The sequence below is a fragment of the Rhizobium sp. RHZ01 genome (assembly GCF_014851595.1).
In the GTDB taxonomy this organism is placed as follows: domain Bacteria; phylum Pseudomonadota; class Alphaproteobacteria; order Rhizobiales; family Rhizobiaceae; genus Rhizobium; species Rhizobium altiplani.
This window is the reverse complement of sequence record NZ_JACUZZ010000001.1, coordinates 1-57671: the sequence shown is the minus strand read 5'-3', so window position 1 is coordinate 57671 and position 57671 is coordinate 1. Positions and strand designations below refer to the sequence as shown.

45 protein-coding genes, 7 pseudogenes and 1 other annotated feature (1 of these 53 running past the window's edge) are annotated in these 57671 nt (G+C 57.9%); of the genes and pseudogenes, 14 read left to right on the top strand and 38 right to left on the bottom strand.

Annotated features, from left to right (window positions below; translation table 11 throughout):
* Nucleotides 1–346 carry the 3' portion of a DUF6880 family protein gene (locus IB248_RS00250; protein WP_192239949.1) on the top strand. The gene continues 1091 nt to the left of window position 1, outside the view, so the window shows 346 of its 1437 coding nt (coding positions 1092–1437); its start codon lies off the left edge, out of view; its stop codon occupies nt 344–346.
* Nucleotides 347–560: 214 nt separating this feature from the next.
* Here IB248_RS00250 and IB248_RS00245 read toward each other — a convergent pair whose 3' ends face one another.
* From IB248_RS00245 to IB248_RS00175, 15 genes are all read right to left on the bottom strand, one after another.
* Nucleotides 561–1175 carry a transferase hexapeptide repeat family protein gene (locus IB248_RS00245; RefSeq protein ID WP_192239948.1) on the bottom strand — a complete coding sequence of 205 codons (615 nt, stop codon included), beginning with the start codon at nt 1173–1175 and terminating at the stop codon, nt 561–563.
* A 17-nt stretch (nt 1176–1192) separates the two neighbouring features.
* A complete protein-coding gene (gene paaZ / locus IB248_RS00240; RefSeq protein WP_192239947.1) occupies nt 1193–3250 on the bottom strand; it encodes a phenylacetic acid degradation bifunctional protein PaaZ in 2058 nt (685 codons plus the stop codon).
* Between the two features lie 16 nt (nt 3251–3266).
* Complete coding sequence (locus IB248_RS00235) at nt 3267–4022, bottom strand: Phenylacetic acid catabolic protein (RefSeq protein WP_192239946.1); 756 nt, start codon at nt 4020–4022, stop codon at nt 3267–3269.
* 27 nt (nt 4023–4049) lie between these two features.
* Nucleotides 4050–5126 (bottom strand): 1,2-phenylacetyl-CoA epoxidase subunit PaaE, encoded by a 1077-nt coding sequence (gene paaE / locus IB248_RS00230; RefSeq protein WP_192239945.1) that lies wholly within the window; start codon nt 5124–5126, stop codon nt 4050–4052.
* 25 nt (nt 5127–5151) lie between these two features.
* Nucleotides 5152–5676 (bottom strand): 1,2-phenylacetyl-CoA epoxidase subunit PaaD, encoded by a 525-nt coding sequence (gene paaD / locus IB248_RS00225; RefSeq protein WP_169683656.1) that lies wholly within the window; start codon nt 5674–5676, stop codon nt 5152–5154.
* 15 nt (nt 5677–5691) lie between these two features.
* The gene (gene paaC, locus IB248_RS00220; protein WP_192239944.1) at nt 5692–6471 is read right to left on the bottom strand and encodes a 1,2-phenylacetyl-CoA epoxidase subunit PaaC; all 780 of its coding nucleotides are present in this window, start codon (nt 6469–6471) and stop codon (nt 5692–5694) included.
* Nucleotides 6471–6755 (bottom strand): 1,2-phenylacetyl-CoA epoxidase subunit PaaB, encoded by a 285-nt coding sequence (gene paaB, locus IB248_RS00215; protein ID WP_018856780.1) that lies wholly within the window; start codon nt 6753–6755, stop codon nt 6471–6473. Before paaB ends, paaC begins: the two co-directional genes overlap by 1 nt.
* A gap of 103 nt (nt 6756–6858) precedes the next feature.
* On the bottom strand, nt 6859–7863 hold the full coding sequence (paaA, locus tag IB248_RS00210; protein ID WP_192239943.1) for a 1,2-phenylacetyl-CoA epoxidase subunit PaaA: 1005 nt from the start codon (nt 7861–7863) through the stop codon (nt 6859–6861).
* Between the two features lie 25 nt (nt 7864–7888).
* On the bottom strand, nt 7889–9094 hold the full coding sequence (gene pcaF, locus IB248_RS00205) for a 3-oxoadipyl-CoA thiolase (protein ID WP_192239942.1): 1206 nt from the start codon (nt 9092–9094) through the stop codon (nt 7889–7891).
* 192 nt (nt 9095–9286) lie between these two features.
* Entirely contained in the window at nt 9287–10213 is a 927-nt protein-coding gene (gene paaX / locus IB248_RS00200; protein ID WP_192239941.1) for a phenylacetic acid degradation operon negative regulatory protein PaaX, read from the bottom strand.
* A gap of 86 nt (nt 10214–10299) precedes the next feature.
* Complete coding sequence (locus tag IB248_RS00195; protein ID WP_192239940.1) at nt 10300–11706, bottom strand: HlyD family type I secretion periplasmic adaptor subunit; 1407 nt, start codon at nt 11704–11706, stop codon at nt 10300–10302.
* On the bottom strand, nt 11703–13847 hold the full coding sequence (locus tag IB248_RS00190) for a peptidase domain-containing ABC transporter (RefSeq protein ID WP_026371740.1): 2145 nt from the start codon (nt 13845–13847) through the stop codon (nt 11703–11705). Before IB248_RS00190 ends, IB248_RS00195 begins: the two co-directional genes overlap by 4 nt.
* A gap of 38 nt (nt 13848–13885) precedes the next feature.
* Entirely contained in the window at nt 13886–14194 is a 309-nt protein-coding gene (locus tag IB248_RS00185) for a hypothetical protein (protein WP_018856786.1), read from the bottom strand.
* Nucleotides 14195–14220: 26 nt separating this feature from the next.
* A complete protein-coding gene (locus IB248_RS00180; protein WP_192239939.1) occupies nt 14221–15444 on the bottom strand; it encodes a GTP-binding protein in 1224 nt (407 codons plus the stop codon).
* A 20-nt stretch (nt 15445–15464) separates the two neighbouring features.
* Complete coding sequence (locus tag IB248_RS00175) at nt 15465–20114, bottom strand: DUF4082 domain-containing protein (protein ID WP_348648467.1); 4650 nt, start codon at nt 20112–20114, stop codon at nt 15465–15467.
* Between the two features lie 31 nt (nt 20115–20145).
* Here IB248_RS00175 and IB248_RS32320 point away from each other — a divergent pair, with 31 nt between their 5' ends.
* Nucleotides 20146–20694 carry a hypothetical protein gene (locus IB248_RS32320; protein WP_348648466.1) on the top strand — a complete coding sequence of 183 codons (549 nt, stop codon included), beginning with the start codon at nt 20146–20148 and terminating at the stop codon, nt 20692–20694.
* A 413-nt stretch (nt 20695–21107) separates the two neighbouring features.
* Here the strand turns inward: IB248_RS32320 and IB248_RS00170 are convergent, their stop codons facing one another.
* Nucleotides 21108–21341 carry a helix-turn-helix transcriptional regulator gene (locus tag IB248_RS00170; protein ID WP_192239937.1) on the bottom strand — a complete coding sequence of 78 codons (234 nt, stop codon included), beginning with the start codon at nt 21339–21341 and terminating at the stop codon, nt 21108–21110.
* A 199-nt stretch (nt 21342–21540) separates the two neighbouring features.
* Here IB248_RS00170 and IB248_RS00165 point away from each other — a divergent pair, with 199 nt between their 5' ends.
* On the top strand, nt 21541–22434 hold the full coding sequence (locus IB248_RS00165) for a LysR family transcriptional regulator (RefSeq protein ID WP_192239936.1): 894 nt from the start codon (nt 21541–21543) through the stop codon (nt 22432–22434).
* A 352-nt stretch (nt 22435–22786) separates the two neighbouring features.
* Here the strand turns inward: IB248_RS00165 and IB248_RS00160 are convergent, their stop codons facing one another.
* From IB248_RS00160 to IB248_RS00150, 3 genes are all read right to left on the bottom strand, one after another.
* A complete protein-coding gene (locus IB248_RS00160; protein WP_192239935.1) occupies nt 22787–25681 on the bottom strand; it encodes a winged helix-turn-helix domain-containing protein in 2895 nt (964 codons plus the stop codon).
* Nucleotides 25682–25776: 95 nt separating this feature from the next.
* Nucleotides 25777–26184, bottom strand: coding sequence for an Ohr family peroxiredoxin (locus IB248_RS00155; protein WP_192239934.1), 408 nt, complete (start codon nt 26182–26184; stop codon nt 25777–25779).
* Between the two features lie 55 nt (nt 26185–26239).
* Nucleotides 26240–27547, bottom strand: a complete 1308-nt coding sequence (locus IB248_RS00150) for an epoxide hydrolase family protein (protein WP_192239933.1) — start codon at nt 27545–27547, stop codon at nt 26240–26242.
* 227 nt (nt 27548–27774) lie between these two features.
* Here IB248_RS00150 and IB248_RS00145 point away from each other — a divergent pair, with 227 nt between their 5' ends.
* The 3 genes and pseudogenes from IB248_RS00145 (at nt 27775) to IB248_RS00135 (ending at nt 30241) form a co-directional block, all read left to right on the top strand.
* Nucleotides 27775–28170 (top strand): Ohr family peroxiredoxin, encoded by a 396-nt coding sequence (locus IB248_RS00145; protein WP_113489752.1) that lies wholly within the window; start codon nt 27775–27777, stop codon nt 28168–28170.
* Between the two features lie 69 nt (nt 28171–28239).
* Nucleotides 28240–29270, top strand: a pseudogene (locus IB248_RS00140) (DUF3095 family protein).
* Nucleotides 29271–29350: 80 nt separating this feature from the next.
* Nucleotides 29351–30241, top strand: coding sequence for a DMT family transporter (locus IB248_RS00135; RefSeq protein WP_192239932.1), 891 nt, complete (start codon nt 29351–29353; stop codon nt 30239–30241).
* Nucleotides 30242–30317: 76 nt separating this feature from the next.
* Here the strand turns inward: IB248_RS00135 and IB248_RS31465 are convergent.
* Nucleotides 30318–30670, bottom strand: a pseudogene (locus IB248_RS31465) (IS3 family transposase); the annotation flags it as partial.
* Nucleotides 30537–30653 (bottom strand) — a sequence feature (AL1L pseudoknot). It overlaps the preceding pseudogene by 117 nt.
* Nucleotides 30671–30676: 6 nt before the next feature.
* Between IB248_RS31465 and IB248_RS00130 the strand changes: the two are divergent.
* Nucleotides 30677–30812, top strand: a pseudogene (locus tag IB248_RS00130) (transposase); the annotation flags it as partial.
* Nucleotides 30813–30906: 94 nt separating this feature from the next.
* Here IB248_RS00130 and IB248_RS00125 read toward each other — a convergent pair.
* The 4 genes from IB248_RS00125 to IB248_RS00110 form a co-directional block, all read right to left on the bottom strand.
* Nucleotides 30907–31899 (bottom strand): lysylphosphatidylglycerol synthase transmembrane domain-containing protein, encoded by a 993-nt coding sequence (locus IB248_RS00125; RefSeq protein WP_192239931.1) that lies wholly within the window; start codon nt 31897–31899, stop codon nt 30907–30909.
* A gap of 234 nt (nt 31900–32133) precedes the next feature.
* Nucleotides 32134–33255 carry a UDP-N-acetylglucosamine 2-epimerase (non-hydrolyzing) gene (wecB, locus tag IB248_RS00120; protein ID WP_192239930.1) on the bottom strand — a complete coding sequence of 374 codons (1122 nt, stop codon included), beginning with the start codon at nt 33253–33255 and terminating at the stop codon, nt 32134–32136.
* Nucleotides 33252–34073, bottom strand: coding sequence for a glycosyltransferase (locus IB248_RS00115; RefSeq protein WP_210332911.1), 822 nt, complete (start codon nt 34071–34073; stop codon nt 33252–33254). Before IB248_RS00115 ends, wecB begins: the two co-directional genes overlap by 4 nt.
* 716 nt (nt 34074–34789) lie before the next feature.
* Nucleotides 34790–36163: an ISNCY family transposase gene (locus IB248_RS00110; RefSeq protein ID WP_192239929.1), complete on the bottom strand. Its 1374-nt coding sequence runs from the start codon at nt 36161–36163 to the stop codon at nt 34790–34792.
* A 108-nt stretch (nt 36164–36271) separates the two neighbouring features.
* On the opposite strand from IB248_RS00110, the gene IB248_RS00105 reads away from it, so the two are divergent.
* Entirely contained in the window at nt 36272–37927 is a 1656-nt protein-coding gene (locus tag IB248_RS00105) for a glycosyltransferase family 39 protein (RefSeq protein WP_192239928.1), read from the top strand.
* 6 nt (nt 37928–37933) lie between these two features.
* Nucleotides 37934–38122 (top strand): annotated as a pseudogene (locus IB248_RS00100) (plasmid pRiA4b ORF-3 family protein); the annotation flags it as partial.
* 206 nt (nt 38123–38328) lie between these two features.
* Here IB248_RS00100 and IB248_RS00095 read toward each other — a convergent pair.
* Nucleotides 38329–38553 (bottom strand): annotated as a pseudogene (locus tag IB248_RS00095) (IS66 family transposase); the annotation flags it as partial.
* A gap of 186 nt (nt 38554–38739) precedes the next feature.
* Here IB248_RS00095 and rfbC point away from each other — a divergent pair.
* From rfbC to IB248_RS00070, 5 genes are all read left to right on the top strand, one after another.
* Nucleotides 38740–39297, top strand: coding sequence for a dTDP-4-dehydrorhamnose 3,5-epimerase (gene rfbC, locus IB248_RS00090; RefSeq protein ID WP_192239927.1), 558 nt, complete (start codon nt 38740–38742; stop codon nt 39295–39297).
* Nucleotides 39298–39332: 35 nt separating this feature from the next.
* Entirely contained in the window at nt 39333–40388 is a 1056-nt protein-coding gene (gene rfbB / locus IB248_RS00085) for a dTDP-glucose 4,6-dehydratase (protein WP_192239926.1), read from the top strand.
* Between the two features lie 3 nt (nt 40389–40391).
* Nucleotides 40392–41267 carry a dTDP-4-dehydrorhamnose reductase gene (gene rfbD, locus IB248_RS00080; RefSeq protein WP_192239925.1) on the top strand — a complete coding sequence of 292 codons (876 nt, stop codon included), beginning with the start codon at nt 40392–40394 and terminating at the stop codon, nt 41265–41267.
* Between the two features lie 75 nt (nt 41268–41342).
* Nucleotides 41343–42080, top strand: a complete 738-nt coding sequence (locus IB248_RS00075) for a hypothetical protein (protein WP_192239924.1) — start codon at nt 41343–41345, stop codon at nt 42078–42080.
* A gap of 252 nt (nt 42081–42332) precedes the next feature.
* Nucleotides 42333–43583 carry a hypothetical protein gene (locus IB248_RS00070; protein WP_192239923.1) on the top strand — a complete coding sequence of 417 codons (1251 nt, stop codon included), beginning with the start codon at nt 42333–42335 and terminating at the stop codon, nt 43581–43583.
* Between the two features lie 38 nt (nt 43584–43621).
* On the opposite strand, the gene IB248_RS00065 is transcribed toward IB248_RS00070, so the two are convergent.
* From IB248_RS00065 to IB248_RS00005, 13 genes and pseudogenes are all read right to left on the bottom strand, one after another.
* A complete protein-coding gene (locus IB248_RS00065) occupies nt 43622–44776 on the bottom strand; it encodes a glycosyltransferase family 4 protein (RefSeq protein WP_348648465.1) in 1155 nt (384 codons plus the stop codon).
* Nucleotides 44776–45711 (bottom strand): rhamnan synthesis F family protein, encoded by a 936-nt coding sequence (locus IB248_RS00060; RefSeq protein WP_192239921.1) that lies wholly within the window; start codon nt 45709–45711, stop codon nt 44776–44778. The genes IB248_RS00065 and IB248_RS00060 overlap by 1 nt, the downstream gene beginning before the upstream one ends.
* Before the next feature lie 322 nt (nt 45712–46033).
* Nucleotides 46034–47293, bottom strand: coding sequence for a glycosyltransferase family 4 protein (locus IB248_RS00055; protein WP_192239920.1), 1260 nt, complete (start codon nt 47291–47293; stop codon nt 46034–46036).
* Nucleotides 47294–47302: 9 nt separating this feature from the next.
* A complete protein-coding gene (locus IB248_RS00050) occupies nt 47303–50125 on the bottom strand; it encodes a glycosyltransferase (protein WP_192239919.1) in 2823 nt (940 codons plus the stop codon).
* Entirely contained in the window at nt 50122–51468 is a 1347-nt protein-coding gene (locus tag IB248_RS00045; RefSeq protein ID WP_192239918.1) for an ABC transporter ATP-binding protein, read from the bottom strand. The genes IB248_RS00050 and IB248_RS00045 overlap by 4 nt, the downstream gene beginning before the upstream one ends.
* Nucleotides 51458–52276, bottom strand: a complete 819-nt coding sequence (locus IB248_RS00040; RefSeq protein WP_192239917.1) for an ABC transporter permease — start codon at nt 52274–52276, stop codon at nt 51458–51460. Before IB248_RS00040 ends, IB248_RS00045 begins: the two co-directional genes overlap by 11 nt.
* A 158-nt stretch (nt 52277–52434) precedes the next feature.
* Nucleotides 52435–53319 carry a glucose-1-phosphate thymidylyltransferase RfbA gene (gene rfbA, locus IB248_RS00035; RefSeq protein ID WP_192239916.1) on the bottom strand — a complete coding sequence of 295 codons (885 nt, stop codon included), beginning with the start codon at nt 53317–53319 and terminating at the stop codon, nt 52435–52437.
* A 470-nt stretch (nt 53320–53789) separates the two neighbouring features.
* Complete coding sequence (locus tag IB248_RS00030; RefSeq protein ID WP_192239915.1) at nt 53790–54353, bottom strand: UPF0149 family protein; 564 nt, start codon at nt 54351–54353, stop codon at nt 53790–53792.
* Nucleotides 54350–55928: pseudogene (locus IB248_RS00025) on the bottom strand (IS66 family transposase). The gene IB248_RS00030 and the pseudogene IB248_RS00025 overlap by 4 nt, the downstream one beginning before the upstream one ends.
* Before the next feature lie 48 nt (nt 55929–55976).
* Nucleotides 55977–56333 carry an IS66 family insertion sequence element accessory protein TnpB gene (gene tnpB, locus IB248_RS00020; RefSeq protein ID WP_192239914.1) on the bottom strand — a complete coding sequence of 119 codons (357 nt, stop codon included), beginning with the start codon at nt 56331–56333 and terminating at the stop codon, nt 55977–55979.
* A pseudogene (locus IB248_RS00015) lies at nt 56330–56801 on the bottom strand (transposase). The gene tnpB and the pseudogene IB248_RS00015 overlap by 4 nt, the downstream one beginning before the upstream one ends.
* 217 nt (nt 56802–57018) lie before the next feature.
* A complete protein-coding gene (locus IB248_RS31460) occupies nt 57019–57324 on the bottom strand; it encodes a hypothetical protein (RefSeq protein ID WP_246779170.1) in 306 nt (101 codons plus the stop codon).
* Nucleotides 57324–57671, bottom strand: a 348-nt coding sequence (locus tag IB248_RS00005; protein WP_246779169.1) for a transposase domain-containing protein, incomplete at its 5' end; no start/stop codon positions are given. The genes IB248_RS00005 and IB248_RS31460, both read right to left, overlap by 1 nt.

The following is a 57671-nucleotide window of genomic DNA, read 5'->3' as shown; positions in this document are numbered from 1 at the left end:
CTACTTCTTCCTGCGCTGGCCTTCATTGGCGGAAGCGTCAAAGCTCGTTACGAAGCGGGCGGCGGAACTGGATGGCGACCTCTATGAGTTGATGACGCCGGCTGCGGAAGCGCTTTCGACGAAACAACCACTGGCCGCGACGATCTTGCTGCGATCAATGATCGACTTTACTTTGGAGAGCGGCCGATCGAGCCGTTACAAGCACGCGGCACGACACCTTGCAGAATGCCGGTCCCTGGCGAGTCAGATCGAGGATTTCGGCAGCTTTCGGCCACATGAGGTGTATATGGTGGACATCAAGCGCGACTACGGAAGGAAGTCGGGATTTTGGAGCCTGGTGTCGTGAGTATTGCGCTCATGTTGGCCAATGTCTTCTGAGCTTCCTCATGGTGGCGATCCAACGGATGTTGTCGATCACGCGTAGGACGCATCTGGAAGGGTGCCAAGGATTATCCCGGCGCAGTAAGCGAAATCAATGTCTTGCCCGCCGCCAAAGACAATCCTAAAGGCTTCTGACACTCGAGTATCCGTCGCCCTTTTTGGGTGAAGCGTGCTTTGCCTCAATCGCGGAATTTCAGCCGTTCCAGGATCAATGGATCATATTCAGGCGCCTGGATCCGTCGCCGGTCTTCCTCCGGTTCGCTGAGCGGTTCGGCCGGTTGAAGCTTGTCTCTGGCCTCCAGGGCGAGACGTTGATAAACGCCTGTGCCCTGGCGTTTCCAGGCGATTTCCTTTTCACTGAGCTCGCGGACGACCCTGGCCGGCGAGCCGACCGCCAGGCTGTTTGCCGGGATGTCGGCCCCTGCCTTGACGAAAGCCATGGCGGCAACGATCGAATTTTCGCCGATGACAGCCTCGTCCATGACGACCGCATTCATTCCCACCATGGCGTTGCGACCGATCCGGCAGCCGTGCAGCACGGCGCCGTGCCCGATGTGGCCTTCCTCGCCGATCACAACCTCGACATTGGGGAAACTGTGCACGACGCAGGTCTCCTGGACGTTCGAACCGCGTTCCATGACAATGCGCCCGAAATCCCCGCGCAGCACGGCGCAAGGCCCGACATAGCAGGCCGGTCCGATGATGACGTCGCCGATGATCACCGCGGCCGGATGGACGAAGGCCGCCGGATGGATCACAGGCACGACGCCATCATAGGAATAGACCATAGCCATCTGATCAGTCCCTTGTCTTAGTCTTTCGTCTTGGCGACCATCGTCAAAACATCGTATTGGGCGACCGTCGCACCGTTCTGGTTGGTCACATTGCAGTCCCAGCGCACTTCGCCGTGCTCGGCGCCGATGCGCGGATTGATCTCCTTGCAGGTCAATTTCACCTGCAACGTATCGCCCGGATTGACCGGCGTGAGGAAGCGCAGGTTGTCGACGCCGTAATTGGCGAGAACCGGGCCTGGGGCCGGGTCGACGAAGAGGCCGGCAGCAAATGAGACGATCAGGTAGCCATGGGCAACGCGCCCATCGAAGAACGGATTGGCGCGGGCGGCTTCCTCGTCCATATGGGCGTAGAAGGTGTCGCCGGTGAAGTTGGCGAAGTGCTCGATATCCTCAAGCGTGACGGTGCGTGTTCCGGTGACAAGCTGGTCGCCGATCCGCAGTTCGGCGAGCGACTTGCGGAAGGGATGTTCGCCATCCTTGCGGACCTCGGCATCCGCAACCCAGCGTCCGGTGACTGCGGAAAGAAGCGTTGGCGAGCCCTGGACCGCAGTGCGCTGCATGTAATGCTTGACCCCACGTAGTCCGCCCAACTCCTCGCCGCCGCCGGCGCGTCCGGGGCCGCCGTGCACGAGACCCGGCAGCGGTGAGCCATGGCCGGTCGAGGTCTTGGCGCTGACGCGGTTGCCGATCAGCACGCGGCCGTGGAAGGGCGCCATGCCGAGAACCACCTCTTCGGCAAAGGCCGGATCATTGGTGAAGACCGAGGATACCAGGCTTCCCTTGCCGCGGCGGGCAAGGTCGACAGCCTCCTCGGCGCTGTCATAGGGCATGACCGTGCTGACCGGGCCGAAGGCTTCGACGTCGTGAACAGCCCGGGCGTCCCAAGGCTTGTCGCAGTATAGCAGCACTGGATTGAGGAAGGCTCCGGCCTCAGCGTCTCCGGAGACGACGTGGGGATTGTCCGGATCGCCGGCAACGATCTCTGCATCGGCAAGAAGATCGCGGATGCGGGCGCGGACCTCGTCGCGCTGGGCAAGGCTTGCGAGCGGGCCCATGCGGACGTTTTCATCGGCGGCATTGCCGAGCGCCGTCTTGCCAAGACGATCGCCAAGAGCGGCGACAAGAGCGTCGCAATAGGCGCGAGGTGCGATGACGCGGCGGATCGCCGTGCACTTCTGGCCGGCCTTCGCCGTCATCTCGCGGGAGACTTCCTTGACGAAAAGGTCGAACTCCTCGGTGCCAGGGGCCGCGTCGAGACCGAGGACAGAGGCATTGAGACTGTCGGCCTCCATGGTGAAGCGGACCGAATTCTCGATGATTGCCGGATGCGTCTTCAGCTTGCGGCCGGTCCAGGCCGAACCGGTAAAGGTGACGGCATCCTGTCCGTCGACATGATCAAGAAGATCGCCGACGGAGCCGCAGACAAGTTGCACGGCGCCTTCGGGAAGCAGGCCCGTCTCGACCATGCGGCGCACGACCAGTTCGGTCAGATAGGCCGTCTGGCTCGCCGGCTTGACGATAGCCGGCATGCCGGCAAGCAGGGTCGGCGCCAGCTTCTCCAGCATGCCCCAGACCGGAAAGTTGAACGCATTGATGTGAATGGCGACGCCCTGCAGCGGCGACAGGATGTGCCGGGCGGCAAACGTGCCGTCGCGCGACAGGTTTTCCACGTCGCCGTCAACGAGCACGCGCGTATTCGGCAACTCGCGCCGTCCCTTTGAGGCATAGGACAAGAGAGTTCCAATGCCGCCATCGATATCGATCCAGCTGTCTGCCTTCGTCGCACCGGTGGCCGAGGAAAGGGCGTAGAATTCTTCCTTCCTCTCCATCAGCGCCTGGCCAAGTGCCTTCAGCATGGCGGCACGCTCATGAAACGACATGCGACGCAGGGCCGGGCCAGCCTTCTTGCGGCCGTAGGCCAGAGATGCGGCAAAGTCGACGCCGGTGGAATCGATCAATGCAACCGGTACGCCTGTCGAAGCGTCGAGCAGTTCGGCGCCATCCTTCGTGCCGGGAACCCAGCGGCCATAAACATAGCTTTCGAGGCGGCGCGGCGGGTTTACCAGGACGTTCATCGTCTTATCCTTCCGGTCAGTTCAGATTGCGCGCAGCAAGCTGCGCATCAACGGCCGCCTGCCATTCGGATAGCAGCGTCTCGTTGGGTGTGTGGCGAAGGCCGAAGCGAGCCAGCGTTTCGTAGCGCGCCGAGCCGGAGAGCCCGAAGCTTGCCGCAACGCGCGGGCGCCAATAGGCGATTGCCTTGCGCGCTGCCGTTGATCCGTCTTCCGTCTCGGCAATTTTCTTCAATCCCTCGATGCCGAGTTCGGTGTGATGCGCCTCGCTGGGTAGAATGGCGCGGAACACTTCGGCAAGTGGCTGGTAGGAAACGCGGGCAAGTTCGCGAAGCTGGATGGTACTTGCCGTACCCATCAGCACGTTCATGACAACCGCGTCGATCCAGCCATGCAGGGGATAGTGGAAGACCGAAAGGCGCATGTCGCCACCCTGACGCGCCGCACCGATATCGGCGTCGCGCTCCAGCCGGGCGTCCCAGGGATGATGGACGGCGTATCGGCCGGTGTCGGCGCCAAAGCTGCCCATGATCTCGAGGACCCGACCGGCATGGTCGGTTTTTTCGAGCACGATCTTGGCAGAGGCGATGCGCTCCTTGATCCCTGGCGCGTCGTTGATCGTGTCGGCAAAGCCGGCTGCACCCGCAAGCTCGCTATCGACGAAACTTGCCATCAGGCGCAAAAGCTCGCCGCGATAGCGTGGGGTCACATTGTCAGGCGACGTCAGCACGCCACCCTTCAGCAGGTATTCCTCGATCGGCATCGTATCGGACATTGGCTATTCCTCCCTCGCTTTCGCGCCTTATTGGTCGTAGCTGACCACGACCCGGTCGCTCAGCGGATAACATTGGCAGGTCAGAACATAGCCCTGGCGCACTTCGTAATCCTCGAGCGCATGGTTGACCTCCATCTCGGTCTCGCCCTCGATCACCTTGGCCCGACAGGTGGAACAGACACCTGCCTTGCAGGCGTATGGCGCGTCCATGTGGTTCTCGAGCGCGGCTTCCAGCAGCGTTTGCCCCTGCTTCGGCATCTTGAAGACACGGGTTGCACCGTCGAGGGTGACGGTTGCCTCGCACGCCGCGTCGCGATCCGCCAAGGCAGCGCTTTCGCTCTTTCGGCGCGCCCGGCCTGGCTGCGAGGACGCAAAGAGCTCGAACTTGATCTGCTCTTCGCGCATTCCGTGGTCGCGAAGGGCAGCGGCGATCGTCAACATCATCGGTTCCGGACCGCAGATGAATGCGGTGTCGACGGATTTCAGATCGATCCAGTGCCTGAACAATGCTGCGCACTTGTCGGTATCAATACGCCCCGTGAAGAGGTCGATATCCTGGGCTTCGCTTTCCAGCACGTGCAGGATGGACAGGCGACCGAGATAGCTATTCTTCAGATCGTCCAGCTCCTCGCGGAACATGATCGAGCTGATCTGCCGGTTTGCGTAGACGAGCGTGAAGCGCGAATGGGGCTCACGCGCCAAGGTGGTCTTGATGATGGAGAGCACCGGCGTGATGCCGCTACCGGCTGCAAAGCCGATGTAGCTCTTGGAAACTTCGGGCTCGATCGCCGTGAAGAATGCGCCCATCGGCGGCATCGCTTCCATCGTGTCGCCAATCTTGAGCTCTTCATTGGCCCAGGTCGAAAAGCAGCCGCCGTCGACCCGCTTGATGCCGACCCTCAAGATACCTTCGTCACGCCCGGCACAGATCGAGTAGGAGCGGCGGAGTTCCTCGCCATCGAACTGGCGGCGAAACGTCAGATACTGGCCCTGCGTGAAATCGAACGCACCGCGGTCCTCGTCCAGCGGAGCAAGGGTGACGACCACGGCATCGCGCGTCTCGCGCTTGACGTCGGTGACCTGAAGGGAATGGAAACGTGCCATATTGCGGACCTCACTAGGCAAAGGGTCAGATGCACTTGAAATAATCGAATGGTTCCAGACAGTCGGTGCAGCGATAGCTCGCCTTGCAGGGCGTCGAGCCGAACTGGCTGATCTTTTCTGTGTTTGCCGATCCGCAGCGCGGACAGGCGATCGTCAGATTGGAGCGGCCAGAGAGCCGGTCGACGCGCTGGCGCAGGATCCCGTCGATCGCGGTGCCATCGACAGGCGGCGCAATGCCATAGGCCTTGAGCTTTTCGCGACCTTCGGCGCTGATCCAGTCCGTCGTCCAGGCCGGCGAAAGCTGGCGTTCCAGCCGCAGCTTTTCGATGCCCTTCTCATGCAGCGCCCGCTCGATGTCGAGATTGATGATCGCGGTTGCCGGACAGCCAGAATAGGTCGGCGTTACCGTCACAACCAGCGTGTCGTCATCGAATGCGACATGCCTGATAATGCCGAGATCGACCAGGGAGATCACCGGAATCTCGGGATCCGGAACCTCTGCAAGCCACTGCCAGACGTCTGATGTCGAAGGCAAAGTTACGGCCGTCATGACCGCCTCCTTCCGTTACCAGGTCGCGCCCGGATAAGCGCGCTGCAGGAATTGCAGATCGGCCAGGATGAAGCCCATATGTTCGGTATGAAGGCCGCGCTTGCCGCCCTTGTGCATGAAGCCATCGGAAGGCTTCTTGAGCGTTGCCTCGGACAGGGCCTCGCCGACAAGCTCATCCCAGGCGGGCTTCAGGCTTTCCGGCTCCGGCGCAATGCCGGCGGCGACGAGCTCCGCGTCGGACGCGTCGCCGATGAAGAGTTCGCCGGTATAGGCCCAGAGATCGTCAAGCGCTTCCTGCATGCGACGATGGCTCTCGGCGGTACCGTCGCCAAGGCGGATGATCAGATCGCGGCTGCGATCGAGGTGATAGGCAACTTCCTTCGTGGCTTTTTCCGCGATTTCGGCAATGCGCTTGTCGGTCGAGCCGCAAAGCGCCTTCAGCATCAGGAAATGCCAGGCGTCGAACAGAAACTGACGCATCAGCGTCTTGCCAAAATCGCCATTCGGACGCTCGACCAGCAGGACGTTGCGGAAGTCGCGGGCATCACGCAGATAGGCGAGATTGTCGGCACTGCGGCCCCGGCCTTCGACTTCGCCGGCAAGTCCGAGCCAGAGTTGTGTCTGGCCGATCAGATCGAGCGCGGTGTTGGAAAGCGCAATGTCTTCCTCGAGCGCCGGTGAATGCCCGCACCATTCGGAAACGCGATGACCGAGGATCAGCGCATTGTCGCCCATGCGTGTCAGAAACTCGAAAAGTGCCGTCTGGCTCACGGCCGTGTTGGAGGCAGTGCTCATCACATATGCCCCACTTCTTCGGGAACGTCGAAGAACGTCGGATGACGATAGACCTTCGAATTCGAGGGATCAAAGAGTGGCCCTTTGTCCGAAGGCGCGCTGGCGGTGATGTCGCTCGAGCGTACCACCCAGATGCTCACGCCTTCATTTCGGCGGGTGTAGACGTCACGTGCGTTGTTGACGGCCATTTCGGCGTCGGGCGCATGCAGGCTGCCGACATGCCGGTGATTGAGGCCGTGCTGGCCGCGGATGAAGACTTCCCAAAGAGGCCATTCGCTGGACATGGACATTTCTCCCGTCTTGCGTTTCTCACGGGCCATGGCCCGGAAATCGCGTATTGTTAAGACTTGCGACTGCTTGGAGCGGACGCCGAGGCGTCCGGACGCATTATTCGGCTGCGGTGCGCTGAGTGGCGCGACGCGATGTCATCTTCTCGGCGTGGGCAACGAGACCGTCCCGGAACCAGGCGCCATCGTTCCATGCCTTCTGCCGGGCGCCGAGGCGTTCGGCGTTGCACGGACCGTTGCCGGCGATGACGGCGAAGAACTCGGTCCAGTCAGGTTCGCCGAAGTCGTAACCGCCCTTTTCCTCGTTCCACTTCAGATCCGGGTCCGGAACCGTCAGGCCGAGATATTCGGCCTGCGGCACTGTCTGGTCGACGAACTTCTGGCGCAGCTCGTCGTTCGAATTCTGCTTGATCTTCCAGGACATGGACTGGGCCGAATGCACGGATGCGTCGTCTGACGGGCCAAACATCATCAGCGATGGCCACCACCAGCGGTTCAAGGCGTCCTGGACCATTTCCTTCTGGGCGGGCGTGCCCTTGACCATCTTCATCAGGATGTCGAAGCCCTGGCGCTGATGGAAGCTTTCTTCCTTGCAGATGCGGACCATGGCGCGGGCGTAAGGCCCGTAGGAACAGCGTTGCAGCGGCACCTGGTTCATGATCGCCGCGCCATCGACCAGCCAGCCGATCGCACCGATGTCGGCCCAGCTCAGTGTCGGGTAATTGAAGATCGAGGAGTATTTCGCCTTGCCACTGTGCAGCTGCTCGTACATCTCGTCCCGGCTGATGCCGAGCGTTTCGGCCGCACAGTAGAGGTAAAGCCCATGGCCGGCCTCGTCCTGAACCTTGGCGAGCAGGATCGCCTTGCGCTCGAGCGTCGGGGCACGGGTGATCCAGTTGCCTTCGGGCAGCTGGCCGACGATTTCGGAATGCGCATGCTGGCTGATCTGGCGCATCAGCGTCTTGCGATAGCCTTCCGGCATCCATTCCTTCGGCTCGATCTTCTGGCCGGCGTCGATGCGCTCCTGGAAGGCGCGTTCGACCGGATCCATTTCATCGAGCGTCTTGACGCGGGCGCTGTCGGTCTTGACCATCTGTGCGTACATGGTTCGTCTCCTTTGCCTTGGCGCGTCAGACGCGCTCGAGAATGATCGCGATGCCCTGGCCGACGCCGATGCACATGGTGCAAAGTGCGTAGCGACCGCCCTGGCGATGCAATTGGTAGGTTGCCGTCGTGACCAGCCGGGCACCGCTCATGCCGAGCGGATGGCCCATCGCGATGGCACCGCCATTCGGATTGACATGGGGCGCATCATCGGGGAGGTCCAGATCGCGCAACACGGCGAGCGCCTGGGCGGCAAAAGCCTCGTTGAGCTCGATCACATCCATCTGGCCGATCGAAAGACCGGCGCGCTCGAGCACCCGCCGCGCGGCCGGTGCCGGGCCGACGCCCATGATGCGCGGTTCGACGCCGGCTGCCGCCATTGCCACGATACGCGCCTTCGGCGTCATGCCTTGTGCCTTCGCGGCCGCTTCGCTTGCAACGACGAGAGCGGCTGCACCGTCATTGACGCCCGATGCATTGCCGGCTGTAACGCTGAGATCAGGGCCATTGACGCCCTTCAATCTGGAAAGCTGGTCGATCGTCGTGCCTGGGCGCGGGTGCTCGTCGCGATCGACAATGATGGGGTCGCCCTTCTTTTGCGCGACCTTGACGGCGACCAGTTCGTCCGCGAAGAGACCGGCCTCCTGAGCAGCCGCCCAGCGGGCCTGGCTGCGGGCCGCGAAGGCGTCCTGGTCGGTGCGGCTGACGCCAAAATCGGCAGCCACATTGTCGGCCGTCTGAGGCATCGAATCGACGCCAAAGCCCGCCTTCATCTTCGGATTGACGAAGCGCCAGCCGATCGTCGTGTCGTAGATGGCGTTGGCGCGGGAAAAGGCGCTGTCTGCCTTCGGCATGACGAAAGGCGCCCGGCTCATGCTTTCAACGCCACCGGCAATCACGAGGTCACAGTCGCCGGCGCGGATTGCTCTTGCTGCCATGCCGACGGCATCCATGCCGGAGCCGCACAGGCGGTTGACGGTTGTTGCAGGGACACTGATCGGCATGCCCGACAACAGCACGGCCATGCGGCCGACATTGCGGTTGTCTTCGCCCGCCTGGTTGGCGCAGCCATAGATCAGATCATCGACCTTGCTCCAGTCGACGTCAGGATTGCGTTCCATCAGCGCAGTGAGGGGGAGGGCGGCCAGATCGTCTGCGCGAACCGTTGCCAGCGCGCCGCCATAGCGACCGATGGGTGTGCGAACGGCATCACAGATGAATGCTTCCGACATGCGCGATTTCCTCCTGCTCTCGCAAAGCCGATCAATTCAGTATTGATTAACCGACCGATCGGTCATGCTATTAGCATGCGATATGTCACAGAGCAATGCATTTTTGTGGAAAGTTTGTGATATTTAATATTCTGCAGGAAAAACCTTAGCACGAAAGCCGCGCCGGCGGCCGAAAAGCTGATTGTAAGATTGCTAGAAAGCCTCGTGCGCCAGCATCTCCAGCCGTAGCTCCGTCGTTGCGGTCGATGCGGGCAACGGGCCGGAGGCCGTGACGAAGGTGCGGGCCACGTGGGCATCAGCGGCCGGAGAAAGTTGCCTGTAGGCCCGGGCAAACAGCTTTCGCGCTGCCTTTCCCGGCCAATCGTCGGGGAGTGCGCCTGAGGGCAATCTCGGATCGTGCAGATGAACGGCGCGGAAGCGATGCACCAGGAGGAGGCGGATGGTCAGCGCCATGGAAGGCGAAAAACTGACGGAGGTAGCCGAGCCGAGCAGAGCGCCGAACTGCGCCAGAAAAATCGCATACGCTTCCGCATGCACTGTCAGATCCCAGTACTCGGAGGCGAATTCTTGCAGGGCTTTTGGATCTTGTGGCGGTTCTGCGCGGAAAACCAGGGCAGGCACTGTCGCGGTCGCCCTTGCAGGGCCGACCGCCAGGCGGTCGTTGAGACGCGCGTGGCCGGCGCGCTTCAGCGCCTGCATGGCGTCTTCGATAGCTGGCCCCATCACATGAACGAACTGCCACCCGCTCTCCTCGGGAGCAGAAAACAGCACGCGGGCCGCTGCCGCGAACTCGCTGCCGGCCGAGTGTGACAGTCGGTAGTAGCTGCGCCGTCCTTCTCTTTCTCCGGAAAGCTGGCCTGCGGCGACGAGCCGGGAGACGGCGGTGCGCACCAGCGTCTCGCTGATGCCAACGTCCGCGCAGGTCTCGATCAGGTTGCCGATCCAGGCAATGCCGCCGCGCGGCTCGACGACGTCACCGTAGATGGTCACGATGAAGCTCGCTGCCTTCAGCGGGCTTTCATCCAGAATGCGTCGTATCAACTCGCTTGCCCGAGCATCTTCAGGATTTGTCGCTGCCGTCACCGATTCCTCCCTGGATGGTGACAGTGCGACTAGCATATTGTCGAGGCCGCTGCATCCCCGCTGGACGCGAGGCGCTGAGGCGGAGCCATCAGGTATCCGCCAACAGGGAGACCGCTGTCGTATCAGGGTTCTCTGATTGCGCTGTCGAGCCCTCGCAAGATGGGATAGAGGAAGTAGGAGATGACGGTGCGACGCCCCACCATGATCTCGGCAGAAACGGTCATGCCGGGAAGCAGTCGCACGGGCTCGTCCGAGCCTTTCAGCTTTGGATCCGCAAGCGGTATGCGTGCCTTGAAGTAAGGCGCTGGCGTCTGGGTCGCTGCCTCCTGCTGGGATGGGGTGAAAGCGTCACGGCTCACCGTCCTGACCGTTCCGGATGCGGTGCCGAACTTCTGGAACGGATAGGCGTCAAATTTGATCCGCGCATCCTTGCCCGCCGTGATACGACCGATGTCACGCGTATTGACGTTGACCTCTGCCTCAAGCGGGACATTCAGTGGGACAAGCGTCAAGATCGGCTCTGCCTCCCGAACCACCGAGCCGACGGAGCGCGCCGCAAGGTCAAGCACGACGGCATCAGCCGGTGCCGACAGGACCACCATGTCGCGGCGAAGCTCCATCTTCTTCAGTTCTTCGGCCGCAGTGTCGCGCTGGCTGCGCAGGTCGACGAGCTGCTCCATGGCTGCGCGCCTGAAGTCTTCGATAAATGCCTGTCGGTCTGCCTTGAGCTTGGCGAAGGTATGCTCGGCCTCATCGGCCCTGCCCTGGACGGCCGAAAGAGTGGTCTCGACGTCAAGGCGGGCGTCACGCGACCCCAGAAGCGTTATCAGGGATCCGCTCTCGCGATTATACAGCCGCTCCCTGGCGCCCTCGATCTGGGACAGCGTTTCGCGTCGATTGGTGAGGACTGCCTCCTGGTTTCGGCTGGAAGCAATTGTCGCCGCCTGGGCCGCAATCTGCTGATCGTAGTTCTGCAACTGTGCCATGTAATAGGCGCGGCGCTGCCCGAACAGCTGCATCTGAAGCAGCTCGTCGCGTGATCCGCCCGCCGTCTGGGTGTAGTCCGCACCGGCAAGCTCAGCTTCCAGACGCTTCACCTGGGCGTCGAGTGCAAAAAATTTTGCCCGCTGCTGATCGGCGTCGGCCTGGCTGAACGTCGCGTCAAGCGTGGCAAGCACCTGGCCCTTCTGCACGATCGCGCCGGCCGCCACATTGATCGTTCGGATGATCGATGTTTCCAGCGGCTGCACGACGATGGTCGGCTCAGTCGTGATCAGCTTGCCGGGGGCAACGACGACCTCGTCGATCGATGACACCGACGCCCAGGTGATGGCCGCAGCAATCAGCGCGGTGATGCCATAGAGCGTCATGCGGGCGACCCTTGGCGGAGCGCGCTCCTCCAGCTCCACGGCATCCGACTGGAACTCCGCAATCGCTGATGGCAGCGAGCGCCGGAGGGCTGGCTGCGTGACCGGGGCGGTCGTTGGAACAGGCAGGTTCTCTCCTGGTTTTTGAGCGCGCGCGTTCATGCTACCTGCCTCATCTGCTGTGACCAAAGGTGACGGTATGTCATGCAGCGTGTGACCAGCTGATCATGCCTGCCGATATCGGCGATCTTGCCGCGTTCGACGACGAGAATGGCATCGGAGTCGACGAGCGTGGAGAGCCGGTGAGACACGATGACCACCGTTCTTCCTGCCGCAATCTGGCTGAGGTTCTGACGAATGATCGTCTCGCTGTCAGGGTCGAGCGCGCTGGTGGCCTCGTCGAGAATGAGGAGTTTTGGATCGGTAATGAGCGCTCTTGCGATTGCCAGACGCTGTTTCTGACCGCCCGACAGGTTCGAGGCGTTTTCTTCCAGCATCGTGTCGAAACCACGCGGAAGCCGCTCGATGAACTCCTCGGCGCCCGCAATGCGTGCCGCTTCCATGATTTCCTCGATGCTTGCATCGGGCTTTGCTGCCGCGATGTTTTCGCGAACGGTGCCGCGGAAGAGGAAGTTGTCCTGCAGCACGACGCCCGTACTCGTTCTCAGATGCACGAGGTCGATCTCGCGGCTGTCATAGCCGTCCATCCGGACAATGCCCTGCTGGTTCTGATAGAGGCCCTGGATCAGCCTGGTGATCGTCGTCTTGCCGGAACCGCTCTTGCCAACGACACCGAAGACGGAGCCGGCGGGAATGCTGAAGGAGACGTTGTCGAGCGCCGGCGGGCCGTCCGGCCCGTAGCGGAACGTCACCTTGTCGAATTCGATGTTGCCTCGAAGGTGCGGGCGGATACCACGACCGCGACCGGCCTGTTCCGGGCGCTGGTTCATGATCTCGCCGAGCATGCGCACCGAAAGTGCAACTTCCTGGTACTCGTGTACCATCGTCACGATCTGGACAAGTGGGCCAGAGACGCGGCCGGCCAGCATGTTGAATGCGACCAGCGCGCCGATCGTCATCGCGCCGTTGAAGACATCGAGCGCGCCAAGGCCGATGATGGCGACACTCATCAGCTTCTCAAGCAACCCGGTCATCGATTGAGCGGCCGTCGAGATCTTCTCGACACGGAACCGGACAGAGATCGATTGCGCCGAATAGTCGTCCCATGCGCGACGCTGGCGTGGTTCAAGCGCCAGCGACTTGACGGTGCGCATGCCGTGGACGGTTTCGACGAGCAAGGCCTGCCGGTCGCCCTCGGCCTTGTAGAGTGCCTGGAGACGGCGCTGGAAGGGGCCGACAAGCAGCATGACGACGAGGCCGACAAGGGCTGCAAAGCCGATGACGACGAGCGTCAGCTTGACGCTGTAGAGAAGCAGGATCGGAATGAAGACCAGCAGCGAGACGCCGTCGAGAAGTGTCAGGAACAGGCGACCGGTCAGAAACTCGCGGATCCTGCCGGTCTGCTGCATATGCTTGACGAGGACACCTGCCGATGCCTGCTCGAACAAGGCAATGGGAAGATTGAGCAGATGACCGAAGGTGCGCGTCGCAATACGGATATCGATCCTGTTCGTGGCATAGAGCAACAGGTAGCGGCGCAGGAAACTGAAGGCCGCATCGAAGACGAGCGCAATGCCGATGCCGATGGTCAGGACCGTCAGCGTCGCGTAGCTTTGATGGACGAGCACCTTGTCGATGACGAGCTGGAAGAAGATCGGCGTCATCAGGCCAAGGCCGTACAGGACGATGGCGGCAAGGGCGACATCGCGGAAGAAACTGCGCTGCTTGATGATTTCAGGAATGAACCAGCGGAAGCCGAAGGGCTGGTCGGCATCGTTGATGCCGAAGTTCCGCTTCATCATCACCACAGATCCACACCAGGACCTGATGAACTGCTCCTGGTTCAGGAGAATGAAGTCAGGGCGCTCGGCGAGCGGGTCGAGAACCCTGATCTTTGCCTCTTCCTCACCCATGGCGGGGCCGGCAATGACGACCCAGTTGCCGTTGTCGAGTTCCGCCAGAACCGGGAAGGCTTCGCCCAACTGGAGCAGCGATGTCCAGGAGAGCTTGATCTGCCTTGCGCGCAGTCCGGCATCCTTGGCCATGCGCAGCAACTGCCGGGTTTCGACCGGCCGTTCGTCGACTGCATAGTCGTGCTGCAGGCGCTCGGGCGACAGATCGACGCCGTGATGGCGTGCAACGAGAGCAAGGCAGTGTAGATTGGTGTGCAAAAACGTACTCATGGCCCACCCGGGTGTCTGGGTTGAAGAAGTGGCGTTGGTCAGTTGAAGTTCGGCGATGCGTTTGCCGAGCTGCCCGACGGCTGGATGATTTCAGCCTTCGCGCTTGATGGCAGATCGTTGATACGGCGCACCGCACCGGCTTCGACCAATCCACCAAGGGCCTTCTGCATCAGGTCGACGGCATTCGCGAAAGCGTCGACCGGCATGATGATCCGCTGGCGGAAGACCGGCTTCGGGTTGTTGTTCTGATCGCGCTCGGTGGCCGACAGCGACATCAGATCGATGCGCACGATGGTGCCGGTGACAGTGATTTCGCCAATTCCGTCTGCATAGAGTTCATTGCTCATTGTCGTCTCCTCGTTTTGATGAGTGGTCATGGATGGTGATGCTGTGCCTGTTGCCAGGCCGGGAACGGATCCGTCAGATGTCTGCCGAGATCCGGGTCGAAGCTTGCTTCGTCTCCGATCAGGCAGTCGTCGAGCGCTGCGCTGATCGCCTTTTGATCAAATCCCGCGCCGATGAACACGAGTTCCTGGCGGCGATCGCCCCACACGGCATCCCAATACCGGTCGAGCAACTGGCGGAATTGCGGGTAGCGTGGCCAATGCGCCCTGGATACGCTGGCCCACCAGAAGCCCTTGGTGTCCATGCGTCGCTGTGTGCCGGCAATCGAAAGCAGTCCGATTTCGTTCGGCCGTGTTGCCAGCCAGAAGTGCCCCTTGGCGCGAATGAGGCCCGGCCATTGCTGCGCGAGAAAGCGATCGAGTGCAGCAGGATCAAAGGGGCGGCGTGCGCGATAGACGAAGCTCGAAATGCCGTATTCTTCGGTTTCGGGAACATGATCGCCCCAGCCATAGAGCTCCTTGTGCCAGTACGGGTGCCGGGAGGACTTCGCCTCGCTGAAAAGCCCGGTATCGAGAATGGCGGAAAGCGGCAGGCGACCGAAGTCCGTCTCGATGACACGCGCATCGGGATTGAGTGCCGCAACGACCTGGCGCACCATCGCGCGTGTTTCCGGACTGACCTCCGAGACCTTGTTGATCACGACGACATCGGCAAACTCGATCTGCTCCACCAGAAGGTCAACGAGTGTCCGTTCGTCGTCGGTGTCCCGGGTTTCTCCACGGTCGCTCAGGAAATCGGCGCCCGAGTAGTCCGCCAGAAGGTTGGCGGCGTCGACGACGGAAACCATCGTATCGAGCCTGGCAACGTCGCAAAGCGCGCTGCCGTTTTCGTCACGGAAGGAGAATGTGGCGGCAATCGGCAGAGGTTCGGCAATCCCGGTACCCTCGATCAGCAGGTAGTCGAAGCGATCGTCGGCGGCAAGTCGACGCACCTCGCTCAGGAGATCGTCGCGCAGCGTGCAACAGATGCAGCCGTTCGTCAGTTCCACGAGTGTTTCATTGGTGCGCGACAGGTCGGCCCCGCCCCCACGAACGAGCTCGGCATCGACGTTGATCTCGCTCATGTCATTGACGATGACGGCGACCCGGCGTCCTTCCCGGTTACGCAATACATGGTTGAGGATGGTTGTCTTTCCCGCGCCGAGGAAACCCGCCAAAACCGTTACTGGGAGGCGCTTGTCGCCACCTGTCATTGATACTCCCCCACTCGCTGTTACGCTGCGAGCTGCTGCCTGAATGCCACGTCCACATAGTAGTTGGTGCTGTTGTATGTGCTCGTCGGGAACAACCCGCTGGAGCCATATGCATAGAGGCCGTTGCCACCACTCAGCGCCGACGACATGGCCTGCAGATTGCCGTTGGTCGTCGTGTCGCTGAAGTAGTTGCCGGTCGCCGAATAATTGCCGTTCGTGCTGTAGGAGACGACGTATGTCGTGTCGGCATCGATTGCGACCTGCTGCGAAAGGTCGACAGACTGCCAGCCGCTTGCGCTCTCGTTGGTGAAGGTCGCGCTCGCGAGCAGCGTGCCGCTTGCCGTCCAGAGATAGCCCGTATGGGGTCCGGTATTCTCCTCGCTCTTGTAGAAACGAATGCCGGTGATCCAGCCAGCTGCATCCGACTGGAACTTCATGCCGAGATTGACCGGGCTGTTGTCATTGACGGACGCTATGGCGGGCGTGGTGCCGGCAGCAAAGACGTTCTGCTCGCTGCCCTGATTGGTCACGTTCACCGCGACATTGGCCGTTGATGTTTGCCCCTGTGTGTCCTGGATCGTGTAGTCGAAGCTCGCCGCGCCGGTATAGCCTGCGAGCGGCGTGAAGGTGATTGTGCCCGCCTGGCTATTGAATGCTACCGTGCCGTTGATCGCATTGCTGACGCTTGCCACCGAGATCTGGTCACCGTCCGGATCGCTATCGTTGGCAAGGAGGCTCGATGCCTGCAGGACAATCGGCGTTCCGATGCCCGTAGACACGCCATTGTCATTGACGGCGACAGGTGCACCGTTCTGCGACGACTGTTGATAGATGACATCGACCCAGTAATTGGCCGAACTGTAGGAGGCTGATGGAAACAGTGTTCCGGTCCCGTAAGCATAGACGCCGTTACCGCCACTCGTCGAACTGGAAGGTGCTGTCAGCACGCCGTTGCTATGGTCGGTCGTGAAGTAGTTGGGCGTCGCCGCATAGAAGCCGTTCGAATGATAGCTTGCGACATAGGTCACACCGGCAGAAATGGTCACCGGCTGCGAGAAGGTCACAGTTTGCCAGCCGCTTGCCGTTTCGTTGGTAAACGTCGCCGTTGCGAGAAGTTGGCCGGTGCTGCTCCAGAGCGAGCCGACATGGGTGCCGACGTCCTGGGCACTCTTGTAGTAGCGCAAGCCCGTGATTTCGCCGCGTGCGGATGCCACGAACTTGACGCCCAATTCAACAGAGGAGGAGTCATCTCCAGCGGGAACACTTGGCGTGTCCGAGCTCGTGAACAAACCGGCACCAGTGGCTTGAGCTCCGACATTGAGAGAGACCGTGGCAGTGGATGTTCCGCCGCGACCGTCAGAAATGGAGTAGCTGAAGCTTGCAGCGCCTACGTAGCCTGTCGTTGGTGTGAAGATGACGGAGTTGGATTGGCTATCAAACGTCACCGTGCCATTTGTTGCGCCATCTGCCCCGGTGATCGTCAGCCCATCGCCATCAGGATCCGTGTCGTTGGCAAGCAGGCTTGCTGCCGCGATTGACAAGGCTGTGTTCGAGTAGGTGGTAAACCCGTTATCGTTTGCTGCAACCGGGGCACTGTTGACTGTCGATTGATTGAAGACGACATCCACCCAGTAGTTCGCCGCCTGGTAGCTGGAGGTTGGGAACGTCGTATTCGCCCCATAGGAGAAGACGCCGTTGCCGCCGCTGGCAGCGCTGGACAAGCCGGTCAGCGCACCACTGGTATGAGCAGTCGAGAAATAGTCGGCAGTTGCGACATAGCTGCCCGTCGTATGATAGGAAGCAACGTAGGTCGTTCCGGCTGTAATCTGGATTGGCGAGGAAAACTTGGCCGTCTGCCAACCGCTCAGGGACTCATTTGTGAATGTGACAGTGGCGATCAGCGTCCCGTCGGCAGTCCATATTGAACCGGTATGCGGCCCAGTATCGCCTGTCGCCTTGTAGAAGCGAATGCCGGTGAGCGTTCCGCTTGTCGAGGCGGAAAATTTCATGCCCAGTTCGAGTGGGGCATTGTCGTTGTAGCCCGTATTTCCAGGGCCTTCGCCGGCCTGGAACAGTGATTGGCCGACCGGCCCTTCCTCGACGGTCAGGCTGACATCGCCTTGATCAGTGCCGCCGCGGCCGTCGGACAGCGTGTAGCTGAAGCTTGCCGGCCCGGTGTAGTTCGCATTGGGCGTGAAGATGACATTGCCGGTCTGGGTATCCAGCGAAACCGTTCCGTTCAGGGCGTTGCTTACAGCGGAGATGGTTAGCGCGTCACCGTTCGGATCGCTGTCGTTGGCAACGAGAGACGCTATCGAAATCGTCAATGTGCCATTGCGTGAGACCGAGAAGCCGCTGTCATCGCTGGCAATAGGCACGCTGTTCGGCCCAGCGTCGAAGATGACGTCAACCCAGTAGTTCGACCCGCCGGGGTTGTTGCCGGGAAAAGTGCTGGTCGAGCCGTAGGCATAGACACCGCCACCGTCGACTGCCTTCAGCGCACCATTGGCGTATGTCGAACCGAAATAGTTCTCCGTGACGGAGAAGAACCCGTTGCTGTGATAGGATGCGACATAGGTCGTCCCGGCAGAAATCGCGATCGGGCTGGAGAACATGACGGTCTGCCAACCCGAGAGCGACTCGTTGACCGAAACGCCGGTTGCAATCAGCGTTCCAGTGCTGGTCCAGAGACTGACAACATGTTCGCCGGTGTTATAGAAGCCCTTGTAAAAGCGGATCCCCTCGACAAACCCGCCCGTTGTCGCCTGGAAGCGCACCCCAAGCTCCACGGGATCGCGATCGATCGCGGTTTCCTCAGTCGGCTTTGATGCGAGTGTCCAGAGACTTGAAGTCGCTGGCAGGGCCACCGTGACCTGCTTGCCTGATGATGGGGTTTCCATGTTGACACTGTCATCCACGGCGCGTGACATGACCGTGTAAGTGCCGCTGGCCTGGACGACCCAATTGTAGCTCCAGTTCTCGCGGCCGGTGGCCTTGAACCAGTGCTGTCCACCGTCGGTGGAGACTTCGATGCCGGCGATGATGCCACCCCCGAAATCCTGCGCCGTGCCGGTGATGGTCACGTGCTGTCCCTCGACAAAGCTTGCACCAATGATGGGCGAGGTGATTGTCGACGTTGGCTTCAATGTATCAGTCGACTGCGTTGCCAGAATCAGGCTGGCATCCAGAGTCGTTGGCTGAATCCCCATGTCCGCGAACATGTTGACCATGGCCTGCTGTACGTTCGGATCAGTTGGCGTGTAGGTCCCCTCATGCTGATCGTTCAGCCCCCAGGACCAGAAAACGGTGCCGGCGCCAAAGACCAATGCGCCACTTTCCGCACGGTACATCGTCAGGCTGTGTTCAACGACGGCGTCGCCTACAGTTGTGCCGTAGTCACGCAGGTAGCTGTTGACCGACACACTGGACAGGGACAGGTTGATCAGTCCATCGGGCCGGAAGCCATTTTCGACGTCAGAGTCCCATTCGTAGCCCAACAGGTTCTGTACGAGATTGTATGTCTCTCCAGGCTGGAGATTGGCAACATCGGTGTTCCGCCAGAAGCGCAGGTTCGAATAGTCGTAGGGTATGGAAATGGTATCTGCGCGATAGCTGTCGACCGTGAACATGGTTCCGGTCAGCGAGTTTTCTGGCTCCTGTCCGGGGTCGGCATAGCGTGGATCGCGCCACGTCCCTGTGCCGGTATCGCTCGGATCCGAACTGGTTCCCCAGGTCTCCTTGTAACAGACCATCGTGCGGTAGGCCTGGCCATTTCCGTCGATGCTGCTTTCCCAACGGACCTTCCAGTAGCACTCGTTGCCGCTCCAGAAGGCGAGATTGACACCGCTGTCACGTGCGGCCTCGACGTTGGCGCGCTGATCGGCAGACCAGTACTCGTCATGACCGACCGACAGATAGGCCTGGTGGTTGAGCAACAGGTTGCCATTTCGGGAGGCGTCGACGCCTGAGATGTAGGATACGTCGTAACCGTTCTGCTCCAGCCATTGGATCGCGGAATGCTCGGCCCCGAAAATGTAATCCCAGGTTCCGCCAACCGGGCTGGTATTGGTGATGATCGGCCGGTTGTAGCTGATTGCCGATGCACGCCCAATTGCCGTCAGGCCGCAACTGCAGTTCGGAGGCAGGTAGCCGATCATGTCTGCCGGATCGACTGGAACCTCTCCGTAGTAGAGGCTCGCCCCACCCCAGGCATTGTAGGCCTGCCAGGTCGTATCGGACGTCTGGAAGACAATGTCGCTCGTTGAGGCGTCGTCACGCACGACAAATGGAATGATGCTCGCGTCTTCTGTCCCATCCTCGCGGACCAGTTTGGCAATATAAACGCCTGATACCGCATCATCTGGAATCTGCCAGCTTGCAGATACCGACCAGTTGCCGCAGTCGATCAGGCCAAGAGACATGTCGACGATCGGATGCGGCTGGATCTGTGCCGTCGTCAGTGACTGGTCGATCGACGCGACCTTGCGCGCACCATCCCCGCCGTAATAGCCGAGGCGATAGATATCGATGCGATAGTGGGTCGAATCCGTTGCGATCTTGAAGTCGACTGTCTGACCGATGTTGGTGCTGATTTCTGTCGCAAAGCCCTGAATGGTCCCGCCGCCGTCACCGTCGAGACCCCATTCGCTGATCGGATTGCCCTGCTTCATGTTTTCGAGGGCGATCTTGTTGAGCGTCGGGGTGGCAGCAGGCGTAACTGTAACTGTCTCTGTCGTTAACGAGGCTGTTGCGGCCAGGGTCGCCGGTGCAGTTGCCGGTGTTGACGGGGATGAACTGTCTGGCTCCGTCGGTCCCGCGCTTGCTACCGAGAACTTCAGGACCGGAGCACTCGACGTATCGCTCACGCTTGAGCCCTGCAGGGTAGGCTCCGGGGCAGCCGACAGCGCCGGCTCCAGCGACGTCGTGACGATAAGCGTGGAAGGATCTGGAGGCAGGACGGTGCGTGGTTTCGGCGTCTGCGGGTCGGAAGTCGAAGAATCTGCGGTCGGCGTTGTGGCGGTAGTAAGCGCCAAGCTCGTTCCGCCCGTCGTATCGCCTGCGGGAGAGGCGGTTGAAGCTCCTGACGTTTGTGACGCCGCTGCATTTGTCAAAGGAGTTGCTGTGGTCGTCGATCCCGTGAGCGGGTTTACAGAGCTGACGGCACTCAAATCGGCAACTGCGCTGTCGCTGGCTGACGAACTCACTGTTGCGTTGACGAAAAGGGCGCTACCTGTTGCCGCTGCGCTGTAAACAGTTGAGGTGCCACCGTACGCGCTCAAATAGTCGCGGTCCTTGATGTTGATCCTCAGCATGACAAACGCCCTCACTAGCACTGCGACACATGTTCAGGGAATTATCCTGTCATGTTTGCGGCAAGAGAGAACGACAGTAATCTGCGGTAAGTAGTATCGTAGGGCATACCCCGATAGGATTATCGATAAGCTATTGAACGGCTTTTATTTAAGTTGGCTCCGTTCGGCTGAAAGTAATACTTAAAGCAGTCGGCTCGAGTGAAGACTCCTTCGGGCGGACGCAGTTCGGTCGTGTGAGTTCCATAGGATCGGTGGTTTGACTATAAATACCGCGGGAACGCCGACCTCTGCCTCGACTTCGAAATAGCGCAGCCCTCCGGTGGGCGGCTAGATTTGATAGCGGAACCTGCGTTATTTTCGCGGAAGGTTTCCTTCATCGTGCAAGAGCCGGATACCTGGACCTCCCGAGCCCGAATAGTCTCCATCGATGAAAACAATACCCGTATTCTCCAATACGGATCGGATAGCGGCTATTGTGCGCGGCTTAAGTTCATCACCGCGTTCGAAGCGTACCAAGGTATTTGTCGAAACACTGGCTGCTTCGGCAAGTTCCTTAACGCTCATGCCAAGGGCGGTGCGCGCCATTTTGCACTGGACGGGCAACAAAATCGCTATCCCATATTGAAATCGCCTTGACATGGCGATTTTGACTTGTAGTATGTGTCCATTACTGGTCGAACACTCGTTAAGACTGATTCTTCAAAAAACTAACCTAGCTCCGCCGTAAGGGGTGAGGCAACAGACGTGCAACCAAATGATACGTGGTTGGACGTCGGAGCGGCCTATGGAACTGCGCCAACTCTCCTATTTCAAAGCGGTGGCCGAGGAACTGCACTTCGGCCGGGCGGCAGCCAGGGTGCACATTGCCCAGCCGGCACTCAGCAATCATGTGATGTCGCTGGAAAGGGAGCTTGGCTGCCCGCTGTTCATCCGCTCGACCAGAAGGGTGGAACTGACCAGGGCAGGGGAGACCTTCTATGATCGCTGTGTGCGGATCCTGAGCGACATCGACCTGACCACCGAACTGACCCGGGCAGCCGGCGGCAGCCGCATCCGCCAGATCAGGATCGGCAGTATCTACCCGGCCACCATGGGCATGCTGCCGACCTTCCTTGCCAAGATCGCCCGCAAGTTTCCCGATGTCCGCATCCATATCGCGTCTGGCAATACCGGCGAGATCATCCGCGGCCTGGAGACCGGCCAGCTCAATTTAGGCTTCATCCGCCCGGTGGAAAACATCGGCTCCTTGCGCTTCGTCTCGCTTGCGCATGAGCGCTACTACCTGGCGGTTGGCCATGCCAATCCGCTGGCAGCCAAAGAGGAGATCAGCATCGATGATCTGCGCAATCAGAAGATCATCGCCTTTAACCGGCAGAACCTGTCGTTTTCGGAACGCTACTTCAATGAGAAGTTCGCCGAATACGACCTCACCGCCAACATTGCCTTCAGCTGCGATGACACCTATGCGCTGGTGTCGCTGGTCTCTGCCGGGCTTGGCATCGGCTTTGCCCCGGAGTGGACGCTTGATCTTCCCAATCGCGGCTTCGAGCTGAAGAAGGTAAGCGGGATCGACTTTAGGATCGGGCTTGGGATCGCCTGGAACAGAGAAGACCCGACCGCTGGCCGCGACGACATCGTCGACATCGCACGGTCGCTGGCTCGGGCAGGGCGGCAATAGGTATTCGCAGTTACCGCGGCTGGGAACAGCTATTACCTGCCGGTGCCGCGGTTCATCCGCCCATGCCTTCCTGTCTGTCGATTTTCGGGCTTTCACCCACACCATCCCGTAGTGGCTGTCCTGTCTACCGCTGTCGTTCTGGCCATTCGGGTCCGGACAGGCGATCCAACCCCGGCTCAATAGCCATTGGAACAAGCCAGGTCGCGGACTCTATTGAGTCTGGCCCACTGCCAGTGGCGCCCTGGCGACCCACAGAGGGCAATCCTCCCCGCTGGGTCAGTATGCCTTCGTCGAGCAGTTGGAGAGGACGTAGCGCGGTGCGCGAACCCTCCCGCCGCCACTCAGCGCGGATTTATGGGCGACGTGTTGGACGCTCGTTCCATGCCTCGATAACGATCGGCACATCACCGTCGCGCATCGACATTTCCTTGGCTGCGCGCAGATCGTCGGTGTTGTGGCCCTCGTCGAACTCATCAAGGACTAGCCGAAGGATCATTGCGGCTTCGTTTTTCTTTCCCGGGTCCGCTTCTAGTGCAGCGAGATCGCACGAGGCGCGCAGTTCCCAACCGCGTGCGCGCATCTTTCGACTGGCGGCGATGGCACCTGCAATGCAAACGCGCGCCTCATCCGAAGCGGAAATCGATCCCAAAAGGTTCCCCTTTATTCGCAGAAGTTCCGGGCCGTAGCAGAAGTCCCCTTTGGTTTCGACCGATTGGATGGCTTTCTCGACCCGCTCCAACCCTTCGTCGACTTTGCCGAGCGCCGCTAACCCTTTTATCAGCGAGATTTCAAGCATGGTGGTGAAGACCTCATAGGTGGAGGCATGCAGCCGCTCAATGCATCGGCGGAGGCTGTCGACGCCTGCGCTAGGGTCTCCCCGGCGGATAGCTATTTCCGCCTCGAAGCCTCTCGCTACTGACACGTATGGCGACAGGGAGTGCAGCCCGGCTCGCGAAATCAGCCAATCAATGTGCTCTTGTGCACTCTCCAGGTCGCCGCGCCAGAGGAAAACGGCGATGCCACCGAGCAGCGCGATGCAAAGTGTCAACGAATGATCCGCCTCGGCGGCTTCCTTGATCGCTTGCCGCGCCCGGACGACCGCCTGGTCTGGGAAGCCTTGAAGCCAGAGATTCCTGGCAAGTATTCCGCCTGCTAGCCCGCGTCCCTGGAAACCGACATAGCTTCCCGGCGCGCGGCTGGGGAGCGGATCGCTCGCTAACGCAGCCTCCAGTTCGAGCCTGGCAGGGCCAAGTTCGCCGCCGAAGTGCAATGAATTGCCCAGAAAGAAGTGCCCAAGCGAAATCGCAGACGGCTCTTCGGTCGCCTCAGCGACGGAAGAACAGCGATAGGCACACTGGAGTGCCGATTTGAAATCTCCCGTTCGCAGATGAAACATGTTCAATGGGCCTAAAACCTTCAGCTGATCGACCGCATTCCCTCGACCTTCGGCAATCTCCAGACCCCTCGTAAGCGCGGGGAGCGCGTCACGGCCACCGTGGAGATACATGCGGGAGATTCCAAGGCCAGCCTGAAGATGCATCTCCTCACGGCTTTCCCGATAATGGTCGCCCATTGCAGAAAGAGCGCGTTCGGACCAGCGCTGGCATTCCGGAAAGAGCGACATCGCCTGAAATACCGGAACAGCCGCGGCAGCCAAGCCGATACCGACATCGACATTGCCGCTGTCGCCGAACGCCCATTCCAGGGCCGCCCGGACGTTATTGATGCCAAGAAAATAGGGCAGCCGTTCGGGTCCGCTCGAGAGCCTTGGCCAATCCGGGCCAAACTGCTCCAACCAACGTCGGTAGTACGAGGCGTGGCCGGCAGCCAGGTCGGCAAGCTCATCTTCAATCTGGCTATTGAGTGCGTAGGCGCGCGTTGTGTCGAGCAACCGATAGCGCATCATCGCGCCGAACGAGTTCGCGCTCAGCAGAGACTTTGCAACAAGGCTGTCGATGGCACCAAAGAGTGCAGGCCGGTCAAGAGACGGTGTTGCGATCACCTCCCAGGCGGCATCAAGCGTGAAATCGCCAACGAAGATGGCCAGTCTCCGAAGAACGGTACGATCGAGGTCGGACAGCAGCCCGAAACTCCAGTCGAGCGTCGCCTGCAGGGTCTTCTGACGTGGCGGCGCGTTGCGCGATCCCACCCATGCCAGGGCAAGATGCTGATCGAGCAGGGCAGCCGTCTGGGAGAGGCCATAGGCCTCGACCCGTCTTGCGGCCAGTTCCAGCGCAAGCGCCATGCCATCGAGTTTTCTGCAAATCGCCGCAATGATGCGAGCATCGTCGTCGGTGAGGGACAACGGCACTCCGCTCGCGGCGATGCGCTCGGCGAACATCTGGGAAGCCGGATAGGAGAGAATTTTCTCGGCAGTCATTTCCGGATCGACCGGCGCGCAGGCCAGCGTGTCGAGCTTGTAGATACTTTCGCCTTCAATCCTGAGGGCTTCGCGGCTCGTGACCAGGATGCGGACGTGCGGCGCGGCATCGATTATGCTCGCCGCAAGATCTGCGATGGTATCGACCAGATGCTCGCAGGTATCGAACACAAGGAGGATACGCTTATCTCTGAGGTAGGCGAGCAAACTGGGACGCACGTCATCGGAGCCGACGGGTATTCCGAGCATGGACGCGAGCGCGGGTGAAACGAGCGATGGATCACTTAGCGTCCCGAAATCAGCAAGCACCGCAGCTCCATCGAACGCTCCCGCCAGTTGATTGGCCAATGCTATTGCGACGGTAGTCTTCCCGACGCCTCCACCTCCCACGATGGAAACGACAGGAAATCTCGACAGCCTCTCGGAAAGGTCAAGGATATCACTCTCACGTCCGACCATACGTTCCAAGCGGTTGGGAAGATTGGCATGCCTGAATTTCACCGCGTCATCACTCCGGACCAGCGCAGGGGACGAGCCTGAAATCGGGGCAACGAAGCAGTAGCCGCGGCCGGGGATGGTGGTGATGTAGCGTGCACCGTCCCGCCCATCGCCAAGGGCTTTACGCAGCCCGGTCATGTGAAAGCGCAGGTTGCCTTCCTCAACGATGACGTCGGGCCAGACCGCCGACATTAGATCCTGCTTGGTCAGCAGAGTGTTCGGAGCGGATACGAGCGCGATCAAAAGGTCCAGGGCGCGTGCGCCAAGCTCGACAGGAACCCCTTCCTTCGCAAGGAGGCGCTGACCCACATTCAGACAAAAAGGGCCGAAGGACAGGTCACCTGCAGTATCGCCTGTCGCGCGCGTCATTTCATTCCCCCTGACCACCTCCACCGTGGTGTTTATACTCCAACCTCTTTTTCGGAGCCATGGTGGCTCAACATTCGGTTTGCGCACTTCGGGACTCAGACAAGATTGTAGAAGGCATGGATGTTGCCATGTGTTGCCCGGCAGTATGGGCACTCAAGTCGAGCAGCTTCAACCAAAGCAGATGCAATTTCCCGATCCAGGCCGGGCAGGTAGATATCCAGGCGAACGCCGACAATGTATCCCTGGTCGTCGGAGGATAACTCCACATTGGCATATATCCTGACATCCGCGTGGAGCTTGATCCGCCTGATGTCGGCGACATGTTTCAATGAACTTGCGAAACTCGCCGACCAGGCGATTGCGACGAGCTGCTCCGGGTTCGTGCCTAGCCGATTGCCGGCAGGGTTTGAAAGCCTGATATCGAGAGCCCCGTCCGAACTGCGCGCGAAGCCGTTCTCTCGGCTGCCAATCGTTTCTGTCCTGGCAGTATGCACATGTTGCATGATCGTACCCCGGGGGGAAGGAGGGAGGCGCGCGCATATGCGCGCGCCGGAAAGGTCAGCCAGACTTCCGCAGACTGCGGAACCCGGCCCGCACCTCATCGACGAACAGCTTCGGTTGTTCCCAGGCGGCGAAGTGACCGCCCTTTGCCACCTTGTTGTAGTGGATGAGGTTGGGGTAGGCGGCTTCGGCCCACTTGCGCGGCGTCTGGTAAAGCTCATCCGGGAAGACACTCACCGCGACTGGCACTTTGACGCCCTTGGGCGCAAAGAAAGCGAGCTTGTTTTCCCAATAGAGGCGGGCGGCTGATACGCCTGTGTTGGTCAACCAGAACAGGGAGACGTTGTCGAGCACGTCGTCGGGGCTTAGACCTTCCTTCTGACCGTCGAAGGAACGGGCGATCAATTCAAGGCTCCGGGCGTCGTGGTCGAGCATGTAGGTCGCAAGCGCGATCGGCGAGTCGGCCAATCCGGTCAGTGTCTGCGGCCGCGTTCCCATCAGGAAGGCGTAGTAGACGTGCTTGTAGAAGAAGACGAGCTGGTCGTACGACCTCCGCTCCTCGTCCGACAAACCTTCCGGAGCAGGAGCACCGGCAAAGGATGCGTTGTTGATCTCCACAGGAATTGCTCCGGGCATGTTCGTATGGATGCCGAGCAGTTCGGGTGGCGCTTGCACGCCGATCATATCGGTGACCACCGCACCCCAGTCGCCGCCCTGGGCGACAAAGTTCTTGTAGCCCAGCCGCCGCATCAGGATAGTCCATGCGGCCGCAATGCGTTCCGGCCCCCAACCGGTGGCGTCGGGCTTTCCGGAAAAGCCATAGCCGGGCATGGACGGGATGACGACGTGGAAGGCGTCAGAGGCATTGCCGCCATAGGCAGTGGGGTCGGTGAGAGGGCCAATGATCTTCAGCTGTTCGACGATCGAGCCCGGCCAACCATGCGTCACGATCAGCGGCAGCGCGTTTTCATGCTTTGAACGAACGTGGATGAAGTGGATATCCAGGCCGTCGATCTGCGTGATGAAGTTCGGATAGCTGTTGATCCGGGCCTCGACGTTGCGCCAGTCGTAGTTGGTCTGCCAGTGTCGCAGTACCTGCTTGATGGTCCTGAGCGGTACGCCTTGCGAGAAATCGCTTACCGTTTCCTTTTCCGGCAAGCGGGTATGGGCCAGCCGGTAACGGAGATCTTCAAGATCAGCTTCCGGCACGTTGACCCGGAATGGACGGATCGCTTCTGGATCGGTCGCCGCGATTGAACGCCCGGGAAACAAGTTTGCGATGCCGAGCGCGGCGATGCCGGTTGCGGCGGCACCCAAAAGTCGGCGTCGATCGAGGTCGATAACTTCGGTTCTGGTGGTGGTCATGGTCTCTCTCCTCGAGAATGGCGGTTGAGAGTCTGCACCCTTGTGCTGCCCGAAAAGCTACGCCGAGGAGCTGTGAAGCTCACGTTAGGCGTTGTTAATCCTTGTTTGTTGGAGGGCTGCGGCAATCAACGTCTAACAACGCCTAACGTGCGATTTCGGTCGTGCGGCAGTACCTCTGTTGGCAGCACAACGGTGCAGACACTCAACCAACACAGAGGAGTTTCGCCATGACACACAAGGTTCTGTTCACGGGCAAGACGCACAACACAAATGGCCGCGATGGCGGCGCACGCAGCAGTGATGGCCACCTGGACATCAAGATGACGCAGCCACATCCAGCCGCGGAAAATCTGTTCGGTGCCGCCTGGTCGGCCTGCTACATGGGCGCTATCGAGTATGCGGCATCGTTGAAGCACATCAAGCTTCCGGCCGGTGTCGCTGTTGACGCCGAGATCGATCTGAACCTGGAGGAGGGTTCGTACTTCCTCAGCGCTCGCTTGAACGTCAGCGTTCCTGGCGTCGACCCCGCGGTAGCAACCGAGCTGCTGCACGACGCCCACAATATTTGCCCGTACTCCAAGGCAACGCACGGCAACGTCGATGTCGTGACAACCCTCATCTAACGGAAGCCCCTGGCCTGGCCTGCCACGATGGCAGGTCAGGCAAGCAAATCTTTGATGTAGGAGGCTTCAATGGACAAGGCATTCCGATACCTCGAAGCCAGCAGCGATTTCGCCGAACTGCTGGATACGACAGGCTACACGCCGTTACCCGACGACTCGCTGATTGGAGTAACCGACGTCGTCGGTTCAACCTCAGCTATTGCCCGCGGGCAGTACAAGGATGTGAATTACGCGGGCGCTTCGGCGATAGCGGCGCTTGGCAACGCGTTCGGCAATTACGACTTTCCATTCGTTTTCCGCGGCGATGGTGCAGCGTTTGCCTTTGATCCCGATGCAAAGGAAGTCGCGATCGGCGTCCTGCGGCGCGTCGCAGGCTATGCCCGCGACCATTTGCAGCTCAAACTCAGGATCGGCCTGGTGGCCGTGAAAGACATCCGTGCGGCCGGAAGCGACGTGAAAGTCGCGCGTTACGCGGCGTCGGAGGCGGCAACATACGCCATGTTCGCCGGCGGCGGGTTGAACTGGGCCGACCGGGAGATCAAAGCTGGGAATCACGCGCTCCTGCCGTGCGGGGAATACGCAACGCCTGATCTGAGAGGGCTGACTTGCGAGTGGGCACCGATCCCCAGTCGGCGTGGCGAAATCCTCTCCCTTCTTGTGGAGCCACAGGACAACAGCAGCCCCGAGGCCTTCACCTTGCTGGCAAGGCGACTGCTTGCCTACTCGGTGTAGAGGATGGCTCATCACGTCCCGTTCCCGAGGATGTCGTGATCACCAGCTCCGTTGCTGACTATCTCGGCGGCAAGGGGTGGACGGACGTCGTTCTGAATTCCGACTACAGACGATACGACGATGTCCTTCGCCTGACCCTGGACTGTACGCCGGAGCAGATCAAGAACGTCGAAGCACTCCTGACGCCGGCGCACGATCGGGGCGAAGTCTACTTCGGCATGCATCGCCAATCTCATGCGCTGATGACCTGCCTCGTCCCAGTCGGTGCTTGCGGGTCCCATCTGCACTTCCTGGATGGGATGGGCGGTGGCTATACGGCCGCGGCCTCATTGCTCGAGGCACAAAGGCACGCGCATCAACCGCGTTGACGCAACCATCAAAAGCTGGCTTCAGACGCCGAAATTCCGAAATTACGACTGCTAACGTTTTTCAAACACTAGAGATATTCATGACCCTCGACCGTTTCGCTCCCGCTATTTTTGTATTTCTCTGGTCAACTGGCTGGATCATTGCGAAGTACGCGGCGCTTCACTCCGAGCCATTCTCGTTCCTCACAATCCGTTACGCGCTCTCGGCGGTCGCCTTCTGCGCTATCTGCGTTGCCATCAGGGCGAAATGGCCCAGTGGCGCTTTGGCGTGGCGGGCGGTCTATTCGGGCGCTTTCCTGCACGGCTTCTATCTTGGCGGTGTCTGGTGGGCGGTGGCGCACGGGGTGCCAGCCGGCATTTCCGGCATCGTTGCCGCCATGCAGCCTCTTCTCACGGCACTGGCGGCCAGCGTCCTCATTGGCGAGCGGCTGCGCCCTTCACAGACGGCCGGCCTGGCACTCGGCTTCGTCGGCATCGCTGTCGCCATTTCACCGAAGCTGATGCAACCAGGTGCGTCCGATCTCCTTCATGCTGGCATTCCGCTCGCCGTTAATCTGGTGGCTATGTTCGCTGTCACCTACGGGACGATTTATCAGAAGAAGCACCTTCAAGATGGTGATCTGACCGCAATTGCGACGTTGCAATATCTTGGTGCGTTGGCCTTGACCGCCCCCTTCGCGCTCGCCTTCGAGACGTTCCGCTTCGATGGCACATTCGAGACCTACGCCGCTCTGGCCTGGTCGGTACTCGGGATATCGGTGGGGGGTATTGCCCTGCTTCTTTATTTGATCCGCCGAGGTCAGGTCTCGCGCGCTGCGTCCCTGATCTATCTCTGCCCGCCTACGGTAGCGGTTCAGGCTCTCATCGCGTTCGGCGAGCCACTTACACCTCCACTGATCGTTGGCACGGTGATTGTCGCCGCTGGGGTTTACCTTACCAATCGGAAGGCACCCCGAGCCGTGAAGGCATGAGTTATTCCATCTGCGCGCAGCGGTTATGGGCCGCTGCGCGCAGAGAATGTTCAGCCAACTCTTCGCAAGCTTCGCAAACCTGTTCGAACCCCATCGACCTCATGGGCCGGTCGATGGTGCAGCGGGCGACATCGAAGCCCTCCCCCTTCAAGCTGCTACGCCTTGCGCGGGCCACAGACGCGGAAGTTCGCCTCGAACACACGGCGTATCTCGATCTTCAAAATAAGGTCGCTGTGGGTGCGGACCGACAGGCGGTCCGCGTCCAGGCGCTTGGCGACTTCTCTTAATAGGTTGACGGAGCAATCGGCAGCAGTCTGCAGATCGGCTCGACCCCGAATACCAGCGGTGTTCGTCGATGAACCGGATCATCGTTTTCGATGGGCGGTCGAGTTCCGCCATCGCGAAATAAGCGGACGCTTTGCGCAGTATCGCATCGGGAGTGGTCCGCCTATGGTGGCCTATCGCTTTGAAGACAGTCGCTCCGGCGATTGCGTCGCTCGCCACCTCGAGGGCTATCGCGATCCTGCAGATCGATGGATACACGGCCTATAACCGCGTTCCAAGACCTGACAAAAGCCTCAATGCGTAGAGGTAAGCGAAAACAATGAGCGATGCGCACATGCGTTAAGTTGGGGATGACGGCGGCGCGTTAGTCTTGCCTATATTTATGTTCCAACACTTGCGTCGTCGGTATGAAGTGCTCTCTCAGCATTCCGGGCGGATCGCTGAACCTTTGCGCTTCTTACAAAAATCCTGCCCGCGAACAATCCCGGCAGGCATGAAAGAAGATTCACGATCCCATAAACCGCCGTTACGGCAAAAGCCGCGTCGGATGCTATCCCGACAAAACCAAGCAGGTGCACGCCACTTAATTCTCTTATGCCCCAACCGCCATATGAAATTGGGAGTGATGCGATAACGGAAAAAACGGGAACCACAAAGAGACAGGTTCCGATATCAAGCCGTACCCCCACCACTATCGAGGCCATGAAGAATATCATCGCCATGCCGAGATTTATTATCGCGGAGCAAACTAGCGCGTAACGTCCCAGTGGAGTAGCCACGAGTGTTCCGATCGCAGACACGATCTCAGAAAGATAAATTCTGAGCCTAGGAGAAAGATGACGAGATAGCAGCTTTCCTACTATCGCAAGGCTTGCGTATCCAACAAGCATAGCAACGAGGACGGCTGCGACCAAGAATTTCACTTCCCAGGGCATTCCTGGCAAGGCATTTGTTGCCGCCGACCAAGATGCGATGATCAGCGCCGTCAGCATCGCCGCGAACTTTTCGGCGACAAATATCGCCAGCCACTGCCCTTGTTGTCCCCCCTCGTATCTCAGCGTAAAGTTTCTGACCAAATCACCCGCGGTAGAGGTCGGCAGCAGGTTATTCAGAAAGTGACCAAACCAGACGGCCACGATGGCCTTGGAAACTCTGATCGGAATTCCAACCGCGTTGGCGATGAGGTACCAACGAACTGCTTGAATAAACACCAGAAGCATGGCGGCAGCCAAAGTTGAAACCAGGGCGGCAACACTAACAACCCGAAAGGTCAAAACCTGCTGAATGTCCACGCGGTGCAACAGAAGATAAATTGCCCCGGCGGTGATGGCGACCTTGATGGCAGCGAGCATAACTGTTTTGGTCCGGGTCATCATATAATTCCTAGGCTGTCAATCTCGCTGAGAAGTCGATGTCCGCAATCGCAAACTTAAGCAGCCGGAAGTCGCTCTGGATTCCGCTCCTCGGCATTGCCCATTGCACGCAGGGGTAGGATCGCATCGGAAAATCCAAAGGTTCGTGCGAACTCTGTGCCACAGGAAGGGCCTCAAAAACCTTCCAGGTGAAATCACGGATTTGTCGGGCCAAGGACAGTGAGTGCGTCAAAATCAAGAGGTTGAGCTTCGATCGAAGAATGCATTGATCTTGTCTACGATCTTGATGCTTGCGAGCCCATCGCCATACGGCGACCGGCCGATGATCATTTGCCTGTAGCGCGTTTCATTTGTCAGAAGCTCGATTACACAATCAAAGATTGCTGCCTCGGAGCTTCCAACAAGGAGGGAGCCTCCGAGTTCGACAATCTCGGGCCTTTCCGTCTCCTCGCGCAATACGAGGACGGGCTTCAAGAGCGCTGGCGCTTCTTCCTGTAGCCCACCCGAGTCGGTCAAGACCAAATCGCAGCGTCTCAAATAACTGACTAGCTTCGGATATGGCAGCGGATCAAGCAGGGATACGTTCTCCAACTCCAGGAGACGTTCACCCACCACTTTGCGAACGTTCGGATTGGGATGCACGGGAAATACGAAATGGATGTCCCTGCGAGCGAGCGCGATCCGACGAATTGCATTGCAAATGCGCTCAAGAGGAGCGCCGAAGTTTTCGCGCCGATGGGCAGTGACAAGGACAAGCTTGGATCCGGCATCCTCTCTGATCTCAAGAGGGGGCAGTTTGTTGGTCGTAAAATTAAGGGCGTCAATAACCGTATTGCCCACCACAAAGATCTTATCGTCCGATATTCCCTCGGAAAGCAAATTACTGGCCGCATTGTTTGTCGGGGCAAAGTGCAACGAGGCGAGCTTTCCGACCATGACCCGGTTCATTTCCTCCGGAAACGGGAAGTTCATATCGAAGGTTCGCAAGCCAGCTTCTATGTGAAAAAATGGGATTTTCCGGTGAAAAGCTGCAAGGGCCGATGCGAAAACTGTTGTGGTATCACCTTGGCCGACGACACCATCGAAATGATTACTGGAAAGAAATCTCTCTAATTCGATCAGGAGCGTGCCTGTAAGCCCATTAAGCCCCTGATTAATGGTCATAACATCTAAGTTTACATCGATATCGAGATCAAACCAATCCGTTAGAGGCGCAATGAGATCGCGGTGCTGTCCTGTGCACACGACTTGGACATCAAATGCGTCAGCATGGCTCTTAAGCGCACGAATGACTGGCGCCATTTTGATAACTTCTGGCCGCGTGCCAAATACGCAAGCTATTCGTAGCTTTGTCATTGCAGGCCCTGAACTCGCCAAGAAATCAAGCGTTTCAGAAGTTTTGACGTGTTTGCGGAGACGTCCATCTTGGATGCTGAGAGTTTGTTGTCGTAGGCAAGTCGTAATGGAATTTCGCGAAAGCGCGCCCCAGCATACTTGCATTTAAGGAGCAACTCCACCATGCAAGCAAACCCTCGTTCCTTGAGTAACGGAGCGGTGTATGCGCGAAGCGTTTTGTCGGCAATGCTGTATGTATATGCGCGGTATCCGCATGTGTAGTCGCGCACATGACGTGCGGGGTGGACGATCTTGTACAGCAACGCAGCCCCAATACTAAGAAGCACTCTGTGCATTGGGACACCGGAGATGGTTGAGCCACGCCGGTATCGCGAGGCGATCACGATATCTGTCCGCGGATAGCGTATGAATGTCGAAAGCATCTCGGTGATCTGGGCCGGATCATGCGTGTCGTCGCAATCCATGACGACCAGGATATCGTCAGGGCTGCCGACGCGAACAAACTCACTTATCAAAGCGTTCATTCCCTCACCTAGGCCCCTGTTGACGATGCCGTCTAGGTAAATAATCTCCAGACGATCATTCCACGACAGCACGTTCTCCTTTGTCCGGTCCTGGCATCCATCGTCGTAAAAAACTATGGCCAGAGATGTTCCGGTCATGTTCTGATACTTGTGGATGCGTTGGAACAAAGGTTCGATCGATGCTTCCTCGTTGTATGCGGGTAGCCCTAGATAGATTTTTGCCATGCCGCCATGTCTTTCCTGATCATGCAGATCTTCGCGTCTAATGAACTTTTTGTCTTGCAGGGCTTTCATCTCACTGATTATCGGCGGCGGGATTACCGAGAGCCTGCCCGGAGTTGTTGTCATGCGGAAGGCTGGTCGGACTTTGTTCAATGGCGGGATTTACAGCTGATTTGACGCTAACGCCATATGGGTGCCCGTAATTCTTTGTGCTTTATCTCAAGCGACCTGTCGCGGTGCAGAGGTCAGAAAGGGCGGTCGCCAGTCCATCCCGGAGCTGAACCCGATCGCTGGATCCAGGCATGGCGAATGGATCAGGTTCCAAATGATGGAGGATAAGCCGCCCGGGCTGGTATTCGGGCGGTTCAGGTGATCGTCGTCTTTTCATTGTTCCCGATGTCGACTGACGCGGAATCCATGCGGACCTGATATCCCCAGGCCGCGAGCGCGCTGTTACGAACGACCTTTCGCCTTCATAGCCCGGTTAGAGGCGTTCCGGACGTCCTTCGGAGCATTTCCTTCAGGTCGACACGCCGAGCGACGTTTATCGCAGAGAACAGATTTCGGGGAGCGCACAATGTGCCGGCAAGGTTGAAATGTCCGCCGGTTTGCAAAGTAGAAATGTCACCTTGGGCGGGTCTTCAGCCATTTAGAAATGCGACACTCACCATGTCCACTTGCACTGAGGCAAGCCCCCGACCGGACCGGCTGGGCCAGGTTGCAAGGGAAGGGAGGGGGCGGGTGAGACGCACCCCTTCGGCTTTAGCTTTGACAGTCGGACCAGTCAGTCATTCCGCCGCATCGAGATCAGAGAGCGCTTGTCGCCGTCGGGCAATGACGGCGGGATCGTTCATAAAATCCGTCTTCCGCCCCGGCTTGCCGCCGCGAGGCGTGTAGCCGATCTTCTCGCTGTTGGTCTTCACCTTCGGCGTTGGTCGCTGATCCTGACGCTCCTTGATATAGGCTAGGAGTTCACCCAGCCGCTTGTTCTCGGTAATCGCCGCATGCGTCACCCGCTGATCCTTGTCGAACACCGAGTAGGGCAGGCAATAGCCTTTCCAACGCACATCCAGCCGACCGTCCGCATAGGCATAGGTCTCGACATAGCGACCGACCAAACCACGCGTCACCTCTGTCTCCTCCAGCATGATCCGCTCGCGCTCGAACGAGAACGTCAGCTGCGCACCGACATAGCGCTGCTCACGCTTGCAGAGGATCTCCGTCAACCGATCCGGCGCCAGATTCATCGGTCGATGCAGGTCGTCTGGGCGGGCAGGGATGATCGCAAATCGCGTATTGTAGTCCTCCACGAAGTCCGGCAAGAACGCATTGCCGGCCTCCATGGTGTCGATGCCAGAAAGCCGCAGTTCTTTGACCAACCGATCCTGCAGCGTCCGGTTCATCCGCTCGACACGGCCCTTGGCCTGGCTCGAATTTGCGCAAAGAATCTCGATGTTTAGCTCGCACAGCGCACGCCCGAACTGGGTCATCCCCTGGCCACCCTTGGCGTCCTTTTTAGGGACCCGGAACACCGTATGCTTGTCGGAATAAAAGGCGATCGGAGCACCGTGATCCTTCAGGTAAAGCTCGAGCGCCTCGAAATAGCTGAAGGTGCTCTCCGAACGCACGAAGCGCAACTGCATCAGCTTGCCGGTCGCATCATCGACAAACACCAGCAGCGAGCAAGCCGGCCCGCGGTCCTCGAACCAGCGATGCTCGGAACCGTCGATCTGCACCAGCTCGCCATAGGCCTCGCGCCGCAATCGTGGCTGATGAAACGTCCGCCGCTGCTTGCGCGACAACCACAGTCCAGCATCGACCATCCAGCCGCGCACCGTCTCGCGCGACACACGCAAGCCATCACGCTCGGCCAGCTTCTCCGTCGCCAAGGTCGGCCCGAAATCCGCATAGCGCTCGCCAACCAGCGTTACCGCATAATCGCGAACGCCGTCGCTGATCCGGTTGTTCGACGGTCGGCCAATCGCCTTGTGCCGGATCGACGCCGCGCCGTCCGTGCACATCCGTTGCAGAAGCCGACGGACCTGGCGGGTGCTCAGATCAAGCACATGCGCCGCCGACACCATGGTCATCCGGCCGGCGATCACCTTCGATAAAATCTCGATCCGCTGCAGATCACGCTCGCTCATCGCAATCAATCCCATCTGCAATCTCCGCCGTCATCAAAACCGGGGAGAGAGTGACATTTCTACTTTGCAGAAACAGGACATTCTAACTTTGCGGCTACACACAACTATTGCTTAAAATGCTTTATGCAATTATGTGAGCGGCGTCACCCATCTCGCCAACATGTTTGGCTCAAACCGCCTGTGCGCAGATGGTTTCGTGGTATTCGTAGCTACGCTGGCCGGCAACGCCACCGATGCGGTCTTGAAATTGTGGTTGCTAGCGGGTCCATATTGGAAGTGATCGATACAAAGCCAAAGCAAGACGCTGTTGGAGCCGGCGAGGTCGCGAGGCCTCTGTGGACCATCCTCGCAATTGCAATCTGCCTGCTGGTGCTGCGCCGGTTGGTGCACCAGTCTTTCTTCTTGGACGGAGCGATTTACGCCAGCATTGCGCGCAATCTCTCGGAGGGTATCGGCTCTCCCTGGAAATTGCAGTTTTCCCAGACCATGTTTTCGGTTTTCTCTGAGCATCCGCCGCTCATGATGTGGCTGGAAGCGATCGGTTTCAGGCTCTTCGGCGATACGATAGCCGTCGAGAAGGGATTCACGTTTCTCACCCTTGTTGCCAGCGGGTTTATCCTGTTGAAAATCTGGCAGAGCCTGCACGCCAACGATCCTGAACTTCGTGCCGGCGGCCCTGTGGCTCTTGCCATGGCGCTGGTCGCGGGACGTGTCAGTTGGGCTTTCAGCAACGGGATGCTTGAAAACCTGCTGATCGTTTTCACATCGCTGGCCATTTATGGTGTGGTCGGCGCTTACGGCAAAGCCGGTGCCCGAACATCCGTGTCACGGACGTTGGTCATGATCGTATCAGGACTGCTGGTCGCCCTGGCACTGCTCACCAAAGGTCCCGTCGGCCTTTTTCCGGTCGCCACGCCTGCCATTTACTGGATCGTATTCCGCCGTCCCGGAATTTGGTCGGTCGTCGTTGATAGCTTTGTGATGGTGGCAACGGTCGCCGCAGTCTTTGTTGTGCTCTGGCAGTTTGAAGGCGCACGAGACGCAATCACGCGCTACCTGTCCATTCAGCTTTTTCCCAGCCTGACCGGTCAGCGCGGTATTAGTCGCGGCCATTGGAGTGCTGTGCGGACGTTCTTTCGCGTCAACGCCTATCCCGCCGTCATAACGCTGATCATCTTACTCTGTGATAAACGGTGGGGACAGGCGCCGGTGTTGACACGGGACGTCAAACTATCTCGATTGCGGATCGCCACCTTTCTGGCACTTGTCGGCTTTTCGGCCTCGCTACCGTTACTCGTCAGTCCGCTCATCTCCAGCTTCTACTTCAATCCTTCGCTGGCTTACTTTGCATCCGCATTTGCGGTCGCCTGTGTACCCGCGATCATGCGGGCGCTCAGAGGATCGGCGGCGAGGATTCGGCATATAATGTCGTTAGGGCTGCTCGCACTGCTTGCGCTCAGCGTAGTACTTGTCGCCTTCAATTTCGGTCGACCCGGTCACGATGCTGCAACGATCGCCGACGCGTCAAAGATTGCAGCTCAGGTTTGCTCCTCACCGAACGCATGCGAGGATAAGGTCGCCGTTTGCGGTGCCGCGGCTCGGGATTGGGTGCTCTACACATATCTTCAGCGCACTTACAAAATCAGCCTCACCCCGATCGATGCTCGCACGGGCGGCTACCTGATTGTCGATGACAGCTGCGCCGCTGACATCGCCAGTTACAGGGATACCGATCTATCCTTACTCAACTATAGATTGATGAAAAAATTGCCGATGTGACGTTTCGGCGGCCCATGGGGTTATGAAGAGTTCCGCGAGGCTCTTGCGGACGTCAACCATGAGCGGCATCATGAATTGCTCGAATGGTGGGGAAGTGCCGACTACGATCCCAGCGACGTCAACGCCGCTGATCTCCGTAAAAACGTCGAGGCTCTAGCCGCAAAGTGGAAGCGCCGATCGCGCAAAAAAACCTGACCCTGCGGCCCTCGGCGAATGCTTACGCCGTGTTAGCAGAATTAAGGATCCAAATTCGTCACAACGATTCACGGCAACGGGGCCCTCAAGCCCACCTTTCGGAGACGGAAATCGGTGGTGATTTCCATCGAATACGCGGTACAACCGAGTCCGGGCGGCCTGGCGCAAAGCCGATGTAAGAAGCAGGCAGTGACCATGCGATTCTAGATATGCCGTACTGCCTTCACGGAAGCCAGCACATGCTCCATCACCTGGACCGCCTTCAGAAAGGACATGCTACCACAAGTCGGGCAATTGCAGGGCGCTGTGTACACCCGCTCTTCAGTTGGCGGGCCATCCGGCAGAGGTCTGCGTTTCGGCTCGTTGGGAGCATCATCCAAATCTGGCAGCAGGCCTTTTCCGGAACGAGCATCAGCCTCGGCGCGGGACGCTATCGCCTAGATGACCGCGGCCCTGATCTCATCTCAATGAGGATAGTGCTCAGCATGAGCCGCCAACCTGCCACTCTGAATTTTGCTTCTTTCAGACGCAGGGACAACTTTGGGCGTTCAAAAGATACCTCTTGCAAACTGAAGCTAGCAAACTAGAAAGGACCTCAAGAAACGGACAGGTGCGTTATGAAAGTCGAGATTTTGCCGCTGGCCGGTGTGGCCAAGATCGTTCCAACAAGGCTGGGCGATCATCGCGGATATTTTTCGGAAGTGTTCAAGGATAGCTGGTTCCGCGAGAATGTCGCGGATGTAGCGTTCGTGCAGGAGAACGAATCCTTTTCAGCGACGGTCGGCACGGTGCGCGGCCTGCATTTCCAACTTGATCCGTTTGCCCAGGGGAAGCTGGTTCGCTGCATCGCCGGCCGCATTTTCGACGTCGCTGTCGACATCCGCCTGGGATCGCCGACCTATGGCCAATGGTATGGGTGCGAGCTTTCGATGGAGAACGGCGAACAACTGTGGATCCCGACAGGCTTTGCCCACGGTTTCGTGACGCTCGTTCCGGACTGCGTCATTTCCTACAAGGTGACGGCTCCTTACAGCGCTGTCAGCGACCGCGGTCTTTTCTGGAACGATCCGGAGATCGGTATCGTATGGCCTGTGCCGGTCGACAATGTGGTCTTGTCAGACAAGGATAAGGTACAACCAAGGCTGGCGGATCTGCCGCCGTCTTTCAAATACTGATAGGCACCAAAACGGATGACGAGCGGAGAAAACTCATGCGTATTCTCGTAACCGGCGGAGCGGGCTTTATCGGTTCGGCGCTCGTCAGGCATCTGGTGAAGAAGGTCGGCGCCGAAGTGCTCAACGTCGACAAGCTTACCTATGCCGGCAATCTTGCTTCACTCAAGGAAATCGAAGGCGCGTCGAACTATCGGTTCTTGAAGGCCGACATTTGCGATCTTCCAAAGATGTCGGAGGCGATGAATGGGTTCCAGCCGGACCGGATCATGCATCTTGCCGCCGAGAGCCATGTCGATCGCTCGATCAGTGGTGCCGGCGACTTCGTGCAGACCAATGTCATAGGCACGTTCACCCTGCTGGAAGCGGCACGACGTTATTGGAACGCGCTCGCCGCTGATCGCAAGGAGGCATTCCGCTTTCTGCATGTTTCGACCGACGAGGTCTACGGATCGCTCGGCGACGAGGGACTGTTCGAGGAGGCTACGGCCTACGATCCGTCATCGCCCTATTCGGCTTCGAAGGCAGCGAGCGACCACCTGGCGATTGCGTGGCATCGTACCTACGGTCTGCCTGTAGTCGTGTCGAACTGCTCGAACAATTACGGACCTTACCACTTCCCGGAAAAACTGATCCCGCTGATTATCCTCAACGCCATGGATGGCAAGCCGCTGCCGGTCTACGGCCAGGGTGTCAACATTCGCGACTGGCTCTACGTCGAGGATCATGCCCGCGCGCTCGACCTGATTGCGTCGCGCGGCCGTCCCGGTGAAAAGTACAATGTCGGCGGCCGTAACGAGCGCCGCAACATCGACGTCGTCACCCGGATCTGCGGGCTGATGGACGAATTGCGCCCACAGGCAAAGGCGCATGCCGATCTGATCACCTTTGTCACCGACCGGCCCGGCCATGATGCGCGCTACGCCATCGACGCCACAAAGCTGGAAACGGAACTGGGGTGGAAGGCACAGGAAAACTTTGACACCGGCATCGAGCGGACGGTGCGCTGGTACCTGGAGAACGAGTGGTGGTGGCAGCCGTTGCGGCAGGGCGTCTACTCCGGTGAGCGTCTTGGTGTCTTGAACAGGGGCTGAGCCATGCGCATTGCCGTGACGGGAAAACAGGGCCAGGTCGTCTCGGCCCTTCTGGAGCGCGGTCCCGTGGCCGGTGTCGAGATCGTTGCCGTAGGCCGTCCGGAACTCGATCTTGTCGACCGGGCGTCGATCCGCGCAGTCCTTTCGCAGATCAAGCCGGACGTGATCGTCTCCGCTGCCGCCTATACGGCGGTCGACAAGGCAGAAAGCGAAGAGGCGTTGGCCTTCGTCGTCAATGCGGAAGGACCAACGGCAATAGCGGAAGTGGCAAACGAGCTCGGGGTTCCGATCGTGCACCTGTCGACCGATTATGTATTTTCCGGCGATAAGCCGGGTCTCTATGTCGAGACGGATGCGACTGGGCCGGTGTCGGTCTATGGTCGCTCGAAACTGGCCGGCGAGGAAGGCGTTGCAACTGCCAATCCCAACCATGTTATTTTGCGAACCGCTTGGGTCTATTCGCCTTTTGGCGCCAACTTCGTGAAGACAATGCTGCGCTTGGCGGAGACTCGCGATGCGCTCAACGTGGTAGCTGACCAGCGCGGCACGCCGACCAGCGCGCTTGACATCGCTGATGCAGTAATTGCGCTAGCAAAGCGCCTCTGTGCCGATTCAGACCAGAAGCTACGTGGCGTCTTCCATCTGACCGGAAGCGGCGAGGCGACTTGGGCCGATTTTGCCGAAGCGATCTTCGCTTGGCTGCAGGTTAAGCGCGGCAAGGTCGTGTCGGTCCGCCGCATTACGACAGCGGATTATCCGACACCAGCGGCACGCCCGGCCAACTCGCGGCTTTCGAACGACAAATTGAAGCAGGCCTACGGGATCGTCCTCCCAGATTGGAGGGTATCAGCCAGGGTTGTGCTAGACCGCCTGCTCTAGAAACAGGGTTTTCCAACTCTTCTTAGGCGGGTGGAGTGGCGCTTGCACGGGGATGACAACGGGAGGGCTACAGGAATGGACGACCGAGCTCGGCGCATCTTGATGGAAATCGATGTCGATAACCAGGTTGGTTTGGAGATTGGCCCTCTAGATAAGCCGTTAGTTAAACGAGAATCCGGGCGGCAAATTTTTTACGCGGACTACTCTCACAGAGATGCTCTAGTTCAAGCGTCGATCGGAGATCCAAACGTAAATACATCTCTTATACCAACGATAGACTACATACTCGCGCTGATGCCTGAATATAAAGACAGATCATTCGACTATATCGTAGCCTCCCATGTGGGCGAGCACGTACCCGACTTTATAGGCTGGACCAAGACTCTGTTAGCGTTGCCGGATAAGCGTTACACCTTTGATTGCTACCGGACAGAAAGTACAGCTGGCGATATGATTGAAGCGCACTTAGAGCGGCGCTCCCGGCCGCCGGTATCATCCATCTATGATGGCTTCAGCAAAGCTGTACATGCAGATGCATGGTATCTCTGGGAGGGTGTCGAGCCCCCTGCACCCTTCGAAATAATGTTCACCAAGAGGCAAGCCTTTTCGCTTGCCGAAAATGCGCTGCGCACGGGCGTTTACCGGGATTGCCACTGCTGGGTTTTTACCGCGGACCGTTTCCGGGAGATTTTGGATGAAGTGGCGAGCCTTGGCCTCATCGAATATGAGTGGGTGGGCTTTACTCCACCGACAAAATACATGATCGAGTTCTACGTTATGCTTGGGCGCGCTAGTGGTAGTTATAATGCGTGATCGAAGCCCCTTGAGTCTGTTTGAGGAAGGCAACCAGGTCGGAGATAATGGAACATTCGCCACGCCGATCCACTCTGCTGCTGCTGTCATGGCCTTCCGACAGCTTCAGCACCCTGGGCGTTCGGCGTCGAGCACCGACTGCACACCTATTGGAATAGGTGTTGTCCAGATTCGCGCGAATGTCAAACTCGCTTTGTCTCGGAACGAATATTGGGCCCGATATGCTTGCAGCTAATCAAGGGACATTAAAGGATGAATGATCGTTCGATTGGGGCCACACAACAAACTGATGCAAATCATTTCATTGGGCGCTATCTAGTCTCTATTTGCATAGTCGTCTTTCTCGCGTTTTCATTCGCTCGCACTCCGTCGATTTTCATATCACCAAGATTTTGGGCAGAGGAAGGCGTGCTCTATTTTCAGCAGATACAGCACCTCGGCTGGTTGAATTCCTTGACATTCACGGCCAATAGTAACTTTCAATTCCTTATCAATATCCTTGTCACTATTTCCACGTCGGTTCCATTATCGCTCGCGCCGTCTGTAACAACCTATGGCGGTATTGTTTTGGCTTGCGCCCTTCCGTACGCCATCGGCAGGGCCGCGAAGGACAATGGGACCGATCCAATTTTAGCGATCGTGGCCTCCGCGCTTGTCGCTTCGGTCGGCATGTCATTTGAGATATTCGGGTCTGCAACCAATATTCAATGGTACGGGGGGGCTGCGCTTTTCTTCGCCGTGTTTTGGCGTTTCGAAAATTCTCGCCCGTCTGTCGGTTTGATCACATTCGCCCTACTGTACGGGTGGAGCGGCATACCAGCCGCGATGTTGTTCCCAGCTTTCCTGGTGATGGCGTTCGCTAGGTCGTCTCGAGCTCATTTCGCCATTGCAGCAATTCTTATAGTTGGTACTGCGATACAGATCGGCGCAATGCTAAGCGCGCCAATCGTGAGTAGGGATTTCGATCGAAGCTTTACGATTCTCGTCTTGCCTACAGTATTTCAAAGCATTTTAGGATTGTGGTTGACGCCTACTCTGACGTCAGCGATGGGCGGCGCGTCGTTGTCAATCGTGGACAAGCTATCACTCGTCGCGGTCTCCGCTATGATACTAGCTTTCCCAATTAAGGAAGCTGCGAACGCCCGGATCCTCACTCTTTTTACTGTGGTGGTAGGGCTTTGCGCCAGTATGACGCAAACGCTGGGAGCAGGTGGAAATGCTGCCGAACTGTTGAAGCCGGTGACGGGGGGGCGATACTATTTCATCTCAACGTGCGCGATCATTGCGGCATTTATGTTCGCTTCCAAATCATCACCGCGCGTTATGCGGATACCTCTTATCGCCGCGCTGGGTATCAATGTTGCTGTTTGGTACAGTAATGACTGGAGTGGTTTCACAAGCGGATCATCATGGAGGCAGGAGGTTGATGGTTGTTTAGAGAGCACGTGCAAACTGCAGATCTGGCCGGGATGGCTGTATGTAACCGCCGACAACAAGATGTGACTGATCCTCAAGTAGGATTTACGTGAGAGTTTGGGTCTTCAGAGTTGCCGGCCGATCGCTGTACAGATATTCCGATAGACGTCTTGCACCTGCTCGATAACGACTGCTTCAGTAAAGCCTTCAACCACGCGCTGGCGAGCTTTGGCACCTGCTGCGATAATGCTCGGCTTGTCGATCGCCAGAGCACAAATCCGCTCCGCTAGCGCCGCCGCATCGTCCACGGGAACCAACCACCCTTCGCAGCTGCCGCGGACGAAGTCCCGGCAGCCTGGAACGTTCGTCGTGAGAATTGGCCGGCCGCAAGCCGCAGCCTCCAGAATGGTTCGGGGCAGGCCTTCTCCGCCGCGCGTCGGCATGCAGCAAAGATCATGCTCCGCCCAAACTTCACGCACGTCGCTAGACGATCCGCGCCATTCGATGCCCGGAAGATCCGACCACGCTCGTAACGTCTGGATAGATAGAGATCGCGGATTGGAAGGGTCGGGAAGACCAAAAAGTGAGAGACTGACATCATGCCCTCTTTCTCTGGCCATCGATACCGCAGTTACCGCCAAATCGGCACCCTTTGACCATACCATACGACCGACCATTGCGAGCTTCAGGCGGTTCCCCGCTGGCGGCGGAAGCGGCCGATAATAGCTTGGATCCACACCGGCACCGCCCAGCACGGTGACGCCGGTATCGGCTGAGTCCAGCCCGAACGTGTGCGGGTCGGTGGCGTTCTCGAACAGAAACTGATTTTTGCCATAGCGGCGAATGAAGCGAAATAGACTCCTGAGGACGAATCGCCCTAAGGCCGCAGTGGCACTGTTATCAGCGGCCAGCAGGCCTCCTCCGGTAACGGCGAGGATTCTGCCCTCGACACCAGCTAGCGACGCCGCGAGGCTGCCGGTGACCACGGAGCGGAGAGCGATGCAGTGGATTAGGTCGATCTTCTCGCGTCTTAGTACCTGCGCAATCTGGCGGATCGACGAACCGATCGACAGCAAGCCCAGATGTCCTCGCTCTATGTCGAGAGGCACGACGCGAGCGCCTAGGTCTTCGATGATGTGCGCGTGCTTGCCGACGCGCGTAATGACGACCACATCCAGGCCTAGTGCTTTCGCGGCGCGCAGCATGGGCAGAAAATGCGATACGAAAAACCAGTCCTCCGTTATGATAAATGCGATGCGAATCCGGGATTGGAGGTTCATCATCGGCGTCCGATACTTCGACGCAGTAGCCGTACTGTGTTCTTCGGCAGTTTCGCGTAGATGGCATGCGCACATTTGAGGAGGGCAGGGTGACGCCGCCAGAACTCCGCCAGGGGCAGCGTGTATGGATTGTTTTGTGTTAACCCACTACTTATCAATTCTGTAAGGGCAAGCTGCGACAAGCGCGTGTGATCCGACCCTAAAATCGATTCTGCGTTCTCGATGCCGGCCGTGATGAGTCCTTCTTGCTCCGCGATGAATGCAAAGAGGCGCTCGAGTGCATGCGCAGCGGTGCCGTCAAGTTGACCACCCTCCCGCACAAAAAGATCGGCAAAGTCAACTGAAGTAACTTTCTGCATCGCGGAGCGACGAAACCAGAACATCGATCCAGAAGGGAATCGACTATCCAACAGCCTCGACAAGTCATCGGCATTGCCCATCCTCCGCAGAGTCTGCAACATGATCCTTTCGTTGATCGAAGTTCGTCCACGAAGAGGCAAAAGATGCGCTTCGGGGGCCACTAAACCTATGCGAGGCTCGGAGATAAGTAGCTTATAACCAAGCAACTGGTCGTGCCGTCCTACCCGCAGCAGTGAGCCACTAAGGAAGCGTCGCCAGTCCTCTCCATCATTCCGATGCTGCGATTTTTTGGTATGCAATTTTAGGCCGATTTCCCATGGGCACAACGATTGGCAATTCAATGCGGTCAGGAACGGCAGAATGTCGCGGCCTCTGTTTTCTACCTCCAACTCGATGGCGAATTTGAGATAGTGGTTCTTGGGCTTCACTATTTGACAGAGCGAGGCTGGTCGTGTGATGACCAAGCCAAACGGCTGCCTCACGATAGTATCCAGCTCATTGGCCATTTCTTCCCAGATTTCCGGGTAGAAGACATGAGCAAAAATGATGAAATCGGCCTTGTGGTCGTGATGCATCTAATCAACTTGCCCGCTAAATAGGCGCATGCTCCGTTCGGAATGTAAATTCTGCCCTACGGCTAATCGAGACCAGCCGCAATAGTGATCGCTCAGGCTTTTCATAAGTTCTGAACAGAGACAACGTTTATTCTTACACGACGACGCGCGCTTTGCCTGGTGAAACTGCAGCGGAGGAGTTTAATGTCTGTACGCTTGGGTTCTGCGCGTCGAGTACAGAACTGTTCCACGGTTGTTGCAGTGGCCGGTTCGGTGCAGGGCTGTCAAGCGATGCTCTCTACCGCAGGTCTTAAGACAATCAATTCAATTGCTCGGGATTATGTCAGCTCAGTAGCCCGTCGGGTCGATGCATAAAGGCGGCCACTTCGCGCATTGTCACCTTCCAGTCTGAATGTGATTCATGTATATGTGCGGCCCCGCGCTGGCGAATATGCTCATATGCATCATAGTTTTCAAGTGCATCAGCCAGCGTCTCTGCGAGACAGGAAGCAGTCGGTTCGGACAAAAGGCAATTTTCACCGTCTCGAAGAAACCACGTGTTCGCCTCGTTTCGATTGGACACAACAAGTGTGCCGCACCCCATCATCTCGAAGGGAAGGTATGAGGGATGCGGTGTCATCATCATAGCTAAACCTACATGGCAACTACGATAAAGATCACCCGTCTGCTGATAGGGCAGCATGCCGATGGTTGTGACTACATCCGTCAATCCGTAGTCGGCTGGATCCCAAGCCGCGCCGGCGCATAGGATCTCCACGCGATCTCCCATCCGGCGCTTCAATAACTTGAACGCGGCCACGGCCAGTTCAAAACAATTCCGTGGTGTGCCGGGCCGCGCATAGTAGAAAAGGCGCCGCGGACCTGCAGATTCCAAATTGCCGGCCGGATAGAATATTGAGGTATCAACGCTAGGCGATAACGTCACCGCCTTGCCGCCGTATTTCTGTTCGTAAATATCGCGGACCGACTGGGTATTCGCTATACCATGAAAGCCGAAACGATAACTCAACTCGGCTTGCGCGTATGTACTCCCAGCGGGATAGAAAAGCGGCTCATAGTCCTGAATCATGTAAAATTTGTAGCCCGTGTTTGTAACGTTCAGCAACACATAAGCGGTAGTCCACAATGTCGCCACCGAATAATCAGCGGCGGGTATCCGCTGAATTGCCGAGGCTGAAGCCAAGGAACGGACTTCCGCACCACGTAGCACGGGGAATGCTTCAGAAATCTGTTTGGAAATAGCCTTTACATCACACTCGCCGCAGATCAAAAAGCGTTGAGCCACGCAATCAGACTCTTGCAAATGAGCTGCCAACCTCAGGATGGTCATTATCCCGCCGTAGAAAGCGTTGTCGAATACCGGCAAATACCAATTGCAGGATCTATTCCGGATTTCAGGATCGACGCGTTCGGGATGCTGCTGTGGCCGAGCTAGCGAAGTCCGGTCGCAATCGATCCATTGTGCGAGCGCAATAGCATCGTGAGCGTAACCACCCCATATGCCGGACGTGGCCGGGACCGATGACAGTGGGACTAGTCCTAATCGCCGCAGCGCCTTTTTCGCAATCCGCTTAATGTTCATTTCAGCTATCTATGCCAAGGTTAGCGGCTGGACAGAGCCAAAAGCCGGATGGAAAAAGGGGTCGGAACGAAACGATTCATGCCAATCGCATGTTACTTCATCCGGCAAGCTATCCAGATAGACGCGCGCATACGGCGTCACCAGGCCTCGCCGAGTGCTCGAGACAGCGCCGGCGCAACAGCCGGCGACAGCATCTGCCAATGAGCGACCTATGTAATTGCTGAATAGACATGCATCACGCTTAAAGGCAACGGCGGTTGACGCGACCGAAGACACGTTGCGATACCAAAGGGGTCCGCCGAGTGGCCCCCAATGCCGCAGCGGCATCCCCCGGAAGAGCGGCTGTGTGCGCAGGTCGTCGCCTGCCACCCTCCCTGCCTCAATTACCGTGTCATCCTGAAGCATTACCAGGGCCGATGCAAAGGCAATCTCTGGATGGAGGAGCGTCCAACCGACAAGCTCACGCAAGGAGTGACGCCCCAAACGCTTGACCTTGGCATCTAGAAGCATAACCACCGGCGCCTCACCAGCGCGAGCCGCTTGATCAACAGCCTCGGTCAGGGCAGTTTCACCGTCAGCCACTATTTTATGCACTTGAATGCCACCCGGCAGCCAGTCGGGGATGATGCTTAAATCAAAATCCGAGGAAGCTATAAGAGACACCGAAGCCAGCAACCCGTCAGCCTCCTCAAGAACCGCGTTAAGAATCTCTACAGCTGCCAGAGGAGATTTTCCCCCGTGTAATACCAAATCAACACAGGGATGTGTGCCAAACTGCCAAACCAATCGGAAGCCACTTTCCGGACTTGGCAAAACGCTTGCAGGAAGGCCCAAGCGTTGTATACGTGTCTCGATCGCCCGGAGTTGGCCTAAAGCAGCGTAAGGTTTTGCGCCGATTCCCGTAGACGTTGACCCAGCAATAGTTCTCCAATGGTAGTGAATACCAGAAACATGCTCAATTCGACGGCTCTTTTCAGTAACTCGTAGGAATAAATCCCAATCCTGAGCTCCATCGGTCTCGGGTTGCCAGCCGCCTACCTCCTGAACCAAGGTTCTGCGCATAACGTTTAGGTGCGTCAAGTAGTTAACTGAGTAAAGCATCTCCGGGCTCCACTGTGGCTTGAACAGCGGATTTCTACGGATCGTCCCCGAAGCATTAATACTGTCTTTGTCGGAGTATAAAAAGTCAGCATCGGGCCGCAGCTTAATTCGAGATGCCATATCGTGCAAAGCCCACGGTGTAAGTTCGTCATCGTGGTCGAGCAATGCAACGTACTCACCACATGCCATCTCAAGCGCAGCGTTTGAATTGCGGGAGATGCCGCCATTCTCGGCAAGTTTATGAATTTTAATGCGCGAGTCGACCGCGGCTAGACGTTGGAGCAGCTCCCAATTTCCCTCATTCGCGAGGTCAGCGTATGCTATGCAGGCCTCCCAGTTCTGCCAGGTCTGACGCTGCAACGAGGTAATGGTGGCCGCCAGCACCCCAGAGGGAATTTTATAAACAGGCAGAATAATACTAAATAACGGCGCGAGTGCATTGTACTCCGGCGACGCGCTACGTTGCTTTTCTAGAGAGTTTGCGCTTGGTTCGTTGAGCCGAATCCATTGCGCGTATTCTGCCGGATGCGCCGCCGCATTGCTTCCTACAACAGCACCCGCCGTTGGCTCGTCGTTTTCTAGTGCCCCTCGAGATGGGACGACAGCTCGAAAAAGACCGTAGCGATATATGCGTTCTGCAAGCCTTAGGCTGCTGCGCAACATGCGACGCCGGATGGAACTCAGAGGAAACAGTCTTGCGGCTGCCCGCTCCATTAGGCGCGCGAGGCGTACCGCCGGACTACTCTGTGCAGCTATCAGGGCGGCGAGCTGCGCGTCGCGGCCTTGAACCACAGTGTTCAACTGTTCCAACGCGTCCTCAGCCAGGTCGCTTATATGTTGTTCCAATGTTGACACTTTGGAGGATTGTGCCGCTAGGTGTCCTTCCAACTCAATTAAACGCTCGGATAGGTTTGCATGATTGCTCAGATCTACGGCCGCAGAATTGGACCAGATATTATTCGTTTGATCCAGTGCAAGGCTCCGAGTGCCATTGTAAAGCTTGGCGCCGTTCGAAACCTCCTCAATCTCGCCTACAATGAGCCTGGGTCCGAGTTGGTTCTCAGCTTCTACGCGCTTGCGGATCACGCACATCGAATTGATAAACTCGACCGAATGTACATGAGAAAGCGATGTGGGATCGAATCGGCTTCCATATTGAGTGGCGAATGCCGCAAGGTATGCCGATCGATCTACTGCTACGCCCCAATGCTCGTGGTTGACGAGGTCAGCCACCCGTTTAAAGAAACCGATTGAAGAATAGGGATTTGCTAATCCGCCCTCAAATTCCTGCCAGTAGCTACAATGCAGGTCTTCGGTGATGAATATACCGCCATCAGCGACCAGCGGAAAGTAGCGTGCAAAAGCGTCAACGATGTGATCGGAACGGTGCGAACCGTCTTCGATAATAATGTCGTAGCTGGTTGAACGCGCCTCAATTTCTTGTTGGGCTCGGTCAGTGCTAGCATCTGCGACGACCACGGCAATACGAGGATCGTCATAAGCGAGCCCCTTGCAAAGTGGATTAATGTCGCATCCGACCAATAGGCTGGCGTGGGGGAAATACTTTCCCCAAATCTCAAGAGATCCGCCGTTTTGAATGCCTATTTCGAGTAGCCGGATCGGCCTTTCGCGATACGGCAGCAAGAGTCGCTCGTAGTGACTAAGATAAGACGCCCATCGATCGGTCACTTTACCCTTATGGGCACGGTACATACTCACCAGCTCGTTCATTCACAAACTTTCATAACTACGTCTTCAAACGGCACACCAACAAGGCCCCAACGGACTTTACTTGACGAGACTCTAACTACCAGCGCGTCATGCAACAGGTGGTGTTGAATGTTGTTGTGGAGCTCGCCCTGGGCGACGGACGCCAATACTACGTAGTCGCCATTGGGAAGCATCGGAAGGCGGAAAGTAAAATCCGCCGCAAAAGTCTCGCCAGCGGCTACCGGCACTGAAGTTAAATCTGTAAACGCCAAAGTATTTTCCCCAAAAAGGGCTTGGCCAAGGCGATCATTGAATACAAACCCAAGAATTGGACGGTCGAGCGCCTGATATGCGCGCGCGCGGACCGTAATTACGACAAGCTCACCGCCTTCAAATACCCGCTCTCCCTTTGCCGAGAGGTTCGAAATCTCGACAGAAAGGACCTCCGCTCGGCCGCTTTCAAAGCCAAGTGCATCCGACAAATTGTTTTCAATAGTGTACTTGGCTGAATAATCGAGGATAGGACCTTTCCTATCGTGATCTGGGCTCGCGTCGGGTACGATATCCTCGTCTGCGCTTTGAGCAGTGGTTCTCGCTATCGTCCTTAGCTCAGTCTCATCTCCGTACACGCTCTGCAGTGTTTGTTGAAGGTACGCATGCGATACTGCCTTTGCTTTTCCAACAAGTTTAACCTCACCATGGTCCAGCCAAATCGCTTGGCGACACAGATTGGACACTGCCGACATGTCGTGGCTAACAAACAACAGCGTTCCCTGCTGTTGAAAGGCACGGATAAAGCGCATGCATCTTTGAGTAAAGACCGCATCACCAACAGCTAGCGCTTCGTCGACAACTAGAATATCGGCATCAACGTGCGCGATGACCGCAAAGGCCAGCCTTACGAACATTCCGCTTGAGTACGTCTTAACCGGTTGATCAAGGTGTTCGCCGATATCTGCGAACGCCGCTATGCGGTCGAAACGATCATCGACTGCCGATCGACCAATGCCATAGAGGGCAGCTGCAAGGTATACGTTCTCGCGCCCTGTAAACTCTGGATTGAACCCGGCTCCCAACTCAAGAAGCGCAGCGATGCGTCCCTTGGTAAGGAGACTACCGGTTGACGGATTTAACGTACCACAGATGAGTTGAAGTAACGTAGATTTTCCGGAGCCATTGCGCCCAACAATTCCCAATGTTTCCCCGGGTTCTATTTCGAATGAAACATCTCGTAGGGCCCAGAATTCGGAGAAGTATTGCTTCCTGCCGCGCGCAAGCATTTGCAATAGGCGATCACCCGGTTTTTTGTAGATTTGGTAAAATTTGCCCAAGTTTTCTACTTTGATCGCGAACTCAGATGACATCTGCGAAGCCTTTACGCGTCTTCTGAAACCAGGCAAAGCCCAGCCACGCCACGACAATTGAGATCAACAAATTTGGAACTACCAAGTTTATATCGAGGCCACGCCCCCAATAGAGGACATCTCGCGCTTGTTCGACAGCCGGCGTAATCGGGTTTAAGTATAGAAACGGCCTATATTTTTCCGGAATTGCAGTTATGGGGTAAAAGATTGGCGATAGGAACATAGTAACAGTCGTCAGTAGGCCAATTATTTGAGAAACATCGCGCAAATAAACACCGAGCGAGGATAGGAACCAGCTAAGTCCGGTGACGTAAAGCACTAGAGGGAGGAGTGCTAGTGGAATTAGTACAACCGAAGAATGAGGAAATCCAAAGAAGAGGAGATAGGCTAGCAGCCACACAAATAACGAAATAGCCCAGTGAAACATCGCAGATAGTACGGCGACCCAGGGCAGGATTTCTAGCGGAAACAGCACTTTTTTTACATAGTTAGCGTTTGCAAGAACCAAACCCGGCGCCCTATTGAAGCACTCCGCGAAAAGATTGAACATTAGAAGGCCGGCAAATAGGACAAGTGCGAATTCAGTCTTTGAATCGCTCTCCACATTCCACCGTGCCTTGAAGATGACGCTGAACACAATCGTGTAGACAGCCAACATGAAAACCGGATTGAAGAAGGACCAAAGGATCCCAAGGACAGACCCACGATAACGACCAACTACTTCACGCCAAACGAGAGTTCTTATCAAACCTCGATTGCGCCAGAAACTAGCTGTCATCTCGATAGGGGAAATAGAAAACCGCTTCATTTAGATAAAGATCTCGGCTTCGGCAAGCGATCTGGCGAGAGCCTGCTTGCGGAGCTCATAAGGCACTGAAACCGCGAGCCCAGTAATCAGGCGCGGATCAATCCTGTGGATGGTTTGCTGCTGCTTCAGAGGGACCTTCCTAGACTCATTTGTACAGATCAAAAGACCTTTTCCTTCAGCAGACCAAGTAGATATTGACCGTAGCCACTCTTCGCGAGTGGCGTAGCGAGTTGTTCAACTTGGTCTGCGGTAATCCAGCCATTTCTAAAAGCTATCTCTTCAGGGCAGGCAACCTTAAGGCCCTGACGCTTCTCAAGTGTTGAGATAAACTGCCCAGCTTCGAGAAGGCTGTCATGTGTACCCGTGTCAAGCCAAGCGTAACCCCGCCCCATTATCTCAATATTGAGTTGAGATTCTGCCAAATACGCGCGATTGAGATCCGTTATCTCTAGTTCGCCGCGCGACGACGGCTTAAGCGATTTTGCAAGATCAACTACATGATTATCGTAAAAGTATAATCCGGTAACCGCGTAATGAGATTTCGGACGCTGTGGTTTTTCCTCTAGACTTAGGACTTTGCCCTCCATGTCGAATTCTGCGACGCCGTATCGTTCGGGGTCGTGGACGTGATACGCAAACACCGTTGCACCGAATGGGCGATCGTTAGCGCGGTCGAGCAGATGGTGAAAGTCATGGCCGTAGAAAATATTGTCGCCGAGAACAAGGCTAGAGGTATCGTTCCCGATGAAGCGCTCCCCTATTATAAATGCCTGCGCGAGTCCATCTGGTTGCGGTTGTATTGCATATTGGAGGGAAAGGCCCCACTGACTACCGTCGCCCAGTAGTTGCTGAAATCGCGGCGTATCCTGAGGCGTGCTGATAAGCAGGATATCACGCATGCCCCCCAGCATAAGCGTGGTCAAGGGGTAGTAGACCATCGGCTTGTCATACACGGGCAGTAACTGCTTGCTCAGCGCCAGTGTTGCTGGATGTAGCCGCGTGCCAGAGCCGCCTGCCAGAATAATACCCTTACGTTTAGCCATGAGAAATATCCAATTCTTCATCGAGCATATGCGCCAAACCTACTTCCCTCCTGGCACTCCAGGATCGAACGATCGGTCGCCAGGTTATCGCCTGGCGCCTACATCGTCGCTCGCAGGGGAAGAAGCGCGCAGATATTGGTCATTCTATGATCGCCCCAATGAACGTGTGCGTGCGATAGGGAAGGCACTCGTCACCCCTTAAGTGGTTTGCGTCAGTCGCAGCATAACTCTAACGAGATCGCAGAACAGCTAATGCTCGCATGACGGACTGCTTTTCGTTCGCCCAGAAACATTAAACGCTGAAGTGCGTCAAGTGCGCGAGGCGAAGTTAACACGAAAAAGAAATTGCGTGCGCCTCGACGTGGCGTCGCTTAGTGGAAGCGCATGTAAATCGGCACGTCTCACTGACGGTGAGCGCGACGAACAGCCCACTGCTTTCGGCGTTGACGGGATCGCAATAGCACTTTCTTTCAGAACTTCTGCTTTGCCCGCTTCGGCATAAAGTAGGTTCGGATATTGACGAGTGCTTCGGCGACGGCAGTAGCATCCTGGCGGGTCGCTTTCCGTTTTGTCTCGCCGAGCTTGCGGATGGGCGCGATGATATCGCCAGTCCCGGCATGACCTCGAAGAACCGGCTGCCAAAGCCTCGGCGCGTATCCTGTTCCCAACAAAAAGCAGAGGTCCCAATCGAACGGATCAAAGGTCTGATCATCGATCCTGGTGAACCTGGGCCGGTGGTCTTTCGGTGTTTCGGAAAGGCTCGCCGAGATGCGATTATACTCCGCAACGATCGTCTGCACGGCCCGATGTTCGGTTGTCTCCATCGGCAGGTTGAGGGCATCCGGACCGGTCAGTTCCGGTATCCATTTGCGTGGGTCGATGAACTTCGGGCCGATGATGAGAGCCGTAAGATAACCATCGAGACCGCTCATTGACCAGATTGGCGATGCTGGACGACGTGCCCTGATAAACGCCTCGAACGCCTGATCATCAAGCTTCGGTCGTGCGGTCGTCTCTTGGCTGTTCTGCGTCATGCCGCCCGTCGCTCCTGCTCTGTCCTTGCCTCGCGCTCAGCCTTCCAGTTCCAAGGCAGGAGACTTTCCATCTCGCGGGCTTTCACTTTGCCCGCGATGATGCGTTCCAGCACATCGGCAAGCCAGACCTCGGGATCCACGCCGTTAAGCTTTGCCGTGTTGACGAGCGATGCGAGGACCGCGAAGGTCTTGCCACCGCGCTCGTTGCCCACGAACAACGAATTCTTCCTCGTCAGGGCCACCGATTTCATCGAGCGCTCGACGACATTGGAGTCCACTTCGATCCGGCCATCCTCCAGGAAGGCTGCCAGTCCGCTCCAGTGGTTGAGCGTGTAGGTGACGGCCTTGCCAAGCGCCGATTTCGCCGACACCTCGTCGCTCAATTCGGTGAGTGAGATGGACGTTCAGTTCTCTCATGACCGGAGCTGCCTCGCGACGCCTCACGACGAGCCGGGTATCGTCAATTTCGCCGCGCAGTCTCGCTTCGATCCGATAGATCTCGGCAATCCTGGCAAGGATTGACAGAGCCTCCGAAGAGCCGGTGAGCTTGACGACATCGACGAACTTGCGCCGGGCATGGGCAAGGCAGAAGGCCAGTCGCATGGGCATGACATTACTCTTCCCCCGGCGCTTGGCCATAGTCTTATAGGCCTGATACCCGTCGACCTGCAGCACGCCGGCAAAGGACGCCAATTGCCCCTCAATCTCGCGCGCGCTACGGCTTTCGGCAAAGATATAAGCAACCGCCGGCGGCGCTGGACCATTCCATGGGCGATCGTCGATCGCTTGCGCCCATAACTGGCAGACCTTGGTGCGTTTGCGCCCTGGATCAAGCCGCGGAAGCGGCGTCTCGTCACAGAACACCCTCGGCTGCAAGCGGATGAAGGCGAGTAGCTGGTCATAGAGAAGTTCTAGCCACCAGGCGACCCGCGTCACCCAGGCGCCGAGCGTGCCGCGATCGATGATCACGCCGCAGGAGGTCAGCATCTGCGCCTGGCGATGGAGCGGCAAATGCCGGGCAAACTTCGAAACAGCGACATGCGCGGCAAACGCCGTGGTCACCATGCCACCGTCCATCACGCGTGCCGGCGCGGGCGCCTGCACAACAACGCTTTCGCAGGCCCGGCATGCATAGCGCGGCCGGATCGTCCGCTTCACCCGGACAACCGCCGGCACGATGTCGAGCGCCTCGCTGACATCCGTGCCGATGCAATGAAGTTCGAATGAGCAGCAGGGGCAGAGCTTGTTCTCCGGTTCGATGATCTCGTCATAACGCGGAAGGTGTTTGGGCAAACGGCCGATATTGCGGGCTGGCGATCGCCGTGCCTGCGTTTTGTCCTCGGCGACAGGCGCGACATCGTCATTGGCAGCAACGGGAATCTCATTGAGATCGCCAAAATCGAGCACCACCTGCGTCGGGTGGAGCACCGTCATCTTCTCCGATTTCGGGCCAAAGAGTTGGCCCTCAAGGAAGGCAACGCGCGCTTTGAGATCGGCATTCTCTTCGTCGAGCGAGAGAATGATCCGGGTCAATTGCGCAGCATCCTGGGGCAAGGGATCGGGTCGAAGCGGCATGACAGACCCTACCATATGAGCCTGAATCTTCAAGCAAAACCAATGGGATCAGCCTGCTTTTGAGGGTTTCCTCACCGCGTTTCGTTTGACGCGCGTCCAGTCAATGCCGGCCAGCAAAAGCGAGAACTCTTGGGCACTCATCTGCATCGCGCCATCACGGATCGGCGGCCAAACGAACTTGCCCGCCTCCAGCCATTTCGTTGCCAGTATCATGCCTGATCCGTCCCAGTAAATGCAGCGAAGTCGATCCAGACGCTTGGCGCGGAATACGAACACGTCGCCACAATAGGGATCGGCCGCAAGCGCTGACGCCACCAAAGCCACCAGGCCATTCATGCCGCGCCGGAAGTCGACAGGTTGCGTCGCAACCATGATCTTCACGCCATTTGGCGAAACTCCGATCACCGGCGCCCTCGCAACGCCGCCACCATCGCTTGTGCCAGCTCAGGCGCTACCGGGCCGATAACCGTCATGCGCGCGCCAGCAATCTCGATCTCAATCCGACCTGCGGCAAAGTGGGTGACATCCGACGGCGAGCTTCCGGGAGGCGTTCGATCGCCAAACCACCGTCTCGGGCACGAACATCGCCGGCTGCGCGCAGGTCTTGGCAGAGCGACGAGGCGTCAGTCCAGCTTCCCGACGCCAGACGTTCAGCAACCCGCGATTGACGCCCCAGCGCCGGGCAACGGCCGAGATGTTCACATCAGGCTCCGCGCTTTCCGCAAGGATCCGCGCCTTCTCCTCGTCAGTCCAAATCCGCCGCTGCCGCCGACCGGTGATCACCTCGATCCGACGATACTTTCCCTCATGCCTGGCTTCATGCATGCCTTCATCCATGACTTCAAGCATGGCATCAGCGCGATCTCCAACCATTCCATTCCGCTCCTATCGATGAAGGAGCTTATCTCGCGGCCTCATTCACAAAAGAAAAGGTGGGTTGTTCGTCGCGCTCACATCCATCGCCAGAGCATATCACGACAAAAAACGGAAAAACGGAACTCCTGCCCGAATGCTTACTATCTCGCGGCCTCATTCACAAAAGAAAGTAAGCGTCCGGCGAAGGCATTTTCGCTTGGTCGAGAGGCCGATATTATAGGCCGCGTTTCATCTCGTCTGCCATAACGCGTTCGACCACATCCGGATCGCATTGTTCATCGACGAGAAACTGGCGGATTCCACCATCCCATGTCCGTATGTCGGCGAGGAGATTTTGGAGCTCGTCCACGCCGTTCTCGGTCAGGCCCTTTGTGCCGTATTCGCTGCCGTCGCGGATATAAAGCAATTCGCCTTCGCTGATATTATCCGAGTTGGCGGTCACCTCTTCGATCAACTCGAGGTTCTCGCCTATCATCTCAGCGACCTCTTTGAGGGTATAGATGATCCTTGAGCGTGCCATCACGCAGCCTCGTACCGGTCTTTTGCCGGAGTCCACTGCCACGGGAGCAGTTCATCAAGTCGATCCTTCGGATGGCTCGGGATCCTGGTCAGGACGTCTGTCAGATAGGTCTCTGGATTGTGGCCATGGAGTTTAGCTGTCTCGATGATGGTCAGGATATTGGCGATGCGCTCGCCGCCCTTGTCTGACCCAGCAAAGAGCCAATTTTTTCTTCCAATTCCAATCTTCCGGACATTCTGCCCATATCGGGGAAGAAGTCGAGATCCATTACCGCTGGCATGCATTTTATGGTCGGCAGGTGCGACGCTACTACGGCGAGCGGCGCAGCGGATCGGAAGTCGTCGTTG

Excerpts from the sequence above, each read along its gene's own strand:
- IB248_RS00040 (WP_192239917.1), bottom strand. The coding sequence starts at position 52,276 with ATGAAGCGGTTTTCTATTTCCCCTATCGAGATGACAGCTAGTTTCTGG.
- IB248_RS00050 (WP_192239919.1), bottom strand. The coding sequence starts at position 50,125 with ATGAACGAGCTGGTGAGTATGTACCGTGCCCATAAGGGTAAAGTGACC.
- paaX (WP_192239941.1), bottom strand. The coding sequence starts at position 10,213 with ATGCTAGTCGCACTGTCACCATCCAGGGAGGAATCGGTGACGGCAGCG.
- IB248_RS31460 (WP_246779170.1), bottom strand. The coding sequence starts at position 57,324 with ATGGCACGCTCAAGGATCATCTATACCCTCAAAGAGGTCGCTGAGATG.
- wecB (WP_192239930.1), bottom strand. The coding sequence starts at position 33,255 with ATGACAAAGCTACGAATAGCTTGCGTATTTGGCACGCGGCCAGAAGTT.
- rfbD (WP_192239925.1), top strand. The coding sequence starts at position 40,392 with ATGCGCATTGCCGTGACGGGAAAACAGGGCCAGGTCGTCTCGGCCCTT.
- paaA (WP_192239943.1), bottom strand. The coding sequence starts at position 7,863 with ATGTACGCACAGATGGTCAAGACCGACAGCGCCCGCGTCAAGACGCTC.
- IB248_RS00030 (WP_192239915.1), bottom strand. The coding sequence starts at position 54,353 with ATGACGCAGAACAGCCAAGAGACGACCGCACGACCGAAGCTTGATGAT.
- IB248_RS00070 (WP_192239923.1), top strand. The coding sequence starts at position 42,333 with ATGAATGATCGTTCGATTGGGGCCACACAACAAACTGATGCAAATCAT.
- paaC (WP_192239944.1), bottom strand. The coding sequence starts at position 6,471 with ATGAGCACTGCCTCCAACACGGCCGTGAGCCAGACGGCACTTTTCGAG.
- IB248_RS00115 (WP_210332911.1), bottom strand. The coding sequence starts at position 34,073 with ATGAAAGCCCTGCAAGACAAAAAGTTCATTAGACGCGAAGATCTGCAT.
- IB248_RS00055 (WP_192239920.1), bottom strand. The coding sequence starts at position 47,293 with ATGAACATTAAGCGGATTGCGAAAAAGGCGCTGCGGCGATTAGGACTA.
- IB248_RS00185 (WP_018856786.1), bottom strand. The coding sequence starts at position 14,194 with ATGAGCAATGAACTCTATGCAGACGGAATTGGCGAAATCACTGTCACC.
- IB248_RS00195 (WP_192239940.1), bottom strand. The coding sequence starts at position 11,706 with ATGAACGCGCGCGCTCAAAAACCAGGAGAGAACCTGCCTGTTCCAACG.
- IB248_RS00170 (WP_192239937.1), bottom strand. The coding sequence starts at position 21,341 with ATGGCGCGCACCGCCCTTGGCATGAGCGTTAAGGAACTTGCCGAAGCA.
- IB248_RS00165 (WP_192239936.1), top strand. The coding sequence starts at position 21,541 with ATGGAACTGCGCCAACTCTCCTATTTCAAAGCGGTGGCCGAGGAACTG.
- rfbB (WP_192239926.1), top strand. The coding sequence starts at position 39,333 with ATGCGTATTCTCGTAACCGGCGGAGCGGGCTTTATCGGTTCGGCGCTC.
- IB248_RS00065 (WP_348648465.1), bottom strand. The coding sequence starts at position 44,776 with ATGAACCTCCAATCCCGGATTCGCATCGCATTTATCATAACGGAGGAC.
- IB248_RS00160 (WP_192239935.1), bottom strand. The coding sequence starts at position 25,681 with ATGACGCGCGCGACAGGCGATACTGCAGGTGACCTGTCCTTCGGCCCT.
- IB248_RS00105 (WP_192239928.1), top strand. The coding sequence starts at position 36,272 with ATGCAATTATGTGAGCGGCGTCACCCATCTCGCCAACATGTTTGGCTC.
- IB248_RS00060 (WP_192239921.1), bottom strand. The coding sequence starts at position 45,711 with ATGCATCACGACCACAAGGCCGATTTCATCATTTTTGCTCATGTCTTC.
- paaD (WP_169683656.1), bottom strand. The coding sequence starts at position 5,676 with ATGACGGCCGTAACTTTGCCTTCGACATCAGACGTCTGGCAGTGGCTT.
- IB248_RS00145 (WP_113489752.1), top strand. The coding sequence starts at position 27,775 with ATGACACACAAGGTTCTGTTCACGGGCAAGACGCACAACACAAATGGC.
- IB248_RS00155 (WP_192239934.1), bottom strand. The coding sequence starts at position 26,184 with ATGCAACATGTGCATACTGCCAGGACAGAAACGATTGGCAGCCGAGAG.
- IB248_RS00245 (WP_192239948.1), bottom strand. The coding sequence starts at position 1,175 with ATGGCTATGGTCTATTCCTATGATGGCGTCGTGCCTGTGATCCATCCG.
- pcaF (WP_192239942.1), bottom strand. The coding sequence starts at position 9,094 with ATGTCGGAAGCATTCATCTGTGATGCCGTTCGCACACCCATCGGTCGC.
- rfbC (WP_192239927.1), top strand. The coding sequence starts at position 38,740 with ATGAAAGTCGAGATTTTGCCGCTGGCCGGTGTGGCCAAGATCGTTCCA.
- IB248_RS00235 (WP_192239946.1), bottom strand. The coding sequence starts at position 4,022 with ATGTCCGATACGATGCCGATCGAGGAATACCTGCTGAAGGGTGGCGTG.
- paaB (WP_018856780.1), bottom strand. The coding sequence starts at position 6,755 with ATGTCCAGCGAATGGCCTCTTTGGGAAGTCTTCATCCGCGGCCAGCAC.
- rfbA (WP_192239916.1), bottom strand. The coding sequence starts at position 53,319 with ATGGCTAAACGTAAGGGTATTATTCTGGCAGGCGGCTCTGGCACGCGG.
- IB248_RS00125 (WP_192239931.1), bottom strand. The coding sequence starts at position 31,899 with ATGACCCGGACCAAAACAGTTATGCTCGCTGCCATCAAGGTCGCCATC.
- IB248_RS00190 (WP_026371740.1), bottom strand. The coding sequence starts at position 13,847 with ATGAGTACGTTTTTGCACACCAATCTACACTGCCTTGCTCTCGTTGCA.
- IB248_RS00110 (WP_192239929.1), bottom strand. The coding sequence starts at position 36,163 with ATGGGATTGATTGCGATGAGCGAGCGTGATCTGCAGCGGATCGAGATT.
- paaE (WP_192239945.1), bottom strand. The coding sequence starts at position 5,126 with ATGGCACGTTTCCATTCCCTTCAGGTCACCGACGTCAAGCGCGAGACG.
- IB248_RS00180 (WP_192239939.1), bottom strand. The coding sequence starts at position 15,444 with ATGACAGGTGGCGACAAGCGCCTCCCAGTAACGGTTTTGGCGGGTTTC.
- IB248_RS00045 (WP_192239918.1), bottom strand. The coding sequence starts at position 51,468 with ATGTCATCTGAGTTCGCGATCAAAGTAGAAAACTTGGGCAAATTTTAC.
- paaZ (WP_192239947.1), bottom strand. The coding sequence starts at position 3,250 with ATGAACGTCCTGGTAAACCCGCCGCGCCGCCTCGAAAGCTATGTTTAT.
- IB248_RS00150 (WP_192239933.1), bottom strand. The coding sequence starts at position 27,547 with ATGACCACCACCAGAACCGAAGTTATCGACCTCGATCGACGCCGACTT.
- IB248_RS00075 (WP_192239924.1), top strand. The coding sequence starts at position 41,343 with ATGGACGACCGAGCTCGGCGCATCTTGATGGAAATCGATGTCGATAAC.
- IB248_RS00135 (WP_192239932.1), top strand. The coding sequence starts at position 29,351 with ATGACCCTCGACCGTTTCGCTCCCGCTATTTTTGTATTTCTCTGGTCA.
- IB248_RS00175 (WP_348648467.1), bottom strand. The coding sequence starts at position 20,114 with ATGAAGCAGGGCAATCCGATCAGCGAATGGGGTCTCGACGGTGACGGC.